Source organism: Hyphomonas sp. UBA3195, assembly GCF_002366485.1.
Classification (GTDB): Bacteria; Pseudomonadota; Alphaproteobacteria; order Caulobacterales; family Hyphomonadaceae; genus Hyphomonas.
In genome coordinates this window covers 15,560-65,814 of sequence record NZ_DEXB01000039.1, presented here as the reverse complement: position 1 = coordinate 65,814, position 50,255 = coordinate 15,560, and the positions used below count along the sequence as shown (strand labels likewise).

The window sequence follows — 50,255 nt, the reverse complement described above, 5'->3', positions numbered from 1 at the left end:
GCCGCCGCGCCAAGCCGCTGCGCATGGTCGGCTATGAGGAAGAGATGGGGTGAGTTGAGAGGTTGTTTCGCTTCTCCGGCGCATGCCGGAGTCTCGTCCGGCTGGCTCCGCGTCGTTTCTGCAAGAGACCCCGGCCTGCACCGGGGATGCGGTTTGTGGGATAGAGACCACTCCTCCCCCGATGACCCCTGCGTAGGCAGGGGTCCATCTCGGAACGCCTCCCCATGTGCATGAGGCAGCTTCAGGAGATGGATACCTGCCTTCGCAGGTATCTTCGGAGCTGGGGATTTGCGCTCTCAATCTGTCTGACAGCTTCTTCCCCCATACTAAGCATCTGCCCTCACAGGAGCCGGATCAGGTACCGTTCTGGTTGTGGGGAGCAGGGTCAGGAGGATGCGGGTCGGAGCGACGGTCTGATGCGCGCCTAGGCAGGTCAGGCCAGGGTGAGCTTGCGAAGGCAGGTCGGGCTGTCGAGGAACAGAAATCGTGCCAGTGGCACGATTTCCCGAGACAGGCCTCATCCGGAGCCCTGCGCTTGGGCCTGCTTCGGGCAATCGCAGTGCGATTGCTTTTCCTCCGCAGCCGGTAACGAAGCCCCGGGACCATGGGCCCCCATGAGGGTGCTCGCCGAAACTCCTGTCCGGCGCGGCGGGCGGTAACGCTCCATTCCGTAGCCATTCCAAATCATCAGGCGGAGCGCCACGGCGCCCGCTGCGCCGACGGCTCTGTGAGGGGCCGGCTACGAGATACCCGGATGGTTCGCGCCAGTCCGGCTTTGACTGCTGCCCCCGCCCCCATCATCCTTCGACTTCGCTCAGGATGAGTTGGCTTTGTGCGGAAATCCTGACGCGCTCATGCTGAGCGAAGTCGAAGCACAGGCGCGGGGCTCCGCGGTCTAACGGCAAGAACCCCCAGCCTCCACCGGAGCGGCGGACATGTCGGCCGTGGGTCCCTAGACCCCCACGTCCAGCATCGCCTTGTAGGCCGGGCGCGCCTGCACTTTTTCCAGCCAGGCCCTGGTCGCGGGCAAGGCCTCCAGCGCGCCCATGGCCGCAGCGGACTGGACCTGGAACGCCATCAGGCAATCGGCGGCGGTGAAGCTGTCGCCGGCGAAATAGGCATGTTTGGCCAGGTGCCCCTCGATCGTCTTCATCGCCTTGGCCTGTTCGGCCTCCATGGAGGCGGCCAGCGGCGTGTCCAGCAAGCCCGCATTCATCAGGTAGAAGCGGAACAGGCCCGGCAGGAAGATCGCGCCCTCGGCGGCATGGACCCATTCCAGGTAGCGCGGGAAATCGGCCGAATCCGCGCGCGGGTGTAGCGTGTGGTCCGGGTCGTGCTTCGCCAGCAAATATTCGGCAATCGCGCCGGTCTCTGCGATCACCGTGCCGCCATCTTCCAGCAGGGGCGACTTGCCCATCGGGTGAATGGCGAGCAGCGCCGCCGGGGCCAGCCGGGTTTCCGGGTCGCGGCTATGGTGGACAATCTCGTGCGGCACGCCGAGTTCGAGCAGCAGCCAGACAATGCGCTGCGAGCGCGAGGCGTTGAGGTGGTGCAGTTTCAGGCTCATGGAGGACTCCCCTAGATGGATTCTTGGCGCGGCGGCTCTATCTTAGGCGCATGCAGGCCTTCGCAGAGCTTCTTGACCGACTAGTCCTAACGCCTTCGCGTAACGGCAAGCTACGCCTGATCGTATCCTATTTTCGCAGCGCCCCAGACCCCGACCGGGGCTATGCCCTCGGCGCGCTGACCGGCGACCTCGACCTGAAGAGCATCAAGCCCGCCGCGATCCGCGAACTGGTCACCGACCGGATGGACCCCGAACTGTTCCGCCTGTCCTATGACTATGTCGGCGACATGGCCGAAACCGTCAGCCTCGTCTGGCCGGGCGAGCGGCGCGCGAACCGCCCGCCGCCGCTAGCCGAGATTGTCGAAGCGCTGGACGGCGTGACACGGCCCGAGGCGCAGAGACTGGTCGCCAACTGGCTCGACGGGCTGGACCCGACCGGCCGCTGGGCGCTGCTCAAACTGATCACGGGCGGCCTGCGCATCGGCGTCTCCGCGCGGCTTGCCAAACTGGCGCTCGCGGATTTCGGCAGCGTGGACGTGACCGAGATCGAGGAGATCTGGCACGGCCTCGCCCCGCCTTATGACAGCCTGTTCGCCTGGCTCGAAGGCAAGACCGGTCGCCCCGAGCCGGATATTCGCGCACCCTTCCGGCCGGTCATGCTGGCGCACCCGCTGGTGCCGAAAGCCGAGCGCGATAATCCCGATGCGGTGGACCCGGCCCTGATCACAGCCGACGCCTTTGCCGCCGAATGGAAATATGACGGCATCCGTGTGCAGGCCAGCAGCGAAGGCGGCGTGCGGCGGATCTATACCCGCACGGGAGACGACATCTCCCATACTTTTCCGGATGTGCTGGCCGCGATGAGTTTTGAAGGAACGCTTGATGGCGAATTGCTGGTGCGCGGGGAGGATGGGCATAGCGTCGCGCCGTTCAATGAGTTGCAGCAGCGCCTGAACCGCAAGACCGTCTCGAAAAAGCAGATGGACGCGCGCCCGGCCTTCATCCGCGCCTATGACCTGTTGCAGGCTGGAGACGAGGATATCCGCCCCCTGAGCTTTCGCGAACGCCGGGAACGCCTGGAAGATTTCATCGCGAAAACGGCCAGCCCACGCTTTGACCTGTCGCCGCTCGTGCCCGTTACCGACCTGACGGCGCTGGACGCGCACCGCATGGAGCCCCCTGCCCCGGAAATCGAGGGGCTGATGCTGAAACGCTGGGACAGCCCCTATGTGCCCGGCCGCGTCAAGGGGCATTGGTATAAATGGAAGCGAGACCCCTGGCTCGTCGATGCGGTCTTGCTGTATGCGCAACGCGGCCACGGCCGCCGCTCCAGTTTCTATTCCGATTTCACCTTCGCCGTCTGGCGCGATGAAGACGGCGAGGATCGGCTGACGCCCGTTGGCAAGGCCTATTTCGGTTTTACCGACGAGGAGCTGAAACAGCTCGACAAATTCGTCCGTGACAACACGGTCGAGCGTTTCGGACCTGTGCGCTCCGTGACGCCATCACTTGTTCTGGAAGTGGCCTTTGAAGGCCTGCAGCGCTCGGCCCGTCACAAATCCGGCATCGCCATGCGCTTTCCGCGTATCAACCGCATCCGCTGGGACAAGCCCGCAAACGAGGCGGACCGTTTGGAGACTCTAGAGGCAATGCTGCAAGAATAAAAAAGGCCGGATGACATGCACCCGGCCCTTTCGAAACATAGTGAAACCGAAAGTCCTTAAACGGACTCTTTCAGTTCCTTGGAGACGCGGAAAGCAACTTTCTTCGACGCCTTGATCTTGATGGATTCACCCGTTGCCGGGTTGCGGCCCATGCGTGCCGGGCGCTTGCGCACTTCCAGCGTGCCGAGACCGTTCAGACGGAAACGTTCGCCTTTCTTCAGGCGCTTGGTGATCCGATCAGCCAGGTCGGAGAAGATTTCTTCCGACTGCTTCTTGGTCAGACCATGAGCCTCAGCCATTTCTGCCGACAGCTGGCGCATCGTCACCGTGGTTGGCGTCTTTGCAGCCGTCGCCTTTGGGGCGGCTTTCGGCGCAGCTGCCTTGCGAGCAACTGGCTTCTTCGCAGCGGCCGTCTTGGCAGCAGGCTTCTTGGTGGCCGTCTTGGCCGTGGTGGTCGCCTTCTTGGCGGCCGGTTTTGCAGGGGCCTTCTTGGCCGCAGGTGTCCTTGCCATAAGCAAATTCCTCTTGTGAGTCTCCGCAGAGATCGGGGCGTATAACGTGAAAACGCCAGCCTGCATCCCACTTTTTTCACACGCCGCGGATTTGCCCCATTTGAAATTCAGCTCATATGGAAAACATGAAAACATTTTTGCCCCTGATCGTGATTCTTCTCGGCGTGCTTCAGCCCCTGTCCGGCGCGCTCGCGCCTGCACTGGGCATTGGCACACCGATTGGAAACGCCACTCGTGACATGACGCTTCCGGAACAGCCCTTGCCGGCGTTCTTTTCACTCTGGAGCGTGATTTTCCTCGCCTATTTGCTGTTCGGCATTTCCTACTGGCGTGCCCGCGAGCCCTGGATGGAGCGAATTGCGGTACCCCTTGCCTGGGCTGGTGCGTTCAACATCGTCTGGATGATCAGTGCGCAGCTGATCGCGTCTCAACCCCTGGATTTCCTGCTCCTTTTTCCAATCGCCATTGCCGTATGGACGGCAGCATTTCGCATGGACCGTTTGCGTGAAACTGGCTGGAGTCCCAAGAAAGCTCTCGCAGATCTTACCGCCGCCATGCTGTCTGGCTGGATTACCGTCGCCATCGCGATCTCTGTTCCCTTGACCCTGCGCAGCTTCTCGAGCCTCGGGGCGACTGATTTTCCGTGGCAAATGCTCTGGATCACGCTGGTGACCGCCAGCATTTCGGCGTGGATGTTCGCCCGCTATGTCAGCCGCAGTTGGTGGTACTTCATTGCCCTGGGCTGGGGCATGATCGGGATCGTCCTGAACAATTGGTATGTGACGGAGATGAACTGGCTCGCCATTATCAGCGCAGGGGTGCTTACTCTCATTCTCTGCTTGCGCCTCTTTCGGGGTGCCGACGGATCAGTCATACCCGCCTGAGCAAACTGGACAAGCGGCGCAAACTGACGCTCTTTTGCCCATAGAAACAACGAGCCCGGCCACTTTATGGATTTCACGACAATCGCCCTGCCCGATATCGACACCACTGACTGGCCTGTCTGGTTGGCAAGTTCTTGGCCATTCATGGAGAAGTGGGGCGCCGTTGTCCTGGCCTGTATCCTGATCTGGTTTCTTTCGGGCATGGTCAAACGCATCATTACCGCCTTTGGGAAGCGCGTGACCGCCAAGGACAAATCATTCGAGGGATCGAGTTGGGATATTGCCAGTTCAGTCTCTCGCGTTTTCGCTTTGATTTTCATGTCTCCCCTGCCCCTTGGGCTCGCGGGCTATGACTGGGAAGCGATCATAGACAAGCGCGGACCAGGCGCCTTCGCTGCGGTCGCAATCCTGATCATTGCGGTGACCTTCGCGAACTGGGTTGCCCGATCAATGCGGAAAATGGGCAATCAGGCTCATATGCGTCACGGGGCCGATGATACGCTGTTTGCCTTTTCCGCTTCGCTCCTGAAATATCTGATCTTCGCCGTTGCGATCGTATTGGCACTGACCCAACTCGGCTTCCCGACGGCATCGTTGGCGGCGCTGCTGGGCGGCGCAGCGTTGGCCATTGGCCTCGCGCTTCAGGACACGCTGAAGGCGGTTGCGGCCGGAGTCATGTTGGCCATTTTCAGGCCGTTCCGAATTGGTGATTTCGTCACCCTGGCAGGCATGGACGGCGAAATCACTGACATCACACCCTTCCGAACGACGTTCAAGCAAATCGACAACAAGATCGTCTCGGTCACCAATGACAAGGTCTGGGGCGATCCGCTGGTCAATCACACACGCCAGACACGTCGTCGCTTCGATCTCTACTTTGACATTTCCTATGACGACAATATGGATCATGCGCTCAAAACCCTGCTGGACACGACGAATGAGCATCCGCGTATTCTGGCCAAGGATGAAACCTGGGTCGGCGTGCATACGCTTGCTGATTGGAGCGTTCGGCTGCGCCTGCGCGCTTTTGTGGCGACGCCCGAATTCGTTCAGGTCCGCGCCGACATCACAAAGGCCGTCAAGGAAGCCTTTGATCGCGAAGGGATCACCATCCCCTTCCCGCATCAGGTCAACATGGCTTACCGGCCACCTGCTGAGTCGAGACCGGAACACGCGTCACAATCAGACATTACAGAGACTGAAGACTAGCCTGCCCTGACAGTAAAAAGGAGACCTCCATGCCTGAAGAGCTGACTGCAGCCGCGCTCTGGAGCGAATACAGCCCCTTCATCATTTCATTCGGCGTGAAAGTACTTGGCGCTTTGCTGGTCCTGATTATCGGTCTGCGCATCGCCGGCTGGTTGGCGGGCCTCGTTCGTAGCGCAGCGCTGAAGCGCGAAGGTATTGACGATACGCTCGGCAATTTCTTTGCCTCTCTTGTCCGGTGGGCCATCACGGCTGCTGTGCTGATTGCCGTGCTGCAGGTCTTCGGGGTTCAGGCCACCAGCTTCGTCGCCGTACTCGGCGCGCTGACCCTTGCCATTGGCCTGTCCATGCAGGGCGCCCTCGGCAATATCGCGTCAGGCGTCATGATCATGTTGTTTCGCCCCTACAAGCTCGGCGACTATATCGAGGCCGCTGGCGTTGCCGGCACCGTTAAAGACATCAATCTGTTCCAGACTGTCCTGGCCACAGTCGACAATGTGAAAGTCCTCGTGCCAAACAGTCAGGCCATTGATGGCGTCATCGAGAACTATTCCGGATACGATACCCGCCGCGCCGATGTGACCTTTGGCATCGACTATGATGACGACATGGACAAGGCCATCGCCGTCATCAAACAGGTGATTGAAGCAGATGACCGTATCTTCAGGGATCCGGAACCCTTCGTGAAGGTTGTTAATCTTGGAGACAGTTCGGTCGACATTGCCACACGCAGCTGGGTGAAAGCGGCCGATGTCTGGGACGTCAAATTCCACCTCATGAAGGCAGTCAAGGAAGCCTTTGACCGGGAAGGCATCTCGATACCCTATCCGCACCAGGTTGAAATCCAGAAGCAGGCGGCCAACGACTAACAGGCCCCACCATATACTATGTCGACAGATCCCAACTCAGAACTACCGGAAGTGACAGTTGAGCCGGTGCCGGAGCCTCTGCCGCCCCGCGCACCGGTCAAAGCGCCTCCACGCTCCTTGCTCGCGCGATTGTTCGGCATCTCGGTCTGGGGATCGCTGAAGCTGCTCGGCCTTTGCATTCTGGTCGGCTTCTTCGTGCTGGCGTCCCAGTTCAATCCGTCCAATCCGGACGTCGACATGGGCGCGGCCATCGCAAATGTTGCAAGCACGACCACGGCGGCGCTTGGCTGGGCAGTGCGCAATTTCTGGAAACCAGCCCTGGCGGGTGCGGCGGTGGTGATCCCTATATGGGTCCTGTGGCGACTCGTCAGTCTGCCATTCCGGAAGTAGATTCAACCGGCGCCCAATGCTGCGTCTGGCAGATCGGGCCGATGCAGCCCTTCACTTCCAGTACACCATCGGCCAGCAATTTGATCTTGGACCCGTAGGTCTTGCCTTCCTTCGGATTGTATATCGTGCCGCCTGTCCAGCCTTTGGCTTTTTGCTTGAACCCTTCAAGCATAGTCAGGCCAAGGATTTTTGCGCCCTTGGCATCGGTCGCCGTTTCGGGGGTCGCGTCGCCAGACACACTCGCCGGATCGATCCAGACGATGACGCCGCAAGGCGTTCCGTCCCCGCAATCGGAAATCCGGATGTGGGAATTTTCTTCCTGCGTCACAAAAGTGCCGAAAACGTCGAGCGGCCCCGCCCGGGCTGTACCCGCAGCAAATGCCGCGACGGCAACGATAGCCAATGCACGATTCATGGGTGCCTCCCCGCTCAACCGACTTATACTCCTATCAGAAAAACAAACCGGGAGGAATTCAATGGACATGACAAAACTAATGTTTCGCGACGGCCTGATGGCCGGGGAACGCATTCTGGTAACAGGCGGCGGCACGGGACTCGGCAAGGAAATGGCCGAAGGTTTCCTGAAGCTTGGCGCGGAAGTGCATATCTGCGGACGGCGTGGACAGGTCTGCGAAGACACCGCAGGTGAACTGATGGACAAGCATGGCGGCAAGGTCGTGCCACATGCCTGCGACATCCGCGTGGCGGAAGCCATCACCGACATGAATGATCATATCTGGGCCAAGCACGGCGCGCTGACCGGCCTCATCAACAATGCCGCTGGCAATTTCATCAGCCGGACCGAAGATCTCTCAATCCGGGGCTTCGATGCGATTTCCAATATCGTATTCCGCGGCACCTTCTACATGACCCACGACATCGGCAAACGCTGGATCAAGGAGGGTCAAAAGGGCAGCGTCTGTTCAATCCTGACGACTTGGGTCTGGAATGGTGGGCCATTCGTGGTGCCGTCGGCCATGTCAAAGGCAGCCGTCAACACGATGACGCAGAGCCTCGCCGTGGAATGGGGGCGCTACGGCCTCCGTTTCAACGCCATTGCGCCGGGCCCCTTCCCGACGGAAGGTATGTCGAAGCGGCTGGCTCCGGATGCCGAAGGCGCCAAGCGCATGGATTCCGGCGCCGCCAATCCGATGGGCCGCGTTGGCGAGATGCATGAACTGGTGAACTTGGCCGTGTTCCTGATGGCGTCTGGCGCGGAATATGTGAATGGACAAACCATCGCGATCGACGGAGCGATGTACAATGCATCCGGTGGAAACTTCGCTCAACTGACGGCGTGGGGCGACGCCGAATGGCAAGCCGCCCGAGACGCGATTGAAGCCACCAATGCACAAGACAAGGCCAAGCGCACCGTTTGACGCCTTTCAGGCTGGACAGTCGCGCACGCAACACTAGGCTTCGGGCACGCAATCGCCGCCCGGAGCCTCACGCCTCATGACGACCCGATCTAAAGAACATGCCCTCGGCATTACCGCATTGGGGGAACGCCTGTCCGGAGTTTCGGGTCGCCATGAGGGCGTCGTCATTGGCCTGACTGGCTCGGTTGCCTCGGGCAAGACGACTCTGGCCAACCAGGTTGCTGCAGTCCTGGCCGAGGCACATGCGGTGGAAACCGTGTCGACGGACGGGTTTCTCTATCCGAACACAATCCTGGAAGAACGCGGCCTGACACTCCGCAAGGGCTTTCCAGAAACTTACAATGCCGAGGCATTGGGTGACGCAATCGCCGCCCTCTCAACCGGCACAGCCGACTTTCCCGGCTATAGCCATGTCACCTACGACGTCGACCCGGGCATGACGCGAACCATTGCACAGCCCGATATACTGATCCTCGAAGGCCTTGGCTTCCAGCCATTGTCGCCGCCTCCGCGTCCTGCGCGGGAGCCGGACTATCTTGTGTATCTCGATGCATCAGAAGACGACTTGCTGACTTGGTATACGGAACGCTTCCATCGCCTCTGGCGCGCGGCAGAGACTGACCCGAGTTCTTTTTATGCAAACTTTCTTCACATGACGGAACCTGAACTTCTCGAGTTTGCAAAATCCGTCTGGGACCGCATCAATCTGCCCAATTTGCGCGACCATATCGCGCCGCTGAAGCAAACAGCCGACATTGTCGTCCTGAAAGATTCCGATCATGCCATACGCATCACGCATGACAGGATCGGCTAGTCTGCCCTGACTATAATCTCCAGGAACTCCAAAGTTTCCGGTGCTGTCCAAGCTTCGGTTGCTTTCGTATCTCCGCCCTGAAACATGGCGTAGGGAATTCCGCCCGGCGCGAACACAATATTTGTAGGCAAACTAAGCTTCGATTTCGATTGGCCGCTCGCAGCCAGAAGTGACTCCAGACCCTCACCCTCTGCAATCAGCGGCTCAAGATGATCGACATTGCGGTCACTAAAGAGGGCGCGGATAGAGTCCCTTGAATCTGTCTGAGTCGGGTCAGTATTCACAGCAATCAGCGTGACGCCCCTCTTAGCATATAAAGGCGCTGCCTCTCCCATTTCCGGTAACTCATGTACACAGGGCGCGCACCAACTCGCCCAATAGTTCAGGATGACCCACCCATTTTTGGCAGCGTCCAGTGCTGCGCCCACGTCTCCGCTGACGTCTTCCGGCCAATGAACCTCGTCGTCGGGCAGGTAGAGCTGCCCAAGTGGAACCGATGTCATCCCTTCTGGTAGAACAAGACTTTCCTGGCTCGACTGCTCAGCCTCCAGACGAGCCAAAGCTTCCTTCATGAGCTCGTAATTCTTGATCTCGGATAGCAAATAGTCTGGATCGCGATGCTTCTGCCGGAGTTCGTCAGGCAAGGAGGACAGATCGAATGAATTGCCGTCAGTCTCAGATGACGAGACAAAGTATGGCCCGGCATATAAACCCGTTCCAAATCCTACTGTCAGTGCGAACGCAACAGTTACCCAGACTCTTTGACCCATGCGACCCCCTTTGGTAATACTATTACAAACTACCAAAGGGGGATGAGTCATACAACCATTGGGATATTATCAGTTCGGCGTGATCAGGTATTTCTCGCCAGTCGCCTTGGCGTCATAGGCTTTCAGCGTTTCAAGGTTAAGCGCCTCAGCGAGCGAGATGCGCTTGGTGTAATGGCTGGCGAACGTGGTCGTCAGCTCATCCATCACACGCTTGTACATGCGGGCGCGGACTTCCTTGCCGGCCTTTTGCAGGAATGGCGTCAGCAGATATCCGCTAAGGTTCCACGCAAACCCTACGCCCGGAGGCACTTGGGTCGGTGACATGTCGAGCCGGCCATAGATAAAGACCTGCGTCTGCTGGCCGGAGCCATAACGCGAGTATTCCTTCATCTTGCGGCTGGCGGCCGCCTCCATCGCAATGAGCAATTGTCCGGCGAGCGGTCCGCCGCCAATCGCATCAAAGCCGAGCGTCGCACCGGTTTCCATCAGCGCCGCGATCAAGTCTTCCATAAAGGTTGGCGACGTAGAATTGACGATATGTTTGGCGCCGATATCACGCAGGATTTCGGCCTGCTCTTCCTTGCGGACGATGTTCACCAGCGGCACGCCATCCTTGATACAGATCTTATTCAGCATCTGGCCGAGATTGGATGCAGCGGCCGTATGCACGAGGGATTCATGACCCATTTCGCGCATGGTCTCGACGAAAGACAGTGCCGTAAGCGGATTCACATAGCAGGACGCGCCCTGCTCGGCCGTGGCACCTTCCGGCAATTCCATGACCTGACCGACATTCAGCATGCGGTATTCGGAATAGAATTCGCCGCCAAGTCCCGTAACGCGCTTGCCGAGCAAGGCTTGCGCCGCTTCGGACTCGCCTGCGGCGACAACCGTACCGGCACCTTCATTTCCGACACCCAGTGACTGACCGATCCGGGCCTGCATCGCACGCAAACCAGCTTCGGGTACTTTTGCCGTGATGACTGGGCGATCCGCCGTGCCACTCTGAACCGCCGTGCGAATATCTCCTGCACCAATCAACAGGCCGAGATCGGATGGATTGATCGGGGTTGCCTCGACCTTGATGATCACATCGCCGGGTCCGGGCGTTGGTAGGTCTACCTCAACCAGGGACAGTTCAAGTTCGCCTTCCGGCTTGATCAGCGAGCGTAGTTGCAGGCCTTTTTCAGGGAGTGTCGACATATCTTCGTTTCCTCTTTTATTTTCTATTCAGGGCTTGATGACCACTTTGCCCACAACCTCGCGATCAGTGAGCAAGCGGTAGGCTTCCCGCCAGTTTTCCAATGGAAGCTCGGCATGGATACGCGGCCGGGTCTTGCCCTCTGCTGCCCATTTCCAAATTGCTTCCATATTCTCCTTGCCGCGCTCCGGAAAGCGACGGCCATACTCCCCGGCCCGTACGCCGACCACGGAGAACCCCTTTATCAGGGGCATGTTCGCTTTGACTTCCGGGATGCGCCCGGACGTGAACCCGACCACGAGCAAACGTCCATCAAATGCGATACAGCGAACGCTCTCGTCAAACACATCGCCGCCAACCGGGTCGAAGATGACATCTGCTCCGCGCCCGCCTGTGAGCGTTTTCACCTTGTCGCGAAAGCCTTGCGCCGCGTTGATGGCATAGTCTGCTCCATGCGCGATGACCTTGTCCAATTTGGCGTCTGATGCAGACGTCGCAATCACGGTTGCGCCGAGCAGCTTTCCGACATCGACGGCCGCCATACCCACGCCGCCGCTTGCGCCGTGCACGAGCAATGTCTCACCGGGCTGCAAATTGGCCCGCCGCACGAGCGCGACATAGGCGGTCAGATAGGCTGCAGGATAGGCTGCCGCCTCCGCAAATCCCATATTGTCCGGCACAAGAGACAGGCTGGCGGCGGGCAGCAACGCAAATTCTGCGAAGGCTCCAGTCTTGTTGCCGCCGACCACCCGGTCACCCGGTGAAAACGCGGAGACGCCCTCTCCAACGGCTTCGACGATTCCGGCGCATTCCATGCCCTGGGTGAAGGGCAACTCCGGTTTCATCTGGTACCGGCCCTGACTCATCAGCAGGTCTGGGAAGTTCACGCTGGCTGCCTTTACGCGCACCAGCACTTCCCCTTCCCCGACCACGGGCACTGGAACATCCTGAACCGACAGTCCAGAAAAATCGTCCGTCACCGTATTACAGACGAGGGCCTTCATAATTTTGAGACGAGGTCTTTCACCATGTTGGCGATTTCCAGACATGCCTTGCGAGAGCCCGGCGAGAAACCGGAAAAGGCCGTGAAGGCATGAGGTAGCGTATCATAGCGCTTGTGAGTGACCTTCACGCCCGCACTTTTGAGGCGCTTGGCATAGTCATCGCCCTCATCGCACAATGGATCATGCCCCGCCGTAATGATGATCGCTGGGGGCAACCCTTCCAGCTCGGCGGTCTGCCCCGGCGACAGGAGCGGATCGGACATGTCGAAATCGTCCGGCAGGTATTGCTCCATGAACCAGTTCATCGTGTCTGTGCTGAGAGAGAAGGTTTCTCCGAACTCGGTGCGCGACGGGAATTCCTCGACCATGTCCACGGCCGGATAGATCAGCAATTGATAGACGGGCAGTGGCTTGTGTTCGCGTTGCATCTCCTGAGAGATGATGGCCGAGAAATTGCCACCCATACTGTCCCCGCCCACGGCCGCCATGCCTTCGGGCGCACCATACTTGCCAGCATTGCGCACGCCCCATTCATACGCGGCGATACAGTCATCGATACCAGCCGGAAACTTGTGCTGTGGGGCCAACCGATAGTCGACCGACAGGACCGGGCCTTTGGTGACGGAAGCAAGGATCGAGCACCATGCATTGCAGGTTTCAAGGTCGCCAACCACGCCGCCGCCCATATGATAATAGACCAGCAATGGCACAGAGGAATCCTGGCCGGATGGCTTGTAGAGGCGCACCGGAATTTCGTTACGGTCGGGCCCGGGAATGGTAAAATTCTCCGTCGTCACGCCAGGCTCCAGCGGAGCTTCCAACATGGCGAGCTGCTCTTTCACAGCCGCCTGCACGACTTCCGGTTCCAGGGTCGACATCGGCGGTGCGTTGCGGCCATTCCATGCAACCAGTTGCAATTGCGGCTCGAGGACGCGGCCCCGCACTTCGACCGGCTTACCGCCGGCCATGCGCACCAGCAGGCCGTCCGGCAGTTTGAAGATGAATTTGGTGATTATCTGCTGCAGGCTCATGGTCGCCTCCCGTCCTGTCTTGTTGACAAAAAGCTTAGCCTTGCAAGCGCGTCCGCGCCAAGAGGCGTTTCTCCTTACTTCGCGGCAATCTCTCGCACGCCCGCCAGCAGCAAGGCCGTCGCGAATTCCGTCGCACCGTCAACATCTACCGGGCGGCGCAGCAACATGTGCTCACCCATTTCACGGGCAATTCCGATGGCCGCCGCCGTCAGATAGGCTGTGTCGATCTTGGGGCCGCCCTCGCCGGACAGGACATGTTCCAGATCGGCGCGGATTTCTTCTGCCACGGCCAGCATTTCGGGCGTATCGACCCGCACCCCGATCAGGGCCAGATGCGGCGCGCCATTGCGGATCGGTTCTTCATTCTCGGTCGCGATGAAACCGAAATAGGCCCGATAGGCATCATGGACATAGGTTTCAAAGTCCGTGGCATAGGCGCGAACATCCTGCAGGCGTGAACGGAAGCGATGCGTGGAATCTTCGGCAATCGCTTCGAACACCTCTTCTTTCGACTTGAAGTAGTTGTAGAAGGTGCCGGCGGCGAGTTCGGTTTCCCGGATAATGTCGCGTACCGTCGTGGCCTCGAAGCCGATCCGCGCAAACACGCGGCGCCCCGCCTGCAGGATGGCCCGTCGGTTGGCAGCCTTGGATCTGGCCCGCTTTCCGGTTGAACCGGCCAGTGTCTTTACGATGGAGCTCATACACGCCTTTCCTGAGGGAAGCCCCACATCATGACCAAGGCGTCATCACCCGTCAACTTTTTACGCTGTTGACGGGAATTCTTTCATAAGCGCATGGCTAGCCCTGTCCAGTTTGCGTTGGCGCATGGCCGACACGATCACGCCGAACACGACGCGCAGGAAGATCAAGAAGACGACCCCCAGAAGCGGCTCGTTCGTCGCAATCGCGAATACGGCCCCAAGGATGATGGCCACGTGCAGGGTCACAATCCGACCATAGGGTGCGAACATTTCAACAATCGGCTGGGTTTCCCGGAACTCGCCTTTCATAAGAAAGTCTGTGAAGTAGATCACCAGATTGATCGCAATGATCGCAGCAACAAACCAGACCATCCCCTGCCCCGAACTCAACGCCCAATAGACCAATCCCGGCATACCGGAGCTGCCAGTGGTAGATCCGCTCGTCGCGAGTGCCTGGATGAAAACGCCGTGACCAAAACAGAACATGCCATAATGGAGTGTAAAGAATGGCACGATGAAGAGCACGGTAAACAGGTTCACGATGTTCCCGGCGAGCGTTGCAACCATGCGCAATACGGTAAACATGCCAATGACAAGGTTTTCCAGCCAGTAGAGCGCCACAAGCGGCGTTGCGCCCCAGCCGAAAACGAGCACCGCAAGGATCGGCAACAAGTCCACCAAGAGAACAGCCACCGCGATCGGATCGCGATAGGTTCGCGCAATCAGGTCAGGATCAAGGAAAGACTTCACTCGATCTCCAGATTGGGCACCAAATTCGGCATGGGGTCACTGGTTGGCTCGTAGCGAAAGGTGTGACCGGGTACCCAGCCATCACGAGTCTCGAATTCTGATTCCGACACCAGTGCGCCGTCTTCAGTCATGCGACCGGTCGAGCGCACGCCAATAATATCGCTCAGGCCGGTCACCTCTTCATACGCGGTCCAGCTGTTATCTTCATTGAGCGTGAAGCTGCCCGATGTCCGGAAGCCGGCACTGGTAATGTAGACATAGTCGAGCTTCTCCGACTTCTGGTTCTTCTGGACGTAAGTCAAACCGCCATAAGAGCCATCCGCCAGCACGTGTCGATTGACCAGAACCGAACCGCCCAGATCCCAGTTCCATTCGGAATAATCAGCCGGCTGGCCGCGCTCTGCGTCTGCCTGACTTGGTTCGCCGTACCAGCGCGTGCCCACCAAATCTGCCAGCATACCGAAATCCGCCGCGAAAGCGCTTTCCTCACTAATAGGTACGCTGGTCGAAACCGACTCTCCGTCTGGCATGGGCCCTGTCGTACATGCCCCGAGCATGAACGTCGACACGATGCCCGCGATCCAAAACCCCCTCATATCGTCCTCCCAGTCCCTAATAGGCCTGAGCATACTCATAAGGTGGAAATGAAAAAGGGTCACGCGGCATGAGGCCTTTGGAACCGCGCGGGTTCCTGTAGTCGCCTGTCAGGATTTCGAAGTGGATATGAATGGCGGTCGCATTGCCGCTGGCCCCCATGAAGCCAACGGGCTGACCGAAACCAATTGTTGCGCCCTTGGTAACGCCCGGCTGGATATAGGCGAGGTGAGCGTAACGCGTGTAAACGCCCTTGCCATGATCGATCAGCACCATGTTGCCATACCCTGTCGAGACACGGGACTCGATGATTTTGCCCGGTGCACTGGCGTAAATCGTCCCCGCCGGGCGAGACTGCAGGTCGATACCATCGTGTCGCCTGCCAAAGCGCTGGCCAAAGCCTGACGTGAGACAGACATCATTTGCCGGCGCGGCGGCAAGCGGTATGCCGTTCACCACCACGATCGGCTTGTAGTTCACGACCCAGCCATCCTTGTCCACGATCGGCGAATTGGAGACCCGGATCCCGTAACAAGCTCGCAAATAGGCGTTCGGAGCGAAGGGTCCCTGCTCTGCCACAGTGCCCACGGGCGCCGCACCGACAGACGCGTCAGGGGTTTCTGCCGGCGGATAGTGTATCTTCACCGGCGCTGGCGACGCACAAGCAGCCAGCAACAAGGCGGCAGACAGGAAAGGCAATCGGGTCATGGGCCCTCTTTATACCCCCCGACCGGTTAACATCAGGCAACCACGCGCGCGCGCTTCGCCCCCTGTTCAATCTCTTTCTTCAGGTCTTTGCAATAAAGATTGAAATCGACCTGCATCCGATGGCGCGGACTGTCATAGAAATGACCAAGATGCTGCTGTTCATCTTCTTTTGTAATCCGCTCCATCTCCTGGATTTCAGGAAACGCATATTCGCCATTCAGCGCTGCGCCGACCAGTTTGGATTGTTGCTCGGCGAAGTTCACGAGCGTGGGCAAAGGCTGCGCCAGGCCGAGGAAAAAGATGGTTTCACGTCCCGGTTTCACCATACGCTTGTAAAGCGGGAACACGTTTTCCTTTGGGGTCAGATCGTCCTGCTTCAGGAACGGGAACGTCACATTGTAGCCTGTCGCCCAGACAATCGCATCGATCTTCTCCCGTGTCCCATCTGTGAAGACCACACCGTCTCCATCAAGACGTTCGATACCCGGCTTGGGGCATATGTCCCCACATCCGACACGCGTCAGGAATTCACCGGATACGGAGGGATGCCCATCGAGCGGCTCATGGTCCGGCTTTGGTAGTCCATAATCCTCCATCATGCCGATAGTCTTCTTGATCTTCTTGCGCGCCAACGCACGCCCAATCCCCGATGGCAACCAGCCTGGCAACACGGCCTTGTCGGCCGGCTGTCCATCCATGTATTTCGGCAAGACCCAGACACCTCGACGCATGGATATAAACAGGCGCTCGGTCAGGGGACGCTGGGAAAGCTCCGACGAGATATCCATGGCCGAATTCCCGCCGCCAACAATCATGGCGCGCTTGCCCCGGAAGTCATATGGCTCGAACGGATCCGTATAATTGTGCGAATGTACCTGATAACCATCGAACGACCCCGGATATTCCGGCATGCGCGGATCCCAGTGATGTCCGTTCGCCACGATAACGGCGTCATATTCGCGGCTTTCACCGGTTGATAGCGTCACTTTCCATCGATTGCCGGGCAAGTCCGCGACATCGGTCACCGCCGTGTTGAACGTGATTGTTTCGCGCAACCCAAAATGATCGACATAGTCGTGGAAGTATTGAAGCAGTTGGGAATGGTGGGGGAAATCCGGCCAATCCTCAGGAACCGGATAATCCTCAAAGGCAAGGCGCCACTTCGACGTATCGATATGGAGAGACTGATAGCAAGACGAAGCGCCGTTCGGGTTTTTGTAATACCAATTGCCGCCGATATTGTCCGACATCTCGAAACAATCATACGGGATGTCATAATCCTTCAGACGCTTGGCCATCGTGAAGCCGGAGCACCCTGCCCCAATGATACAAACCTTGGGCTTCGTCGCGCCATCAAATGCCATCTCATCTTCCTCCACATGAGCTCTTTGTTTTGCTCTATCGCCAATGATGTTATCCGGGCAGAACGACTCGTCAAACGAATGAGGACCATTATGAGCGATGACGCCGCGTCATCTCCCGCGCCTTGGGAGGTCATGAACGAAAACATAGACATGATCAGTGGCGGTATCCCGTGGGGACGCCGCATGGCGTTCCGGTTTACCCGTATTGAGAAAGGTCATGTCTGGGGCCTGCAGCCCTGGAAAGAACGCCTGGTGGGTGATCCGGACACCGGCGTGATTCATGGCGGCGTCCTGACCGCATTTCTTGACAATTTGTGCGGTACGGCCGCCAGCTCTGCCCTGCCCAAACCGCGTTTCGTGGCGACACTGGACTTGCGTCTCGACTATATGCGCCCGGCTGACAAGGGACGCGACATTATTGGCGAAGCCGAATGCTATCACGTGACGCGGAACATCTGCTTCACCCGCGCTTGGGCCTATCATGAGAGCCGCGACAAGGTGATTGCCACCGCCGCAGGTGCATTCGCCATCAACAAACCGCGCTCGGTTGACAGCATGAGGACGATGTAGTGGCGAATGACATGGATACGACTGAACAGACGCGCGCCGATGAAGTCCGAGCCTTCATTGCTCGCACCCCCCTCGCTCAGGAAATGGGCTTGAGATGCGAAGTCATGGGCGACGAAATGACAATGATCATGCCGTATCAGGAAAAGCTGATTGGCAATTTCATGATCAAGGCCATTCACGGCGGTGCCATCGCCGCCTTTCTGGAACTGACATCGCAGGCACAAGTGTTTCTGGTTACCGAGCATCTTGAGCGTCCGCCGCGGCCTATCAATCTGACGATCGACTATCTCCGCCAGGGCCACGCCAAAGACCTCTACGCCCGCGCAGAAATCACCAAGATGGGGCGGCGCATGTGTTCGGTCCGCGCAGAGGCGTGGCAGGATGAACGCGCCAAGCCGGTTACGACTCTGATGGCGCATTTCATGGTATCAGGGGACTAGAGCCCCGACTGAATGCAGGTGATCACATGAAACGAAGCTTGCTTGGACTTCTTGCGCTGGCTGGCTGCACATCAACCGGTCCAGTCGAACCAGGTCCGTCCGCGCACCCTTTAGCGTGGATTACAGGCTGTTGGATCAGCGAAAGCGGAACATCAAAGGAAGTCTGGTCAATTCCGGAAGCGGGCTACGTTTTCGGCTATGCGGTGACATTGGGTGATGGCGGCGTGAGCTTTTTTGAGCAGATGCGCATCAAACCCGGCCCGCTATACATGCTCAATGTCTATCCGGCGGGCGTTGGCCCGTCGAAATTCGTGGAAAGCCTGCAGGGGGACCAGTCCGTTACCTTCATCAACAGCGCACACGACTATCCGCAGCTAATTCACTACCAACGCGAGGGCGACGCTCTGAAAGCGCATATTGCGCTGGAAGACGGGTCCAACCGGCGAGACTTTTCCTATCAGGCCTGCAACGACTGACACCGGCCCTCAGCGCCTGTTTGGGCTTTTCTTCATGTTTTCGGCCTAGTGTGCACCCCTGGACGACGGGGAGTCAGCACGCGGTGCAACCTGAAAATACATCGCTACGCTCTCGGCTTTCGTCACTGCTGCCGATAGGGACTTTTCTGCTCATTGCCATAGGTCTGCTGGCTGGCGACGCCGTTAATGGCAGCACGGTTCAGGATATTGACGACATCGCCCGGCGGCTGCAAATCGCCGACCTGCTGCGCGATGGTGAGTGGCATGATTTGACGTGGCCCTTTCTGGCCATGCCGGAGCCGTACGTCTCACCTTGGTCGCGTCTGGTTGATCTACCATATGTGCTGGTCACTTGGCTATTCCAGCCCGCTCTTGGACAGGATGCGGCGTTCGAGATAGCTCGTTTTGTCGTTCCACTGCTCTGGCTCATCGCATATGCGTGGCTGGCCGTGCGGCTGATCCGGGAGATCCTTGGGGAGCAGCCAAGCCTGCCGCAGATTGGCGCTGCGGCGGTCGCCTCCCTGTTTGCCGTAATCGAGTTCATGCCAAACCGGGTCGACCATCACAATGTCCAGATCTTCCTGCTGCTCGCGCTCTGCCTCGGGATCGTATCGAATCATCGGTTTGCCGGCATTCTCATCGGCGTCGCGAGCGTCCTCTCCATCGCTGTCGGCCTCGAGTGCGCACCCTACATTGCGCTCGCCCTTGCAGGAGTAGCTATCCACGCAGCCCTCGCGCCAAATTCGACCATGGTAGCGAGGTTGAGCCTCACTGGATGGTCATTGTCGGCATTCACCCTGCCCGCCGGGCTGCTCCTGACCGGCGGGACACTTTTCCAGACGCAGTGCGATGCCCTGTCAGCCCCTTGGGCCAGCGCCTTGATAGCGGCTGGAGTCGTAGCTGCGGGCGCGCCTGTCATCTGGAAACGTCTTGGCCTGCACAGCCCGACCGCGCGACTAGGAGTGCTCGTGGCAGGTGCGCTTGTTGTTCTGGGCGTTCTGTGGACGGCGTTTCCCGAATGCCATGCAGGCCCCTACACCATGATCAATGAGACTGCCCATACTTACTGGATCTCGAATGTCATCCAGGAAAAGGGACCTGCAGGTGCCTTCGCACGTGGCGAGAACCTACTCGTGCTCATCTTCATGGTTCTACTGGCGCTCACACTCGGCGCATGGATGAACCCCAAGACTTACCGGTCTCCCGTTCTGATCCTACTGCTGATAGCTACGCTGGGCACACTGCTCACAGCCTGGCAAATGCGAAACTTCAAATTTCCCGCCGCGCTCCTGCCCCTCTTCCTCCCCCTGTTCATCGAGAGGGTAAGGGAGGATGGGGGCGCACGAAGAGCCATCGCGGTCTTGTTGCCGCCCGCGCTCCTGCTGGCCAGCTTCGCCCTGCTCGTCAAACCAACAGGCCGGGCGCTCACCTTGATCGATTACATGGAGGGCGATGCATGCCGGGATGCCGATCTCTCCAGCCTGGAGACGTTACCGGCCTCTAGGATCATGGCACCGCTCGGCCTGTCTCTCACGCTGGCGGAATACATCTCCGACACAGGCTCCCCACACAAGATTGCCGCGATGCCGTTTCACAGAGCCTCCCCAGGCATCGAACGCGTCTTCCAGACCTTTGCGTTGACAAACCCGGAGCTGCGCAAGCAAGCGCTTGCACCTTATAGCTATGTAGCGATTTGCACCCTGCCTGAGACGAGCGCTGATCCGAGCGCGGCCCTTCTCTATGCGACCCTGAGTTCCAGCAAGGGCTGGCCGGGTCTTGTAGAAGTCTCACCAATAACCAGGTCACGTCTGAGACTTCTCGAGATTGATCACGATACGGTCGAATAATCTCGCGCTACTCGCCCAATCGTTCAACGGCGGCAGGTTCTCCATCGAACAAAGATACATATTGCTGCTTCACGGACTCACGGAACACTGATTGAGGAATTGTGACATGATAGGCTCCTTCCGCATATGAGCCGATGTCATAGGGGGCAAAGTGAACTGCATACCCGCCGAACCTGCCGGGCAGAGTCGATGGCACGAAGTTCACTTCCCCCGCGAGAACCATGTCAGCGCTAACCAGCTCCATCGCCTCACTCCTGAAGCGCTCAAGGTCTGATACATTTCCGCTCTTCTTGACTTTTTGCCGGGCTATTTCCGTCCATACTTCATTCATGTGCGTCTGAATGGCAGCCTGCGGTTCACGCAGAAAACTGCTGAGCCGCATCGGTTCGCCAGTCGCTCCGTTATAGAGCCGTCCAGCGGTGAAGTAATTTCCATGTGCGCCGCCAGTGAACGTATAATGGAAGCCTTCGAGGCTCACAACATTTCCACTCTCAGCTACGATATCCCAATTGATCCGTAGGCCATAGGCTCGGAAGTAATCCGGGTCTGCCGCTTTGTAGGCTTGGGCGTCTTCCGACATCGCCACGATCCGGATTTGTGCATTCTCTACCAGATCCATGCCAATGGCTGGCGCCTTGGAGAACACGGCCTCATCAATTGTGACCTCAGCCTTGAGAAACTCATCATCGACGATGATCTCGCGGGGAAGTTCGTCTACCGAAGCAATGGTCGCAACATCAATCGCGGTGTCTTCTTCACCTGCCTCGTCAACCTCACCTGACGTTTCACTCACGTCCGACAAGTCCCGAACCTGTTTCTGACACCCAGCCGCCAGCAAAAGCGCCCCCGTCAACGCAATCAAGGCAAGTCTCTTCATGCAAAACTCCGTTATAGGCTGAGCAACTCAGCGTCCCCGCCCTGTGCCGTAATGTTCACCGTCAGGGTGCGCTCAGTTGCGAAACGATGCAAGTAGTGCGGGCCACCGGCCTTCGGGCCGGTGCCAGACAAGCCATCTCCCCCAAAGGGCTGTACACCCACAACAGCCCCCGTCATTGACCGGTTCACGTACGTATTGCCAACAGGATAGGCGTCGCGCACCTCCTGCTGAAAGCTTTCGAGCCGCGAATGAACGCCCAGTGTCAGTCCGTATCCCTTGCCTCTCATCATTGCGCCAACTTCAGCAATGTCATCCGGATCGTACCGCAGTACATGAAGGATCGGGCCGAACTTCTCCTCAGTTATCTGGTCGATGGAACTCAGCTCAATCAGCGCGGGACCAAACCCATAGCCCGTTTCGCCGATCCGGCCGGGCGACAATTGGTGCAACACCGTAGCCTCGTCCTTCATCATCTGGACATAGGCCTGAAGGGAAGCGCGGGACTCTGCATCGATCACGGGACCCAAATCGGTGTTTGGCTGACCGGGGTCACCGATGTTGAGCTCGTCCATCGCACCGATCAAGCCTTCGATCAGATGGTCTGCAGTCTCGTTCGGCAGGAACACGATCCGAAGCGCGGAACAACGCTGGCCCGCTGACCCAAAGGCGGAGTCAATAACATCATCTATGACTTGCTCTCTCAGCGCCGTTGTATCGACGAACATGCTGTTCAAACCGCCTGTTTCGGCGATCAGCGGTGTAATCGGACCGTCGCGGTCCGCCAGTGTCTTGTTGATGATCCGGGCTGTCGTCGTCCCGCCGGTGAAGCATACGCCGGATACACGAAGGTCGCCGATCAGCTTGGCGCCAACCGATTCTCCCCCGCCCGGCAATAGATGCAAGGCGTCACCTGGCAACCCGACCTTCTGGAACAGTTTCACCGCCTCGAACGCAATCAGGGGCGTCTGTTCTGCCGGCTTTGCCACCACCGTGTTACCCGCAGCCAATGCCGCGGAAACTTGACCCGTGAAAATAGCCAGCGGGAAGTTCCATGGACTGATGCAACAAAATACACCGCGGCCGTGCAGGGAGATGTGATTGGTTTCGCCAGTCGGCCCGGGTAATTTCTGCAGTGTCGTGAATTCCGCTTCCGCCTGCATGGCGTAGTAGCGACAAAAATCGACTGCTTCCCGGACTTCCGCAATACCATCCGCCAACGTCTTGCCGGCTTCGCGAGCCATCAGCGCGATCAGCCGTTCGGCATTTTCCTCAAGCGCGTCGCCCATGGCACGCAGATGTTTCGCTCGCTCCGCGCCGCCGAGCTCATCCCAGCCGGGCTGAAACCGGGTCGCCGCCGTCAGTGCCCGGTCGATATCGTCATCCTGCGCTTCCCGGCAGCTGCCAAGAACGGTCTCGGTATCGAACGGCACGCGGATCATCTCTCCACCACCTGTGACCGCTTTGCCAGACACGATAGGTCCAGCCGCAATCGAAGGGCTGTCCCGGAAACTCTTGATCGCGGCGGCCATCTCATCGCGCACACTGCGCTGGCTGAGGTCGAGACCGGTGGAGTTGCGACGTTCAGCGCCATACAGCCGTGGCGGCGTCGGGATGCGCGGGTGACGTCGGGGACCGACCTCCACCTTGACGATGGGATCCGCCACAACCTGTTCAGGCGGCACGTCCGGATCAAGGAAGGAGTGTACAAAGCTTGTATTCGCGCCATTTTCCAGCAGGCGTCGCACCAGATATGGAAGCAAGTCTTTGTGCGCACCGACAGGTGCATAGACCCGTACGCGGCGGCCTAGACCGGCAGCCCCATAGAGCGCCTCTCCCATACCATGCAAGCGCTGGAACTCGAATGTCGAGTTCCCAATCTCATCAGCGAGCATCTCGATCGCGGCAACCGAGTGCGCATTGTGCGTGGCAAATTGCGGGTAGATGGCATCCTTGGCTTCCAGCATCTTGCGCGCGCAGGCCAGATAGTTGAAGTCGGTCCCGGCCTTTGTGGTGAAGACCGGGAAGTTCGGATAGCCCTCGACGTGGGCATGCTTGATTTCGCTGTCCCAGTATGCGCCCTTCACGAGCCGCACCATGAAACGATGGCCTGTCTGCTCGGCGAGATCTTTCAGCCGGTCGATCACATCACCTGCGCGCTTCTGGTAAGCCTGAACAGCCAGCCCCAGCCCGTTCCAGTTCCTCAGCGAAGGTTCCCGCGCGAGCCGATCAAGAATCTGCAAGCTGAGCACCAGCCGGTCAGCTTCCTCCGCATCAAGACAGAGGTTGATATTGGCTTTCGCTGCGCGTTCACATAGCTCCAGCACGGACGGATACATTTCATCCATGATCCGCGCTCGGTTTACCGCTTCGTAGCGCGGGTGAAGCGCGGACATCTTCACCGACACGCCATTACCTTGTTCCGGCGCGGTGGATTTATCCTTTTCGGCGGCAACGCCATCAATCGCGTGCTGGTAAGCTTTCAGGTAACGCGCGGCATCTTCGGCGGTGCGGGCCCCTTCCCCGAGCATGTCGAAGCTGAAATGCGCTGCATCCCCTGCCTTGACCATTCTGCGTCCGCGCTTCTGGGCATCCTTCACGGTCCGTCCGAGAACAAACTGTTCACCCATGATGCGCATGGCCTGCATCATGGCAGCGCGGATGACCGGTTCACCGCTTTCGCGGATCAGGCCCTGAATAAACTTCGCGGGTCCTTTCTTCAGGCTTGCAGGCACACCAATTACTTGCCCGGTCAGCATCAACCCCCAGGTGGAGGCATTTACCAGCCAGGATTCGGACTGTCCTTGGTGCGCGCTCCAGTCGCCGGAGCGGATTTTCTCTGCAATCAACTCATCGCGCGTTTCGGCGTCGGGCACCCTCAGCAGCGCCTCGGCCAGACACATCAAGGCCAGACCTTCTGCATTCGACAGACCAAACTCCTCAAGGAAGCTTTCCATCATGCCCTTATCACGGCCACGCGCACGGGCGGTCTCGACCAGTTCCAGCGCTCGACGCATGGTTGCCTGGCGTAAATCGTCGGACAGTGGTGTCTGTTTGAGCAGATCCTCCAGCAAGGCCTCCTCATCCGCAAACTTAATCTGGTCGAGTGCATGCCAGTCAATTTTTTCAAGCGCGAGCGTGTCAGCCATATGGGTACTGGTCCGGTAAGTGTGAGCCTGTAGGCGTAGGAGCAATTATCAGCCTGAATGTGGTGAAAACGGGTTAGTCCTGCCCCGATCTGCACCAATTCCGAATTATCTATATCTTTTCACATGACCCGATGCGAGAGAAGTTCAACGCATCCCGGCCTCTTTACGCAGTGCACCAACACGGCCACATTGGCGCGGGACTGGCTGAGGCTGTTGAAGGAGCGCTCATGCGCATCATGCTCGTTACGGACGCCTGGGATCCTCAGGTTAATGGCGTCGTGCGCACAATGAAGCGCGTGATCGAAGAAACCGAGGCTATGGGCCATGTCTGGGAGATTGTTCATCCCGGCCAGGGGTTTCGAACCATGCCACTGCCGACCTATCCGGAAATCAAGCTGGCCCTGTTCGCCCGGCGCAGGATTGAAGATCGGTTCCACGAATTCGAGCCTGACGCTATCCATATCGCTACCGAAGGCACCCTCGGCATGGCCGGGCGCGCCATGTGCCTCATGGTGAAACACCCCTTTTCGACCGCCTATCATACACGATTTCCGGAATATGTTTCAGCGCGACTACCGGTCCCCACCCGGGCTGGATACTCCTTTGTGCGCTGGTTCCACAAATATTCCGGCAAGGTCATGGTACCGACCCCCTCCATGGTGAAGGAGCTGGAGGCCCAGCGCTTCATCAATCTCGTCGCCTGGAGCCGGGGTGTGGACACCAACATGTTCACCCCGGAGCGCCGCATCGAGGAAGGTCAGCCGGGCGACCCGTTTGAGGGCCTGCCACGCCCGATTTTCCTGAATGTCGGCCGCGTCGCCGTGGAAAAAAACATCGAAGCCTTTGCCGAACTGGACTTGCCGGGCACGAAAGTGATCATTGGCGATGGCCCGCAGCGCGAGGAATTGCAGAAGCGCTATAAAGACGTCGTCTTCCTGGGCGCAAAGTTCAATGAAGAACTCGCGACCTGCTATGCTGGCGCAGATGTCTTTGTCTTCCCGAGCATGACGGACACATTCGGACTTGTTGTTCTGGAAGCCATGGCGTCCGGCACACCGGTTGCGGCTTATGATGCAACCGGTCCGCGCGATGTTATCCCGGGCTCCGATGCGGGGACGATTACACCTGCTGGCGGCAATCTTGCCGAAGGCGCTGTCGCCTGTCTCTCGCTCAGCCGCGCCACGTGCCGCGCCTATGCCGAGACCTATAGCTGGCGCGCCTGCGCCGAAGCCTTCATCGAGAATTTGCAGCCGCTGCCAGCCCCCGCCCGCAAGAGGTTCTGGCAAAAGATCAGGCTGCGCCGCCGGAAGAAGCCAACCTTGCCCAGCCTATAGCTATTCGCGGGCACCCCTTGTCTCGAGCTGTCGGGCCACCTCCTGCTCGGCAATGCGTAATTCATCCGGTAACGGGATCAGGCCCTTTTCGAGCAGATAGCCATCCGGCCCCATGGCGCGGTCTGATACAAATTCCTGAACGAATTCGGTCAGGCCCGGTACGAGCGGGATATTCTGGTTCTTCACATAGATGTACATGCTGCGCGACAAGCCATACTCGCCTGACGCGATGGCCTCGAAGGTCACCGGTACGCCATCCAGATGCGCCGCCTTCACGCGATCTCCATTCTGCTCGAGGAAAGAATAGCCTAGCACGCCCACAGCCGTTGGTGTCTTGATCAGCGACTGGATGATCGCCGTATCATTTTCACCAAGGTCGATCCACGCACCATCGGTACGAATCGTATGCGTGCGCAGCCGGAAGGCTGCCGGGTCAGCCTGCTTTAACGCCACCAATTCCGGCAAGGCAAGCGCGCCTTGCTCCATGCCGAGCTCGGTGAAGGCATCCCGCGTGCCAGATGTAGGCGGCGGTCCAAGCACCATGATTGGCTCGTCAGGCAAGTCCGGGCTGATCTCGGACCAGTTCTTGTAGGGATTGGGGCGGAAACCGCGCTGCCCATCTGGAATGTGAGCCGCAAGCGCGAGGAACACTTCCTCCTTCGTCAGGTCGAGAGTCGGAGCCTGGCGAGCATTGGCCAGCACAATCCCATCGAACCCGACCGACAAGGCCGTTATTTCGGTTATGCCATTTTCGGCGCACAGCGCCTGTTCGCTTTCAGTGATCATGCGTGAGGCGTCCGAGATCGACGGACGATCCGGTCCGATTTTCTGGCAGAATGTCTTGAACCCCCCGCCCGTCCCTGTGGTTTCCACTATGGGGGTCGGATAACGCGTGGTCGCCCCGAAACGCTCGGCAACGGTTGTTGCAAACGGCGCGACCGTGGAGGAACCGACTATGCGAATTTTGTGTGTGCCGTCTGCGCTGACAGGTGGCGGCGGGATGGTGTCCCCCGTGTCCAGATCAGACAGGTCAGTCCGGCCGCACGCAGCCGAGAACAAAAGAACGAGGGGGAAAAGAATACTGCCAATTCTGGCTGTCATGCGATCATGGCTCCGGCGAACGACATCTGGCTGAGGGGCGTTGGCACCCGGCCTGATGCCCATAAAGCAAGGTCCCTACCCGTTCAATGTGATGTGTGGGTGACAAAAATATCAGGTTGCCCGAAATTTTTGCTTGCATGCCCGAAAAGAGTCCCCTACATCGCCCCTCGAAATCGATGTGGCGGACATCTGGGCCAACCCTTAAACTGGGGGCCCCCTGTACTAACGCCCAAAGCTGGTTAAAAGCCCTTTGGAGGTTAGGTGTCATGCACTCCTATGCTACCCCCTATAATATTGTTGCCGATGCGCAGCCTGATCTGCCGGTATGGTGTTTCCGCCCTGAGCGGGTCACTGCAGCCGCAAAATGGTTCAAGGAAAAGTTCCCTGGCGAGCCATTCTATGCCGTGAAGGCGAACCCGGGCGAGCATGTGCTCGAAGCCCTCTGGGAAGCTGGCGTACGCAGTTTCGATACGGCATCGCTGCCAGAGATCGAACTGATCCATCGCAAATTCCCGGGCGCCCGCATGGCCTTCCTGCACCCTGTGAAGAACCGCCGCGCCATCCAGCGCGCTTATCACGAGTTTGGTGTACGAATTTTTGTCACCGACACGATGCAGGAACTGCACAAGATCCTCGAGGAAACCGGCTACGCCAAGGACCTTACGATCATTGTACGGATCGCTGTATCCTGTGACGGTGCTGCTCTGCCGCTGGCAGGTAAATTCGGTGCCAGCGCAGAAGACGCGACCGAGATCCTGCGTGAAGCCCGCCATTATGCGGACGAACTGGGCGTATCCTTCCATGTCGGCAGCCAGGCGATGAAGCCTACCGCCTGGTGGACGGCTATGGCCGATGTGTCCCGCATCATCATCGCGGCTTCGGTCACGGTTGATATCGTGGATGTCGGCGGTGGCTTCCCTTCGATCTATGCGGACAATCCTCCGCCATCTCTGGAAGACTATGCGGCGATGGTTGAGCAGGCCTTCGAGAACATGTTCGTTCTTGAAAACGCCGAGTTGTGGTGTGAGCCCGGCCGCGCGCTGGTTGCCGAGTCGGAAAGCCTGCTTGCCCGTATTGAGTTGGTGAAGGATGACGCAATCTACATCAATGACGGTTCTTATGGCGCCCTCTATGATGCAGTTCACGAGCGCTGGTCGTTCCCGATGCGGGCCCTGCCAAGCAATGGACGCACGCTTGGCCGACTTGTTGAGTACACTGTGTACGGCCCGACTTGCGATTCTACCGACAAGTTCCCTGCCAAAGTTTGGCTGCCTGCCGGCCTCGAAGAAGGTGACTATCTGGAATTCGGAAACCTGGGCGCCTACGGCCGGGCCATGTCCAGTCGCTTCAATGGCTTCGGGGAAACTCTGGTCGCCCGCGTTCACGATGCGCCTTGGCCGAGTCTCTACAATGCGGTCGGCGCAGAAGTGATCTCGATCGGCGCGTCCGGCACACGCTGAACGTTAGGAAACCCGTACCGCCTGAGGACAAGCGCCAGATCTGGCACGTCTTCAGGCAACGAGGTCAGCCACGCATGGCCCCCAATTCCCTGCGCTTCAGTCTCTGGCGGAAGCACACGGATGGTCTGGCGCGCGATCGCCGCTCCTGAGTCAATATAGCTGACAGGCCGCGGGGCACTGGCCACCAATTGCGCCCGCACGAGCGGGAAATGCGTGCACGCCAATACGACCGTATCGATCCGGTCCCCACCCGGAGCGTCGAACATAGGCTTCTGGGCTGCCTCGAAGGCATTGATCGGCAGATCCTCGCCGCGCGCATGCGCCTCTGCGAGTTTCACCAGTTCGATACTGCCATGCATCACAACGTCCACATCTCGCGCAAAATTGGAAATGAGTTCAGCCGTATAGGCGCGCCGCACCGTTCCGGGGGTTGCCAGCAAACCGATAGTGCCGGTCTGGGTCAATTGAGCCGCTGGCTTGATAGCCGGTACTGTTCCAACAACCGGAATATCCAGAGCAGCCCGCACGTCCTGCAGAGCCAGAGTCGACGCTGTGTTGCAGGCAATCACAAAGACATCCGGCTTGACTTTATCGCACAGCGCCTTGGCAACGGCCGGCAAACGCGCCTGCAAGGCTTCATCGGACTTCTCACCATAGGGGAAAAAGGCAGAGTCAGCAGAGTAATGGATACCTAGCGCCGGTCCCAAGGCGCGTATTTCTTCCACAACGGTCAGACCGCCCATGCCGGAATCGAATACCAACACCCTGCCCCGGGCGGGGGATGGCACGAAATTCGGCGGGAGCGTATCGGCAGGCATTGCAGGAATCCTAGTCGCATTCCGCTGTGGCGGAAACAGGGCATGAATTACGCAATGGCACGGGATTTGTTGTGCAGCGCAGCATTAAGCCCTATGTCTGTTGTAAGAATGTGAGGTAATGCAATGCTCGAACTCTGGCTAACTCCGTGGCGCGCGGGCTTGTCCATGACAGCTGCGACGCTCGAAACCCTGATTGCCACTCAGAAAAGCATGTCGGTCATGGCGCCCAAAGGCATGGCGACTCCGATGACCGAAGACAAATTGCGCGATGCGTTTCAGATTGCCGCTGACGTAAATTTGCGTCGCTGGGAAGACACTGCAGGTGCCCTGCAGAATCTGCCAAACTGGTTGCATGATCTGCACGCCTTGCCAGGCAATATGGTGACCGACTGGTTTGATGCAGCGCGCCGCGCACGCGACTAGTCGGACAAACCCTCCTCGCGGGCAGCAGGCAACCAGACTCCGAAAGCCGTCCCCTCGCCAATGCGCGTCTCTACCGAGAATCCGCCGCGATGATGGGCCATGATATGCTTCACAATGGCCAAGCCGAGTCCTGTGCCGGTGATCTTGCCCCCCCGGCTCTGATCGGCGCGGTAAAAGCGTTCGCCCAAACGCGGCAAGTGTTCACGCTCGATCCCCGGTCCCTGATCTTCTACGCGCATCCAGATGGCGCGCTCCTGCGTGCCTGGCCGGCTTGACGCGGGCAACAAGGTCATGCGCTCGCTGCTGGCCCAGGTCTGCCCCGCTTTCAAGCGTGCTTCGGCCATACCGGAGGCTATACCAAAGCTCAGGATTACCTGTCCGCCTTCCTTTGAATACTTCAGGGCGTTTGAAACGAGATTCTCCGCGACCTGAATCATCTCGTCGCGGTGGGCGATCACCGGCATGGGCCCATCATCCGACTGAACCACCAGCCGTACCCCCTTCTCCGCCGCGATGGCGCTGAAAGCATGTGTGGCATCGGAGACAATGTCCCGAAATTCCTCGCGTTCGCGCGGCGATACATGTTCAGAAGACTCGATCCGCGACAGGGACAGCAAATCCGCGATCAATCGCGACATGCGCTCAGTCTCACCGGCCATGATGGCCAGAAATCGGTCCCAGGAATCCTTGTCATCCTTGGCAGGGCCCCGCATCGTCTCGATAAAGCCCGACAGCGCAGTCAGCGGCGTGCGCAATTCATGGCTCGCATTAGCCAGAAAGTCTGATCGCGCCCGCGCGGCGCGGCGAACAGGGGTGAGGTCTTCCAGAACGACGAGCGTACGTCTTGCCCGGCCGGGTCGCGATACATGCGCCCGCCACGTCTCGTCCGGCCCGCTCTCGACCTCCACAGCCATCGGCTCGACCGTGCCAGTCTGGATCGCATTCTCGATTGCAGAAAGCAGCCCCGGCGACCGGATGACGGTACTGGCGCGGGGGTTTACACGCCCATCAAGCCGCAGAATGAACTCCGCCTCTTCGTTCATTGTGACAATGCGTTGCTCGTCATCAATCTCGAAAGCCGGCAGCGGCAATGCATCCAAAAGAATGGCAGATTCCTGAATATTCGGCTGAACGAGCGCTGGCTCAACCGAGAGCCGTGGACTGATGGGAAGGATCGTCGCGGTTCCCACGAAGATGGCTGTCGCGACGGACATGGCCACCAACAGGGCGGCAATCGCCTCAATCAGGCCAATTGCACCTGTAATCCACATCAAAAGAAGGATAAAACCGAAGCAGCACACAAGCGTTATGAAGTCTCTCGCGCGCCGCGAGAGGGCGCTACGAGCGGACTGTTTTGCGTCGGCTGACATGCCTTCGCTCATTCATGCTCCTGTTAACTAACTACTCAAAGACTTCAGGTCTCGAAGCCGCTAATACGCAACCAGACATCTGCCAAGCCCTTCACGACGTATCACAACCACAAGCGGCATTTGTGCAACTAAATGTAATTATTGAAAAACGATAATTTATCATTGACAGTCGACTAGAGCGGGCGTATCCGACGTCTGGAAAAAGGAGCGTTGCCGACGGCATGACACGATCAATTCTACTACTAGCCCCGGCAATTCTTGCGGCCTGCGCAACATCGCAGGCAAATTTGCCCGGCATTGACGGAAATCGCGAGGAGATTTTTGCCATCGCGCCTGACGCTCCAGTGGATTGGGCGGCATCAGGTGTTGCTGGTCAGGCGAATACCGGCGACTGGCTAAGCCAGTTCAGCGATCCGGTCATGGAAAGTCTGGTGCGCGAGGCTCTGGCCAATAGCCCTACGCTTGAATCACGCGCCGCACTTGTCCGGGCAGCTGCTGCGTCAATCCGCACGGCCCGTTCTCAGCGTTCCGTCAGTATTGACAGCTCCATCAGCGCTGGAGTCACATCCAATTCCTTCGAAGTTGGCGGTGATCTTGATCGAGCGACGGACGGAATTTATGGTCTGGGCATTGATGCGAGTTGGGAAGCCGATCTTTGGAACCGGCTCGGACGTGGTATTGCCGCCGCAGAAGCAGACCTTGCCGCAACCGAAGCCGACTTTGCCGCCGCCGAGTTGTCTGTTGCCGCTCAAACTGCCATTGCCTGGATCAATCTGAACGCTGCACTGGCGCAGGAGCGCGTGGCAGTACTGACTTATGAAGCACGCGACCGGGTTCGCATTCTGACCGAACGCCGATTCCAGCGCGGACTGGCCCAAGCATTGGATGTGCGCACCGCACGCAGCGCACTTGCTGGCGCAGAAGCCAGTATTGCTCAACGCCGTCAGCAATCAGGTGAGGCCGCACGTCGGCTGGAAATCCTGCTAGGCCGCTATCCGGCAACCGAAATCGAAGCCACGGCAGAATTGCCGGTGCTGGAAACGCTGGTCGTAGAAGGCAATCCAATGCTGTTGCTATCGCGTCGCCCGGATGTGGCGAGCGCCGAAGCGAGTATCATTGCTGCTGGCCTGCGCGCGGAACAAGCGCGCCTCGCCATGCTGCCCGCCCTGCGCTTGACCGGCTCTATTTCTACCAGCGAGTCCGAATTTGCAGACATGGTCGATCCAGAGCGGATTGCCGCCCGGCTCGTGGCAAGCCTGATCCAGCCACTGTTCACGGGCGGGCGCCTGGACGCCCAGCGTGATGCCGCTGTGGCGCAAGCAGAATCAGCGATTGCGAGCTATGCTGGCATTGCGCTGACGGCGTGGGGAGAAGTCGAGGACGCTATCGCAGCCGACACGTATCTCGCCCTGCAAGAGGATGCGCAATTGCGCGCCTTGGAAGAGGCCCGCCTTGCCGAAGAACTGGCCGAGCGCCAGTACACAAGTGGTACGATCACCGTGTTCAATCTGATCGATGCCCAGACCCGGCGTCTCACTTCTGAGAGCCAGTTGGTTTCCGCGCGCGCATCGCGTGCTTCGAACCGGATTTCCTACCATCTAGCCCTTGGGGGCGGCCTGCCCGTACAGACTGCCTCGACCACCGTTCAAGCCCCGCAAGAAAGCGCCGCAGAATAGCGGCAGGAGAATAAGTCATGGGACGCCTCATTTCAGTTTTGATTCCGATCGGGATCCTCGCCGTGGTTGGTATCGGCGGCGTGGCCGCTCTGTCAGCGATCAAACCCAAACCTGAAAAAGCCGAGGAAGCCCGCGCCGGCCTGAATGTATTTGCGGAGCCCGTTCGCCAGGGCGACCTGACGCTCGTCGTGGAGTCGCAAGGCGAGGTAAGACCGCGACGCGAGATCATCGTGGCCCCGCAAATTTCCGGCCGGATTTCCTACGTATCCCCTGACTTCATCGATGGCGGTTTCATCAACAAAGGTCAGCTGCTCGTCCGTGTTGAGGCGGCTGACTATGAACTGGCAGTTGTACGCGCCCAGTCTACCGTGGCCAGCGCCCAGCAGGCCCTTGCCCTCGAAGAGGCCGAAGCTGAACTGGCGCTACAGGACATCGAGGACCTCGGTATTTCCGACGCCTCTCCCCTCGCCCGCCGTGAACCTCAGCTGGCAGGCGCTCGCGCAGCGCTGGAATCTGCCAGAGCCCAATTGAAAGACGCCCAATTGGCGCTTGACCGAACGGCCGTCTACGCACCTTTTGCCGGCCGCGTGCGGGAACGCAATGTTGATATTGGTCAAGTCGTCTCTGTCGGCCAGTCACTTGGCCAGATCTTCGCCAATGATGTTGTTGAAGTCGCCCTGCCGCTCAAGGACGCCGAAATGGGGCGTCTGGGCCTGCCCCTTGCCTTCAGTTCCAGCAAGGCCCAGCCCGGTCCGGATGTGACCTTCCGCGCCACGGTTGGCGGCGTAGAGCGCGAGTGGCACGGACAGGTCGTCCGGACGGCAGCCGCTGTGAATTCGCAAACCCGCCAGATCAATGTCATAGCCGAACTTCAGGATCCGTATGGCGCTGGCGCCGATGGCGACGCACCCATGGCACCCGGCCTTTTCGTGACCGCCATCATTCAGGGGGAAACACTCGAAAACGTGCTGATTGCACCACGCGGCGCTCTACGCGGAGATGATCGCCTATTCGTCGGCTTGCCAGACGAAGGCAAGCTGGCGATCCGCCAGGTGAAGCTGATCTACTCCGATCCTGATGGAGCCTATCTTGCGTCAGGTGTCGAGCCCGGTGAACTGGCTATCACCAGCCCCATCCAGGCCCCGTTCGAAGGTATGAGCATCACCGTCATGCAACGTATGGAAGATGGTACAATCACGATTTACGAGCCCGAGCGGACCGAGGAATCCTCCAGCTCCGGCGAGCCAGCAGCAATTGCGTCAACCACAGGTGAAGGAGCAGCCCAATGAGGGGGATTGTCGCCTGGTTCGCCCGTAACGCCGTCGCCGCAAACCTTCTGATGATCGTCGCCTTCACGGGCGGAGTTTTCGGCTACACCAAGATGGAACAGGAAATGTTCCCCGTGGTGAACATCACGGGTGCCTCGGTATCGGTTACCTGGAATGGCGCTTCGCCACAGGATGTCGAAGACCAGATCGTTACACGTATTGAAGAGGCTGTCGCGGACATTGACGGCCTCGACCGGATCACCTCGATCGCGAATGAAGGCTTCGGTGTCGTCAACATCAAGGGGCGCGACGATATCGACATGGACAAGTTTCTGGATGACGTGAAAATTCGCGTCGATCAGATCAACAATATGCCCCAAGCGGCGTTCCAGCCGCAGGTGACACGTTGGGAACAGCGCAACAACTATATTGGCCTGTCCGTCCACGGCAATGTGGACGCACGCACGCTGCGACGCGTCGGCGACCGGGTTCGTGATGACATTGCCAACATTAACGGGGGTGAGCTGGCGCAGCTGGGCGGCGTTATCGACGAACAAGTCAACATCGAAGTATCGGAAGAACAATTGCGCCGATACGGGCTGAGCTTCAGTGATGTGGCCAGTGCTATTCGTCAATCCTCGCTGAACTCGTCAGGCGGCCGAATTGAATCTTCAACCGGCGACGTTGCCATCACGGCCCGGCAATTGGCCGACACAGCGGATCAATTTGGTAACATCATCATCCGCCAATCGACCGAACAGGGCACTATCCGCGTGGCCGACGTCGCCACGATCGATGACGGCTTCGCAACAGACAAGTTCAAGGCCACATACAATAACGAGCCAACCGTCTTCGTGCAGGTTCCCCAGCCGAACACGATGCACATTGTCGAATATACTGACGACATCAAGGCATATGTGGACCGCGCCAATGACCCTTCCAACGGCATCCTCCCGGAAGCCGTGAAGATCGACATCCTGTTTGACGATTCCGTGGCTTTCAATGCCCGTATGGATTTGATCCAGCAATCTGCATTGACCGGGGCCGTTCTCGTCATGCTGGTCCTGCTGCTGTTCCTGCGTCCAACTGTGGCCCTATGGGTCACGATCGGAATCATCACCGCTTTTGCGGGCGGGATTTTGCTCCTCCCCTATTTCGGGGTTTCCTGGAACATCCTTTCCACATTCGCTGTCTTGCTGGTGATCGGGGTGATCGTGGATGACGCCATCATAGTCGGCGAGAATATTCACCGCGAGATCGAAAGCGGACGGCGCGAAGGCCTGGACGCTGCCATTGTCGGCACGCAACTCGTGCTCAAACCGGTCGTGTTCGGCGTTCTGACCACGATCATCGCCTTCCTGCCGTGGGCATTCATTAGCGGCCCGACCCGGATGTTTACCCAGCAAATCACATTCGTCGTGGTCGCGGCCCTGATCTTCTCGATCATCGAGTGCATGCTGATCCTGCCGAGCCATCTGTCACATATGAAGCGCCAGTCCTTCGACGGCCCGTCTGGCAAATTGTTGAAGCTGCAGCACTCGATTGCAGACAGCCTGCTCTGGTTTGCCAACAACCTCTACAAACCCTTCCTCGAACTGGCGATCCGCTACCGCTATGCAACCGTCATGTTCTTCTTCTGCCTGTTTTTCCTGGCGACACGGATCACAGGTATGGGCATCGTACCCTTCAAATTCATGCCGGAAATCGAAGCAGACCTTGTTCGGGTCGAAATCGATATGCCAGACGGTACGCCATACACCCGCCTCGAACAGATCCGCGACCAGCTGCAAGCCGGTATCGACGTTACGATGGCGGAATCGATCAAACAATATCCGAACATAGAGGGTGGCCTGATCAAGGATGCCGCTGTCGTTGCGTCCGGGACGCGCGTCAATGCCTGGATTGGGGTCTTGCCACCCGAAGACCGGCCTGTCGGATTGCGGTCCAAGGATATAGCCGAACAATTACGCCTGAATGTCGGTGATATTCAGGATGCTGAAGAAATCAATTTCGATTTCACCTTCAATGATGAACAGAGCGGCGTGCGCTTTGCCCTCAACCATCAAGACCTAGACCGTCTGCGTGAAGCGGCTGCCGCAGTTAAAGAGCACCTGGCAACTTATGCCAACGCCTACGATATTGGAGACAACCTCTCCTCAGCCGCTGAAGAGATTCGTATCTCGCTGAAACCGGGCGCGGAAACGCTCGGCATCACGCTGGCCAGCGTCACCGACCAGGTCCGGCAGGCATATTATGGTGAAGAAGCCCAACGCCTGCCGAGAGATGGCGAGGATGTCCGCGTCATGGTCCGCTTGCCGGAATCGGCCCGGGAAAATCTGGACAGCCTGAATTCTCTTCGTGTTCGCACTTCCGATGGTCGCGAAATTCCGGTTACCCAGGTCGCAAACTTCGATTACGCACCAGGGATCAACCGCATCGTTCGTCGCAATCGCACCCGGTCAGTCTCAGTGTATTCTGAAGTGCTGGGCGACGGTGGGCGAAACCAGATCATGGCCTCAATGGACGAAAATTTCTGGCCAGACTTCGAGAAGACCTTCCCGGATGTCGAGCGCGGCGTGGCGGGCGGCATCGAAGAAGAACAGAAGTTCATGGAAGAAGTTGGTCGATTGATCCTGATTGCCATCGGCGCGATGTACATCTTGTTGGCAGTGGCTTTCCGGTCCTACGCTCAGCCACTGCTGCTGATGATGGCCCTGCCCTTTGCTTATTGCGGAGCAGTCTTCGGGCTCTGGATATTTGATACACCGATGGCCATGTTCTCGTTCTTCGGCATTGCTGCAGCCGCAGGGGTCGTGATCAACGACAATCTCGTCCTGATCGATTATGTGAATCGACGGCGGGATGAAGGCGCAGGTGCCGTTCAGGCGCTGGTCGATGGGGGCGTATCCCGCTTCCGGCCCATCCTGTTGACTTCCGTCACCACCTTTGTCGGCATCCTGCCACTGATTGCAGAAAAATCCGTTCAGGCACAATTCCTCAAACCGATGGTTGTGTCATTGGGCGCAGCTGTTGCATTCGCGCTTTTTGTCTCATTGTTGATGGTCCCTGCCCTTTACGCAGTCGGTGTCGAGATTGGCCGGATCTTCCGCTGGACCTGGGGCGGCAAGCCTTTCCGCCAGATCGGTGAGACCTATAGCGGAGAAGTGACCATCGACGAGGATGAATTGATTGGCACGAGCAAAGATGGCGGACTTGGTCCAATGGCTCCCGCCGAATAAAATGTACGCAACACGGTAAAGGCCCGCCCGGATCAGGCGTCGGGCCTTTATCCATATTACTGGAGAGACCTTAAATGAAACACCTCATGCTCGGGGCAGCGACCATTGCCCTCCTCACCGCCTGTTCGCCGGCATCCACGGAAGACACTGGTCAGTCAGCAGAGGCTGCGGCAGTAACATCAACATCCTCGAACACGCCGAACGAAGCAGGCAAATATGTCACCGCAGAAGGCCTGGAGCTGTCTGCTGCTGACTATTGGGGGGACTGGGGTGTTGACCTCACATTGCGCGATGACTCCATCGCACCCGGCGACAACTTCTACGCCTATGCCAATGGCAAATGGCTCGACAGTTTCGTTATCCCGAGTGATCGCACACGCTATGGCGCCTTCACTCTGCTGGCTGAAAAGTCAGAGCAGCGCGTACTCAATATCATTCAGGAGCTTGCCGAAGCCGAACCTGATCCAGCCACACTCGAAGGCAAGGTCGCCTCTGTCTACAACGCCTATATGGACACGAGCGGTATCGAAACCGCTGGCCTCGCGCCCGCCACGCCCTATCTCAGCAAGATCAAGAATATCGATAGCCGGGAAGACCTCGCCAAGCTGTTTGCGGCAACGGGCTACGCCTCCCCTATCGCGGGCTGGGTCGATGTCGATTCCAAGCAGACCGACCAGTACATCTTCTATGTGACCCAAGCCGGGCTCGGCATTGGCGACCGTGACTATTATCTCGACGATACAGAGAAAAACCTTGAAATCCGCGCGGCCTACAAAGCCATGCTGACCAGCCTGCTGACAGAAGCAGGCTACGAGGAGGCTGAGGCGGCGGCAGACCGCGTGATCGCGCTCGAGACCCGTATTGCTCGCGCCCATTGGGACCGCGCAACAGGCCGGAATCGCAACCTCACCTACAACAAGATGAGCCGCGCAGAGTTGGAACAGCTCGCCGGAGACTTCCCGGTGGCGACGATGCTCATGGACCTTGGCCTGAACAGCGAAGAATCCTTTGTCGTGCGCCAGGTCACTCCGACAGCCGAAGAGATCGCAGAAAACGGGCTCACCGCGGAACAGATCGAAAAAGTCTCGGGCGGCGGCATAGGCGGCCTGTTCGAGATCATGCAAACCGCCTCACTTGAGGACTGGAAGGCTTATCTAGCGGCCCACTTCCTGATCGATCACGCCGATGTCCTGCCCCGCCGCCTGGATGAGGCGACCTTCGAATTTTATGGCAAGAAACTGGGCGGTGCCGAAGAACAGCGCGAGCGCTGGAAGCGTGCAGTCTCAACCGTCGAAGGCTCCGTCGGAGAAGGTGTCGGCAAAGTCTATGCCGAGCGCTTCTTCCCGAGCGAGAACAAGGCAGCCATGGACGATCTGGTAGAGAATTTGCGAGCGGCCATGGCCAGCAATCTCGATGAGATCGACTGGATGGGCGACGACACGAAGACAGAAGCACATGACAAGCTCGCCAAATTCACCCCAAAAATTGGATATCCGGAGAACTTCGAGACCTATGCGGACCTGAATGTGGGCCCGGACGCCTTCGCCAACTCCATGGCGGTGAATGACTGGGCCTGGAAGGACATGATCTCCCAGCTCGGCCAGCCGATCGACAAGACCGAATGGTTCATGTTGCCCCAGACGGTGAACGCCTATTATTCGCCCAACCGGAACGAAATCGTGTTTCCCGCTGCCATCCTTCAGCCGCCTTTCTTCAATCTGACTGCAGACCCCGCCGTCAATTATGGTGCGATCGGCGGCGTCATTGGTCACGAAATGGGCCACGGCTTCGATGATCAGGGCGCCAAATCCGACGGAAATGGCACGCTCCGCAATTGGTGGACCGCTGAAGACGAATCCAATTTCAAGGCCAAGACCGGCGCGCTGGTAGAGCAATATAATGCTTTCTGTCCCCTGGACGATGGGGAAACCTGTGTGAATGGCGCGCTGACACTCGGCGAGAATATCGGCGATCTCGGCGGTCTTTCGATGGCATACAAGGCCTACAAGCTCAGCCTCGACACAGATGGCAACGGCACGATCAGCCCGGATGAGGAAGCGCCTGTGCTGGACGGACTGAGCGGTGATCAGCGCTTCTTCCTGGCCTGGGCCCAGGTCTGGCGGTCCAAGTACCGCGAAGAGGCAACCCGTCGCCAGCTGCTGACAGACCCACATTCCCCACCCGTTTACCGGGTAAACGGCGTCGTTCAGAACATGGCAGAATGGTACGAAGCCTTTGACGTGACGGAAGATGACGAGATGTACCTGCCGCCTGAGCAGCGCATCCGGATTTGGTAAACGGTTATAAACCGTAGCATACACTACAGAAGCAGCGCTTTAGAGTGCTGCTTCTTTACTTGTCTTGAAGAAGTTTGGGTATATTCTGACCGAGCAGCCTGATTTGGCATGGCGGTTGCAAGAAAATCTTCGGATAAGGATTCCGCCCAAAATGAAATTGCTAAACCGCCTGTTCAAGACATCAAGTTCCGATTCCGAGGCTCCCGCCTCTGCGCGCGTAGAACAGATGGTGACGCCCGTAAAAGAACGGCCACGTCCCGTCCGTGCATCGGTCTATCGGGAAGCAAATGTCGTTTACGAATCCGGCTACAAGCGTCGCGGTATCGTTCTGGACTATTCTGACACAGGCGTTCGCCTCCGGTTTCCGACCAATGAGGGCATGCCTGAATTCGTGACCCTTCATGCCAAGGGAGTGGGCCTGCAGGGCCCCGCACGCGTTGTCTGGCAAAAAGGTTCTGAAGCGGGTTTTCAACTCACGACCATCTAGGGTCGCACCCGTCCCTTCCCAATGTTCATTTGGCTTTTGGGCCTAAAAGGTCTTGAATGGCCCTTTCAACGCGAAAGGGACGCACCATGGCCATCATGAAATCAGAACAGATCATGTCGGAATCGACCAAATCCTTCGAGGATGCGATTCAGACAGCGGTCACACGCTTTGACGCCACCGTCAAAGGCCTCGCATCGGCTTACGTCAACGAAATGTACACCACAATCAAGAACGGCAAGATCGAAAAGTATCGCGTGAACCTCCAGATGACGTTCGAAGTAATGCCGCCCAAGGCCGACGACAAAGCCAAGCGCGCAAAGAAGAAGTAGGCCCCATTCGTGGCCAAGACGACGGAAACCTGGTTTTCGGAACTCGATCCGGCCCAATTCGAGATTGCGGAAAGCCTTCGAGCGAGCATCGAGCGGGCAGGCCCCGGCCTGACCTGCAAGCTCGCCTGGGGCTTTCCGTGTTGGAGTGGGACCGAGCGGATATTCTCGATTGCGGCATACAAGGACCGCTGCAATCTCCAGATCTTCTATGGTGCCGAACTTGCGCCGTCCTTTCCAGATCGGATCGAAGGCACCGGCAAGGCTCTGCGCCATGTAAAAGTCCATTCGGTCGATCAGATCGACGCCCAACTGGATCAAATCATCGAGGCGGCAATCCGGCTGGATGCAACCGATCCACGGCCTGTTCGATAGGAAGACGTGACAGCTGCGTGGTTTGCCCTATCATCTGACGTCAGATGCACAGGAACCTGCCCCCATGCGCCAATTCCTTGTCCCAGCCCTCGCCGTCGTTTGCCTTGTCCTGGCAGTCCCGACAGGAAGCCAGGCACAATCCCCTAGCAATTCGGAAACCCCTTCCATGACGGCAACGCAATTTACGAGCATTGATGGAAAGCCAGTCGACCTTGAAGCACTCGATGCAAAGGCGATCCTCGTCGTGAATACAGCCTCCAAATGCGGCTACACCAAACAGTATGAGGGCCTTCAGGCACTGTATGAAGCGAAGCGAGCGGAAGGGCTCGTCATTCTAGGCATCCCTTCAAATGATTTCGGCGGGCAGGAACCCGGCACTGAGGAAGAGGTCCAGACGTTCTGCCAGCTGAATTTCGGCGTGACATTCCCGCTGACAAAGAAATACGCTGTGACGGGCGCTGATGAGCACCCATTCTATTTGAATGCCGTGGACATGCTTGGCGAGGCCGCGCAGCCGAAATGGAATTTCCATAAAATTCTCGTCGATGGCGACGGCACACCGCTCAAGGCCTACCCCTCTGCCACTACCCCATCGGATCCGGAACTCGTGGCAGATATCGAGGCGGCCCTCGGCGGATGACGCCTATCAGGCGCGCCACTTCACGACCGGAGTGATCCTGCCGGTACGGCAAGTTCGGGAATGGATTGCAGAAAGGCCCGCGCCTGCTCACCGGCTGCAGCACACGCTGTTTCAAGCTGCCCTCTATCCAGGCGCACTGCGCGAATACGTGCCCACGGGTGTCGTTGGAGATAGTAGTCGAGATTGTTCAAAAGCTCGAATTCAACACGGTCTATCTGTTCGCTTTCGCTTGCTTCAAAGAAATACATTCGATTTTGGGCCGCGCTCCAGCCCCGCTCGAAATGCGCGTGATAATGGCCCTCATCCTCGCCGAAACAATCGAAGCGGAGGACTTCGTCTTCGTGGATGAAAAGCGAAAACGCGGGCCCGCGCCCAATGGGCAGGACTTTCCAGAAGACGTGCAACTCTGCGTCTGGCGATATCGAGAATATTTTCAGATCGCGTCGGCTCGGAAATTTCGCGGTATAACGTTCGTGGAGACGGAACTTGCGGAGGCGCCGGGACAATTGCCGACCAGCATAGAACATCCGAGATGGAAGCATTCTGCGCGCCAAGGCATAAGTCGAACTTGCCATTTAAGGTACCCATCCCCAGCGACATTTTCACCAGATTGCTCTCGTGGCTTTCATTCAAGCCGAAAATGCACTGGCATTACAATAGAACGGCGACAACTTCTCGATTGCGCGCCCCGTTCGATGAAGAAATCTCCGCCAATCGCGTTTCGTGAACTCTTGACGAGTTAGGCCCGGACGCGCTTTGTGTTCGCACCTGCAAAAAAAATCCATAGCGGAAGGAAACTCCATGTCTGAACAAGATCCCGTCGTCATCGTCGGTATGGGCCGCACGCCCATGGGTGGCCTGCTCGGCGACCTTGCCAGCCTGACTGCCAGCGAGCTGGGCGCCATTGCCATCGAGAAAGCTGTCAGCGAAGCAAAGCTGGCCCCCGGCGAGGCGAATGAAATCATCATGGGCAACTGCCTTCCCGCTGGACAGGGCCAAGCTCCTGCCCGTCAGGCAGGTTTCAAATCCGGTCAGGACAAGGGCCTTGAAGCCACAACGATCAACAAGATGTGCGGCTCCGGCATGCAAGCTGCCGTCATGGGCCGCAATGCCATTCTGGCGGGCGACGCAAACATCGTGATCGCTGGCGGCATGGAATCCATGACCAACGCACCGCACCTGCTGAACGTCCGCAAGGGCCATAAATACGGCACCATGAACGCTCAGGACCATATGGCGCTCGACGGCTTGTCCGACGCCTACAAAGGCGGCCCCATGGGCGAATTCGCCGACATGATCGCGGGTGAGTACCAGTTCACACGCGAGCAACAGGATGCCTACGCGCTGGAAACGCTGTCGCGCGCACAGAACGCAACGAAAGAAGGCAAGTTCAAGCGCGAGATTGCCCCGGTCACCATCAAGACCCGCAAGGGCGAAACGGTCGTCGACACTGATGAACTGCCTCGCACTGCGATGCCGGAAAAAATCCCGTCGCTGCGCCCGGCCTTCTCCAAGGACGGCACCGTTACCGCAGCCAATGCCTCAGCTATTTCAGATGGCGCAGCTGCGCTCGTCCTGATGCGCGAATCTGAAGCCAAGAAACGCGGTCTCAATCCGCTGGCCAAGATCGTGTCTTCGTCCAGCCACGCGCACGAGCCTGAATACTTCACGACCGCGCCAGTGCCTGCCATGAAGAAAGCCTTGGAAAAGGCTGGCTGGAGCGTCGACGATGTCGAGCTTTGGGAAGTCAACGAAGCCTTCGCGGTCGTTCCAATGATCGCCATGAAGGAAATGGGCATCTCGCACGACAAGCTGAACGTGAATGGCGGTGCCTGCGCCATGGGTCACCCGATCGGCGCTTCCGGCGCTCGTCTGATCGTCACACTGCTCGCGGCCATGGAAGACCGCGGCCTCAAGAAGGGCATGGCCAGTCTCTGTATTGGTGGCGGCGAAGGCATCGCCATGGCGCTGGAACGCTACTAGGGGTCCGGCATGCTGGATGAAACCCGGATCCTCGACCATTTCACCGAACAGGCGAGATGGTGCGAGGATCTGGGCTCTCCTTTCACTGCGGCCCTGCTCCGGAAATTTGCCGAAGATTTTGAGGCCAATGGCCCGGTCGCGGATATCTGCGCCGACTGGACCGGCAATCCCCGCAAGGATGCCCTTGGCCTCAGGCTGGCCGGTGCCCTTCACCATGCCGTGCTAACCAACGCAGCACCTGCTCTTGCCGCGACTTATCCCGGCCATCTGGCGGAGTGGAAGATGGAGGCTGTCTGGGCCGAGGCCCAGCCTTGGCTTGCGGCGCACATCCCCGACATCCGCACCTTCATCAACAGTCCCCCGCAGACCAATGAGACCCGCCGGTCGATAGCGCTCCTGCCCGGTTTTCTCGAACTTGCCGCAACCTACCGTATGCCCATGCACCTGCTTGAGCTCGGCGCGAGTGCGGGCCTCAACCAGAATTGGGATCGGTTCACCTATGATGGCGGAACCTGGCAACGACCGGGCGCGAGCGACGTCACGATATCCACGATCTGGAACGGACCCGAGCCCGCACATCTCGACGCCGCTCCAGTCATTGCTTCACGCGCCGCTTGCGACCTGAACCCGATTGACCTGACAAATGAGGCCGCCTTCCTGCGGCTCAAATCCTACACTTGGCCAGACCAGGCTGGACGACTGGCCCGTCTGGATGCGGCGGCAGAATTGGCCAGACATATGGGCGTTCGCGTGGAACAGGCGGATGCGGTTGACTGGCTCGCCCAGAAACTGACCAAACGCCCCTCAGAGGGCCTGACAGTCATTTATCACTCAGTCTTCCTTGTTTATCCGTCAAAAGAAGATGTTGCACGCATGAAGCGACTGATCGAAGAAGCGGGCGCAGCTGCCACCGAGACTGCCCCCCTCGCCTGGCTTTGCTTTGAACCGGAATCCCTGTTTGGAGGAGACCGCGCGTCTCCGCGCATGCAGACCCGACTGCAAGTCTGGCCGGGTGACGAACCCCGCATACTGAATGAGTCTGATGGACACGTCACATATGTGGACATGCCGTAAGACTATTCGGCAAATGCGTCTGCCAGTTCCCGAGCGAGCTTATTGACCGCCGCAACGCCCTCATCACTGAAACTGTTTGTGTTCACAATTACGACAAGACCTGCATCTGGCAGCAGGTAAACCGACGACAACCACATCGTATTCGACCCGTTATGGGCGAAGAGACGTCCATGCGGACCCGGCGCTGAGACGCCCCACCCCAACGCATAGTCGGATCCCGCGGTTGGATATGGCGTAAGCAGTTTCTGCTCGGTCTCATCTGCTTCCAGAAAGCCGCTGACAAAGCGCGCATGCGCTGCCAATGGCACATGTAACGTGCCAGCGGGTGCCAGCGCGGCCGGGTTATCCGCTCCGCTGCCGGTGCCCTGGCCTTTCAAACCTCCGAACAGGCCTTTTGCGTGGCCTTCAATCCCCGTCGGCGGCGGTCCGAACCCCCAACCTTCATTCTGGAGCACAAGCGTGGACAGGAACAATGTCTCGTAATTCTCGTGCCCCAGCCGCAAGGCTATCCGGTCCAGTGCTGCCCCCGCAATCATGTAACCAAGATTGGAATAGGTAAATGTTCCCGTTTCGCCGGCAGGCGGCTTTGTCAAAAAACCTCGCGCCAAAGCAGTGCGCTGAGTTTCGACAGGATCGTTGGAGCCGCGACTGGTCAGGAACCACATCATACCGGGATTGGCGGCAAGTCCGCTCCGGTGAGAAAGCAGATGCTCAATCGTCACATCGCCCCAGGCCGGATCCATCTCGTCGGCAAGGTCTGGCAACAACTCTGGCAGGGTCGCACCCCAACTCGCTTCACCCTGCTCTACGAGCCGACCGTAAAGCAGCGCGGTCAGCATCTTCGTGTTGGAGCCGATATGCCAGGCGTCACCCTGCTGGACAGCCCCCCGCTTGCCCTGCACGCGGGCTCCATCAACCGCGAGACCAAGAATGTCCCCATCGGCGTTGGCAATGACAGCCCCAAGAGCCACCAGCCCGGCATCTTCCCGAACCGTTTCGACCTTCTGTTGTAACTCCTCTGGCGATAGCGGTGCGGCCGATGATGGCAGCACCAGTACGGCAAGAACTGAGAGGGATATCGCGGCGCGGATCATGGCATCCATAGTCCAGGCGCTAGCGTCATCGGTCAAGCAGAGGCAGGCTTCTTGATATCTTCAACCAGATCAAGCGGCAGGGCAGTCGTACGCTTTGCGACCCGGATCACGATACGTGATTGCACATCCGACACGAGGGCTGAGCCTAGCAGATTGTCCCGCAGGAAATTGTCATAAGCGTGCATGTCGGTCGTGATGATGTGGATCATGTAGTCGACCGCACCTGTAACCGTCATGCATTCGATGACTTCCGGCCAAGCCTGAACCATCTGTTCGAAAGCATCGAGATTTTCCCGGCTCGGAAGCGCCAGTTTGACGCTCGCCATGACTTCGAAATTCAGCCCGAGTGAGTTATTGTCCAGCAGGGTCACCCGGCCTGTAATGAAGCCGGCCTCTTCCATGCGCTTGATACGTCGCCAACAAGGCGATGAGGACAAGCCGACCCGGTCGGCAATTTCGGCGACAGACAAGCCGGCATCATGCTGGATGATGTCCAGTATTCGCGCATCTACAGCATCTAATTCTTGGGCCAATTTTGCTCGCTCTCTTAGGTTATCCGGTAAATTTTACCCCGGAATAGCAAAATTTGCGCAAGATAGGCAAGCAATTTCACGCGGTTTGACCAATAATCTGCCTAAACCCATCAGATAGGCATGCTATGCAACACCGCGAAGTCACGCTGGACGACAAATACGAGCTTGTCGAGGGAAAAGCCTTCATGACAGGGATTCAGGCGCTTGTTCGCCTGCCACTTGATCGAAAACGCCTTGATCTGGGCATGGGCCTCAACACAGCCGGCTTCATCTCTGGATACCGCGGATCGCCGCTGGGCGGTTACGATCAACAGCTTCGCGCCGCTCAAAAATGGCTGGATTCCCATGACATCAAATTCTGGGAAGGTCTGAATGAAGACCTCGGTGCCACCGCTGTGTGGGGCAGCCAGCAGCTCGGCCTGTTCCCCGGCGCGAAATATGATGGCCTGTTCGGCGTGTGGTACGGCAAGGCCCCTGGCGTAGACCGGACGGGCGATGTGTTCAAACACGCCAACGCCGCTGGCGCCTCCGACCATGGCGGCGTACTCGCCATCATCGGCGACGACCATAATTGCAAGTCCTCCACCCTGCCCTCGCAATCAGAGTTCGCGATGGCCGATGCGGAGATCCCGGTACTGAACCCCGCCTCCATCCAGGACGTGCTGGACTACGGCATCCATGGCTGGGCCATGAGCCGCTTCTCCGGAGCATGGGCCGGACTGGTCGCTCTCGCAGACACAATGGATTCCGGCGCTGTGGTAAGCGTCGATCTTGACCGGTTCAGTTTTGTCTCTCCTGATTTCCAGCTGCCTGAAGACGGCGTTCATATGCGCCGTGGCGACAGCCCGCTCGATAAGGAGCGGCGCCTGCGTCAGGTGAAGCTGCCGGCTGCACAGGCCTATGTGCGCGCCAACAAGCTGGACAATGTCATCCTGCCTTCGCCGAAACCCCGTGTCGGTGTTGTCGTGACGGGCCAGGCTGCCCGCGACGTGTTCGAGGCGCTCGCGGCGCTCGGCCTGTCACCGCAGGATGCAGGACGCCTGGGTCTCTCCGTGTACAAAGTGGCCATGCCGTGGCCGCTTGAACCCGAAGGGATCCGGGCGTTCTGCAAAGGTCTGGAACGTGTGGTCGTGATCGAGCACAAACGCCCTCTGATCGAAGATCAGCTACGCTCGGTGCTCTACGATCTGCCGGATGGCCAACGTCCGACTGTAGAAGGCAAGCGCGATCGCGAGGGACGCCCCCTGCTCTCCGATATCGCCTCCATCTCCATCCCGGAAATGGCTGGCGCGCTGATGAAGATCCTTCCTGAAGGTTGGGATACCAGCCGCGCCAACGCCTATTTTGATCGGATTGGCCGGACTGGCGAAGCGGCGCGCATCAATGCCTCCGAAACCATTCGCACCCCGCATTATTGCTCCGGCTGCCCGCACAATTCCTCCACCGTTGTGCCGGAAGGCTCGCGCGCGCTGGCCGGGATCGGCTGTCACTATATGGCGAACTTCATGCCGGACCGCAAAACCGACATGACCAGCCAGATGGGCGGCGAAGGTATTGCCTGGGTTGGTCAGCACTGGGCGACTGAAGAAGGCCATGTCTTCGTCAATCTCGGCGACGGCACCTATTCCCATTCGGGCAGCCTCGCCATCCGCGCAGCGGTGACTTCCGACGCGAACATGACCTACAAGATTCTCTACAATGACGCTGTCGCCATGACCGGCGGCCAGACAGTCGAGTCTGGTCAGACCCCGGCCCAGATCGCGCAGCAGGTGGAAGCTGAAGGCGTGGAGACGATCGTGATCGTCACCGAAGACCCGACCCGCTATGCCAATGTGAAAGACCTGCCGCGCCGCGTGAAGATCTTTGATCGCGAAGAGCTGGACGAGGTTCAGGTGATGCTGCGCGCAACTCCGGGCGTCTCCGTCATGATCTACGATCAGATCTGCGCCACCGAAAAGCGCCGCCGGTCCAAGCGCGGCCTTCGTGCACCGGACCGTACGCGCGTCGTCATCAACACCGAAGTCTGCGAAGGCTGTGGCGACTGTTCGATCAAATCCAACTGCCTGTCAGTGGAGCCGGTCGAAACCGAACTCGGCCGCAAACGGCGCATCAACCAGTCGACCTGCAACACAGACCTCTCCTGTTTGCGCGGCTTCTGCCCGAGCTTCGTGACGATCCAGGATGGCGAACCTGCCTGGCAGGACCAGCCCCGTCCGGAATTTGACGATGCCGGCCTGCCAATGCCGGAAACCCCCAGCCTCTCTGAGCCGTGGAACGTGCTGTTCACCGGCGTCGGCGGCACAGGCGTCACCACGGTCGCCGCCGTACTGGCCATGGCCGCGCATGTGGACGGCCATGCGGCTTCCAGCCTCGACATGACCGGCCTTGCCCAGAAGGGTGGTCCGGTGCTTAGCCACATTCGCTTTGCGCGTGAGCCGGAGCTGATTTCGACCGGCAAGGTTCCGCCTGCCAGCGCCGACCTCATCATTGCTTGCGATCTCGTCGTGGCGGCGGGGGGCGACGCACTGAACCTGATGGATGTTGGCCGCACGGCGGCCTATGCAAACTCCGACGTAACGCCAACCAGTGAATTCATCCGGGACCGGTCAAAACGGTTTGAAAGCGATCTCCTCGCCGCGCGCGTGAAACGGCAGGCCCGCGACTTCGCTGCCTTCGATGCCGAGGCCCTTGCGGTCGGTTATCTGCATGATGCGATCTATACGAACATGATCATGGTCGGTTTCGCCTGGCAGAAGGGCCAGGTGCCGATCAGCCTGCGCGCGCTCTATCGCGCCATTCGCCTGAACGGCACCAAGGTGGAGGACAACATGTCCGCCTTCAATATCGGCCGGATCGCTGCGGCGAACCCGGAACGGCTCCTGCCCCAGCATGACCCACGCGGTCATATCGAAGAGAAAACGCTGGACGAGTTGATAGATGACCGGGCAGCGCGCCTCACCGCTTATCAGGATGCCGCCTATGCGGAGACCTATCGCAACATCGTCGCTCAGGTGCGCGCCGCAGAACATGGCGCTGGCCTCGGCGAGAAGCTGACCCGCGCAGCCGCCACCTATGCCTACAAGGTCATGGCCTACAAGGACGAGTATGAAGTGGCCCGTCTCTACACGGATGGGAAATTCGCTGAATACATTGCCAGCCAGTTCAAGGGCGGCAAACTCCGCCTGATGCTGGCCCCGCCCATTCTGTCAAAGACGGATGCAAACGGGCACGCCAAGAAGAAGCATTTTGGCCCGTGGATGTTCCAGGTCTTCAAGCTGATGGCGAAGTTCAAGGGCCTGCGCGGCACGAAGTTTGACCTGTTCGGCTACACGGCCGAGCGCCGGATGGAACGCCAGCTGCGTGACGATTATCTCGCTGGCCTTTCCCGCATCGCGCAGGAACTGACCGCGAAGAATCATGAACTCGCCGTGGCGCTCGCCGAAATCCCAGACGATATTCGCGGCTATGGCCATGTGAAGGAAGCTGCCGCCGAAGTCGCCAAGGCGAAAGAGGCAGACCTCTGGGCTGGCTGGCCGGATGGCACGCTGCCCAAGGCAAAGACCACGCTGATCGCGGCGGCGGAGTAGGCCCCTACTCTGCCGGCTCGACCTGCACGTCGATAATGGTGCCCTTCTTGCCGATTTTTTCGAGCGTCTTCTCGATATCGTCGGACTCGACGGTGCGCGTATAGGTCTTGGTGCCGCCGCCAAATTTCTTGACTTTCACCTTCAGCTTGACGTCCTCCTCTGGGCCGTCCAGCGCATCTCCGGTGACGTGCACGACCCCAGAGCCGACCGCATAGGCGCCCTTCGCGGTGCCCTCGACCACGTCGCCCGCCACGCTGACGGGCACGGTCACGATCTTGGTGGCAAGGCAGGCGGGCAGCGTGGCAAGCATGCCGGCGATCAGGATTAGGCGAATGGCAGGCATGGCAAAGGCTCCTCTGGCTCTGGCCAGACTAGAGCAGATGAATGTTTAAGCCATGTTACGAAA

General features: G+C 58.7%; 46 protein-coding genes and 1 pseudogene. 25 read left to right on the top strand and 22 right to left on the bottom strand.

Annotated features, from left to right (window positions below; all coding sequences use genetic code 11):
- Positions 1 to 952 precede the first annotated feature (952 nt).
- Positions 953 to 1,567 carry a glutathione S-transferase family protein gene (locus tag B2344_RS12080; RefSeq protein WP_290485298.1) on the bottom strand — a complete coding sequence of 205 codons (615 nt, stop codon included), beginning with the start codon at positions 1,565 to 1,567 and terminating at the stop codon, positions 953 to 955.
- 50 nt (positions 1,568 to 1,617) lie between these two features.
- On the opposite strand from B2344_RS12080, the gene B2344_RS12075 reads away from it, so the two are divergent.
- On the top strand, positions 1,618 to 3,231 hold the full coding sequence (locus tag B2344_RS12075; protein ID WP_290485297.1) for a cisplatin damage response ATP-dependent DNA ligase: 1,614 nt from the start codon (positions 1,618 to 1,620) through the stop codon (positions 3,229 to 3,231).
- A 56-nt stretch (positions 3,232 to 3,287) separates the two neighbouring features.
- Here B2344_RS12075 and B2344_RS12070 read toward each other — a convergent pair.
- Positions 3,288 to 3,593 (bottom strand): annotated as a pseudogene (locus tag B2344_RS12070) (HU family DNA-binding protein); the annotation flags it as partial.
- Between the two features lie 275 nt (positions 3,594 to 3,868).
- On the opposite strand from B2344_RS12070, the gene B2344_RS12065 reads away from it, so the two are divergent.
- From B2344_RS12065 to B2344_RS12050, 4 genes are all read left to right on the top strand, one after another.
- Complete coding sequence (locus B2344_RS12065) at positions 3,869 to 4,627, top strand: hypothetical protein (RefSeq protein WP_290485296.1); 759 nt, start codon at positions 3,869 to 3,871, stop codon at positions 4,625 to 4,627.
- 66 nt (positions 4,628 to 4,693) lie between these two features.
- The gene (locus B2344_RS12060) at positions 4,694 to 5,836 is read left to right on the top strand and encodes a mechanosensitive ion channel family protein (protein ID WP_206992217.1); all 1,143 of its coding nucleotides are present in this window, start codon (positions 4,694 to 4,696) and stop codon (positions 5,834 to 5,836) included.
- A gap of 29 nt (positions 5,837 to 5,865) precedes the next feature.
- Positions 5,866 to 6,702: a mechanosensitive ion channel family protein gene (locus B2344_RS12055; protein ID WP_206992216.1), complete on the top strand. Its 837-nt coding sequence runs from the start codon at positions 5,866 to 5,868 to the stop codon at positions 6,700 to 6,702.
- A gap of 18 nt (positions 6,703 to 6,720) precedes the next feature.
- Positions 6,721 to 7,092, top strand: coding sequence for a DUF6460 domain-containing protein (locus tag B2344_RS12050; protein WP_290485295.1), 372 nt, complete (start codon positions 6,721 to 6,723; stop codon positions 7,090 to 7,092).
- On the opposite strand, the gene B2344_RS12045 is transcribed toward B2344_RS12050, so the two are convergent.
- Positions 7,070 to 7,507 (bottom strand): DUF2147 domain-containing protein, encoded by a 438-nt coding sequence (locus tag B2344_RS12045; protein ID WP_206992214.1) that lies wholly within the window; start codon positions 7,505 to 7,507, stop codon positions 7,070 to 7,072. The genes B2344_RS12050 and B2344_RS12045 overlap by 23 nt on opposite strands.
- Before the next feature lie 61 nt (positions 7,508 to 7,568).
- Here B2344_RS12045 and B2344_RS12040 point away from each other — a divergent pair, with 61 nt between their 5' ends.
- Positions 7,569 to 8,471, top strand: a complete 903-nt coding sequence (locus tag B2344_RS12040; protein WP_206992213.1) for an SDR family oxidoreductase — start codon at positions 7,569 to 7,571, stop codon at positions 8,469 to 8,471.
- A 76-nt stretch (positions 8,472 to 8,547) separates the two neighbouring features.
- Positions 8,548 to 9,285 (top strand): hypothetical protein, encoded by a 738-nt coding sequence (locus B2344_RS12035; RefSeq protein WP_290480437.1) that lies wholly within the window; start codon positions 8,548 to 8,550, stop codon positions 9,283 to 9,285.
- On the opposite strand, the gene B2344_RS12030 is transcribed toward B2344_RS12035, so the two are convergent.
- The 9 genes from B2344_RS12030 to B2344_RS11990 form a co-directional block, all read right to left on the bottom strand.
- Positions 9,282 to 9,929, bottom strand: a complete 648-nt coding sequence (locus B2344_RS12030; RefSeq protein WP_290480438.1) for a TlpA disulfide reductase family protein — start codon at positions 9,927 to 9,929, stop codon at positions 9,282 to 9,284. The two genes, B2344_RS12035 and B2344_RS12030, sit on opposite strands and share 4 nt — an antisense overlap.
- A 195-nt stretch (positions 9,930 to 10,124) precedes the next feature.
- Positions 10,125 to 11,258: a zinc-binding dehydrogenase gene (locus tag B2344_RS12025; protein ID WP_290482844.1), complete on the bottom strand. Its 1,134-nt coding sequence runs from the start codon at positions 11,256 to 11,258 to the stop codon at positions 10,125 to 10,127.
- Positions 11,259 to 11,285: 27 nt separating this feature from the next.
- The gene (locus B2344_RS12020) at positions 11,286 to 12,260 is read right to left on the bottom strand and encodes an NADPH:quinone oxidoreductase family protein (protein WP_290482845.1); all 975 of its coding nucleotides are present in this window, start codon (positions 12,258 to 12,260) and stop codon (positions 11,286 to 11,288) included.
- Positions 12,257 to 13,291, bottom strand: a complete 1,035-nt coding sequence (locus B2344_RS12015; RefSeq protein WP_206992209.1) for an alpha/beta hydrolase — start codon at positions 13,289 to 13,291, stop codon at positions 12,257 to 12,259. Before B2344_RS12015 ends, B2344_RS12020 begins: the two co-directional genes overlap by 4 nt.
- A 74-nt stretch (positions 13,292 to 13,365) precedes the next feature.
- Entirely contained in the window at positions 13,366 to 13,992 is a 627-nt protein-coding gene (locus tag B2344_RS12010; RefSeq protein ID WP_206992208.1) for a TetR/AcrR family transcriptional regulator, read from the bottom strand.
- 60 nt (positions 13,993 to 14,052) lie between these two features.
- A complete protein-coding gene (locus tag B2344_RS12005) occupies positions 14,053 to 14,742 on the bottom strand; it encodes a DUF6498-containing protein (protein WP_290485294.1) in 690 nt (229 codons plus the stop codon).
- Positions 14,739 to 15,338, bottom strand: a complete 600-nt coding sequence (locus B2344_RS12000) for a hypothetical protein (RefSeq protein ID WP_290482848.1) — start codon at positions 15,336 to 15,338, stop codon at positions 14,739 to 14,741. The genes B2344_RS12005 and B2344_RS12000 overlap by 4 nt, the downstream gene beginning before the upstream one ends.
- A gap of 16 nt (positions 15,339 to 15,354) precedes the next feature.
- Positions 15,355 to 16,044: a M23 family metallopeptidase gene (locus B2344_RS11995; RefSeq protein WP_206992205.1), complete on the bottom strand. Its 690-nt coding sequence runs from the start codon at positions 16,042 to 16,044 to the stop codon at positions 15,355 to 15,357.
- Positions 16,045 to 16,076: 32 nt separating this feature from the next.
- Positions 16,077 to 17,408, bottom strand: a complete 1,332-nt coding sequence (locus B2344_RS11990) for a flavin-containing monooxygenase (protein ID WP_206992204.1) — start codon at positions 17,406 to 17,408, stop codon at positions 16,077 to 16,079.
- 90 nt (positions 17,409 to 17,498) lie between these two features.
- On the opposite strand from B2344_RS11990, the gene B2344_RS11985 reads away from it, so the two are divergent.
- Genes B2344_RS11985 through B2344_RS11975 form a run of 3 tightly spaced genes read left to right on the top strand, consistent with a single transcriptional unit; the run spans position 17,499 to position 18,894 of the window.
- On the top strand, positions 17,499 to 17,978 hold the full coding sequence (locus B2344_RS11985) for a PaaI family thioesterase (protein WP_051607972.1): 480 nt from the start codon (positions 17,499 to 17,501) through the stop codon (positions 17,976 to 17,978).
- An 11-nt stretch (positions 17,979 to 17,989) separates the two neighbouring features.
- Entirely contained in the window at positions 17,990 to 18,418 is a 429-nt protein-coding gene (locus B2344_RS11980) for a PaaI family thioesterase (RefSeq protein ID WP_206992203.1), read from the top strand.
- Between the two features lie 26 nt (positions 18,419 to 18,444).
- Positions 18,445 to 18,894, top strand: a complete 450-nt coding sequence (locus tag B2344_RS11975; protein WP_290485293.1) for a DUF6265 family protein — start codon at positions 18,445 to 18,447, stop codon at positions 18,892 to 18,894.
- Between the two features lie 122 nt (positions 18,895 to 19,016).
- Here B2344_RS11975 and B2344_RS11970 read toward each other — a convergent pair whose 3' ends face one another.
- A complete protein-coding gene (locus B2344_RS11970; RefSeq protein WP_290480449.1) occupies positions 19,017 to 19,160 on the bottom strand; it encodes a hypothetical protein in 144 nt (47 codons plus the stop codon).
- 3 nt (positions 19,161 to 19,163) lie between these two features.
- On the opposite strand from B2344_RS11970, the gene B2344_RS11965 reads away from it, so the two are divergent.
- Positions 19,164 to 20,741 (top strand): hypothetical protein, encoded by a 1,578-nt coding sequence (locus B2344_RS11965; protein WP_290485292.1) that lies wholly within the window; start codon positions 19,164 to 19,166, stop codon positions 20,739 to 20,741.
- A gap of 7 nt (positions 20,742 to 20,748) precedes the next feature.
- Here the strand turns inward: B2344_RS11965 and B2344_RS11960 are convergent, their stop codons facing one another.
- Both B2344_RS11960 and putA read right to left on the bottom strand, forming a co-directional pair.
- Positions 20,749 to 21,618: a DUF3298 and DUF4163 domain-containing protein gene (locus B2344_RS11960; RefSeq protein WP_290485291.1), complete on the bottom strand. Its 870-nt coding sequence runs from the start codon at positions 21,616 to 21,618 to the stop codon at positions 20,749 to 20,751.
- 11 nt (positions 21,619 to 21,629) lie between these two features.
- The gene (gene putA, locus B2344_RS11955; RefSeq protein ID WP_206992199.1) at positions 21,630 to 24,764 is read right to left on the bottom strand and encodes a bifunctional proline dehydrogenase/L-glutamate gamma-semialdehyde dehydrogenase PutA; all 3,135 of its coding nucleotides are present in this window, start codon (positions 24,762 to 24,764) and stop codon (positions 21,630 to 21,632) included.
- A gap of 227 nt (positions 24,765 to 24,991) precedes the next feature.
- On the opposite strand from putA, the gene B2344_RS11950 reads away from it, so the two are divergent.
- The gene (locus tag B2344_RS11950) at positions 24,992 to 26,098 is read left to right on the top strand and encodes a glycosyltransferase family 1 protein (RefSeq protein ID WP_339637046.1); all 1,107 of its coding nucleotides are present in this window, start codon (positions 24,992 to 24,994) and stop codon (positions 26,096 to 26,098) included.
- On the opposite strand, the gene B2344_RS11945 is transcribed toward B2344_RS11950, so the two are convergent.
- Positions 26,099 to 27,199: a substrate-binding domain-containing protein gene (locus B2344_RS11945; protein WP_290485290.1), complete on the bottom strand. Its 1,101-nt coding sequence runs from the start codon at positions 27,197 to 27,199 to the stop codon at positions 26,099 to 26,101.
- A 266-nt stretch (positions 27,200 to 27,465) separates the two neighbouring features.
- Between B2344_RS11945 and B2344_RS11940 the strand changes: the two genes are divergently transcribed.
- The gene (locus B2344_RS11940) at positions 27,466 to 28,659 is read left to right on the top strand and encodes a type III PLP-dependent enzyme (RefSeq protein ID WP_206992196.1); all 1,194 of its coding nucleotides are present in this window, start codon (positions 27,466 to 27,468) and stop codon (positions 28,657 to 28,659) included.
- Here the strand turns inward: B2344_RS11940 and murI are convergent.
- The gene (gene murI / locus B2344_RS11935) at positions 28,605 to 29,477 is read right to left on the bottom strand and encodes a glutamate racemase (RefSeq protein ID WP_206992195.1); all 873 of its coding nucleotides are present in this window, start codon (positions 29,475 to 29,477) and stop codon (positions 28,605 to 28,607) included. The genes B2344_RS11940 and murI overlap by 55 nt on opposite strands.
- Before the next feature lie 123 nt (positions 29,478 to 29,600).
- Between murI and B2344_RS11930 the strand changes: the two genes are divergently transcribed.
- Positions 29,601 to 29,900, top strand: a complete 300-nt coding sequence (locus tag B2344_RS11930) for a hypothetical protein (RefSeq protein ID WP_034816515.1) — start codon at positions 29,601 to 29,603, stop codon at positions 29,898 to 29,900.
- Here B2344_RS11930 and B2344_RS11925 read toward each other — a convergent pair.
- Positions 29,897 to 31,282, bottom strand: coding sequence for a sensor histidine kinase (locus tag B2344_RS11925; RefSeq protein WP_206992194.1), 1,386 nt, complete (start codon positions 31,280 to 31,282; stop codon positions 29,897 to 29,899). The two genes, B2344_RS11930 and B2344_RS11925, sit on opposite strands and share 4 nt — an antisense overlap.
- A 209-nt stretch (positions 31,283 to 31,491) precedes the next feature.
- On the opposite strand from B2344_RS11925, the gene B2344_RS11920 reads away from it, so the two are divergent.
- The 8 genes from B2344_RS11920 (at position 31,492) to B2344_RS11885 (ending at position 41,578) form a co-directional block, all read left to right on the top strand.
- Positions 31,492 to 32,946: an efflux transporter outer membrane subunit gene (locus B2344_RS11920; RefSeq protein WP_290485289.1), complete on the top strand. Its 1,455-nt coding sequence runs from the start codon at positions 31,492 to 31,494 to the stop codon at positions 32,944 to 32,946.
- A 17-nt stretch (positions 32,947 to 32,963) separates the two neighbouring features.
- Positions 32,964 to 34,235, top strand: a complete 1,272-nt coding sequence (locus tag B2344_RS11915; protein WP_206992192.1) for an efflux RND transporter periplasmic adaptor subunit — start codon at positions 32,964 to 32,966, stop codon at positions 34,233 to 34,235.
- Positions 34,232 to 37,453, top strand: coding sequence for an efflux RND transporter permease subunit (locus tag B2344_RS11910; protein ID WP_206992191.1), 3,222 nt, complete (start codon positions 34,232 to 34,234; stop codon positions 37,451 to 37,453). Before B2344_RS11915 ends, B2344_RS11910 begins: the two co-directional genes overlap by 4 nt.
- Before the next feature lie 74 nt (positions 37,454 to 37,527).
- Entirely contained in the window at positions 37,528 to 39,750 is a 2,223-nt protein-coding gene (locus B2344_RS11905) for a M13 family metallopeptidase (RefSeq protein ID WP_290482608.1), read from the top strand.
- Between the two features lie 151 nt (positions 39,751 to 39,901).
- On the top strand, positions 39,902 to 40,237 hold the full coding sequence (locus tag B2344_RS11900) for a PilZ domain-containing protein (protein WP_034816508.1): 336 nt from the start codon (positions 39,902 to 39,904) through the stop codon (positions 40,235 to 40,237).
- A gap of 86 nt (positions 40,238 to 40,323) precedes the next feature.
- Positions 40,324 to 40,566 carry a dodecin family protein gene (locus tag B2344_RS11895; RefSeq protein WP_206992189.1) on the top strand — a complete coding sequence of 81 codons (243 nt, stop codon included), beginning with the start codon at positions 40,324 to 40,326 and terminating at the stop codon, positions 40,564 to 40,566.
- 9 nt (positions 40,567 to 40,575) lie between these two features.
- Positions 40,576 to 40,938 carry a DUF1801 domain-containing protein gene (locus tag B2344_RS11890; RefSeq protein ID WP_290480458.1) on the top strand — a complete coding sequence of 121 codons (363 nt, stop codon included), beginning with the start codon at positions 40,576 to 40,578 and terminating at the stop codon, positions 40,936 to 40,938.
- Positions 40,939 to 41,104: 166 nt separating this feature from the next.
- Positions 41,105 to 41,578 carry a glutathione peroxidase gene (locus tag B2344_RS11885; protein WP_233347836.1) on the top strand — a complete coding sequence of 158 codons (474 nt, stop codon included), beginning with the start codon at positions 41,105 to 41,107 and terminating at the stop codon, positions 41,576 to 41,578.
- Positions 41,579 to 41,598: 20 nt separating this feature from the next.
- On the opposite strand, the gene B2344_RS11880 is transcribed toward B2344_RS11885, so the two are convergent.
- Positions 41,599 to 42,153 (bottom strand): hypothetical protein, encoded by a 555-nt coding sequence (locus B2344_RS11880; RefSeq protein WP_290485288.1) that lies wholly within the window; start codon positions 42,151 to 42,153, stop codon positions 41,599 to 41,601.
- Positions 42,154 to 42,379: 226 nt separating this feature from the next.
- Here B2344_RS11880 and B2344_RS11875 point away from each other — a divergent pair, with 226 nt between their 5' ends.
- Both B2344_RS11875 and B2344_RS11870 read left to right on the top strand, forming a co-directional pair.
- On the top strand, positions 42,380 to 43,561 hold the full coding sequence (locus tag B2344_RS11875; protein WP_034816497.1) for a thiolase family protein: 1,182 nt from the start codon (positions 42,380 to 42,382) through the stop codon (positions 43,559 to 43,561).
- 9 nt (positions 43,562 to 43,570) lie between these two features.
- A complete protein-coding gene (locus B2344_RS11870; protein ID WP_290485287.1) occupies positions 43,571 to 44,635 on the top strand; it encodes a DUF2332 domain-containing protein in 1,065 nt (354 codons plus the stop codon).
- A gap of 2 nt (positions 44,636 to 44,637) precedes the next feature.
- Here B2344_RS11870 and B2344_RS11865 read toward each other — a convergent pair whose 3' ends face one another.
- Positions 44,638 to 45,765 (bottom strand): serine hydrolase domain-containing protein, encoded by a 1,128-nt coding sequence (locus tag B2344_RS11865; protein WP_290485286.1) that lies wholly within the window; start codon positions 45,763 to 45,765, stop codon positions 44,638 to 44,640.
- Entirely contained in the window at positions 45,762 to 46,262 is a 501-nt protein-coding gene (locus B2344_RS11860) for an Lrp/AsnC family transcriptional regulator (RefSeq protein WP_034816488.1), read from the bottom strand. Before B2344_RS11860 ends, B2344_RS11865 begins: the two co-directional genes overlap by 4 nt.
- Positions 46,263 to 46,387: 125 nt before the next feature.
- Here B2344_RS11860 and B2344_RS11855 point away from each other — a divergent pair, with 125 nt between their 5' ends.
- Positions 46,388 to 49,849, top strand: a complete 3,462-nt coding sequence (locus B2344_RS11855; protein ID WP_290482605.1) for an indolepyruvate ferredoxin oxidoreductase family protein — start codon at positions 46,388 to 46,390, stop codon at positions 49,847 to 49,849.
- A 4-nt stretch (positions 49,850 to 49,853) separates the two neighbouring features.
- On the opposite strand, the gene B2344_RS11850 is transcribed toward B2344_RS11855, so the two are convergent.
- Positions 49,854 to 50,192, bottom strand: coding sequence for a hypothetical protein (locus B2344_RS11850; RefSeq protein ID WP_206992182.1), 339 nt, complete (start codon positions 50,190 to 50,192; stop codon positions 49,854 to 49,856).
- Between the last annotated feature and the right edge of the window lie 63 nt (positions 50,193 to 50,255).

Excerpts from the sequence above, each read along its gene's own strand:
- B2344_RS11905 (WP_290482608.1), top strand. The coding sequence starts at position 37,528 with ATGAAACACCTCATGCTCGGGGCAGCGACCATTGCCCTCCTCACCGCC.
- B2344_RS11950 (WP_339637046.1), top strand. The coding sequence starts at position 24,992 with ATGCGCATCATGCTCGTTACGGACGCCTGGGATCCTCAGGTTAATGGC.
- B2344_RS12020 (WP_290482845.1), bottom strand. The coding sequence starts at position 12,260 with ATGAAGGCCCTCGTCTGTAATACGGTGACGGACGATTTTTCTGGACTG.
- B2344_RS11915 (WP_206992192.1), top strand. The coding sequence starts at position 32,964 with ATGGGACGCCTCATTTCAGTTTTGATTCCGATCGGGATCCTCGCCGTG.
- B2344_RS11970 (WP_290480449.1), bottom strand. The coding sequence starts at position 19,160 with ATGCCACTCACCATCGCGCAGCAGGTCGGCGATTTGCAGCCGCCGGGC.
- B2344_RS11995 (WP_206992205.1), bottom strand. The coding sequence starts at position 16,044 with ATGACCCGATTGCCTTTCCTGTCTGCCGCCTTGTTGCTGGCTGCTTGT.
- murI (WP_206992195.1), bottom strand. The coding sequence starts at position 29,477 with ATGCCTGCCGATACGCTCCCGCCGAATTTCGTGCCATCCCCCGCCCGG.
- B2344_RS11895 (WP_206992189.1), top strand. The coding sequence starts at position 40,324 with ATGGCCATCATGAAATCAGAACAGATCATGTCGGAATCGACCAAATCC.
- B2344_RS12000 (WP_290482848.1), bottom strand. The coding sequence starts at position 15,338 with ATGAGGGGGTTTTGGATCGCGGGCATCGTGTCGACGTTCATGCTCGGG.
- B2344_RS11960 (WP_290485291.1), bottom strand. The coding sequence starts at position 21,618 with ATGAAGAGACTTGCCTTGATTGCGTTGACGGGGGCGCTTTTGCTGGCG.
- B2344_RS11940 (WP_206992196.1), top strand. The coding sequence starts at position 27,466 with ATGCACTCCTATGCTACCCCCTATAATATTGTTGCCGATGCGCAGCCT.
- B2344_RS12050 (WP_290485295.1), top strand. The coding sequence starts at position 6,721 with ATGTCGACAGATCCCAACTCAGAACTACCGGAAGTGACAGTTGAGCCG.
- putA (WP_206992199.1), bottom strand. The coding sequence starts at position 24,764 with ATGGCTGACACGCTCGCGCTTGAAAAAATTGACTGGCATGCACTCGAC.
- B2344_RS12055 (WP_206992216.1), top strand. The coding sequence starts at position 5,866 with ATGCCTGAAGAGCTGACTGCAGCCGCGCTCTGGAGCGAATACAGCCCC.
- B2344_RS12060 (WP_206992217.1), top strand. The coding sequence starts at position 4,694 with ATGGATTTCACGACAATCGCCCTGCCCGATATCGACACCACTGACTGG.
- B2344_RS12080 (WP_290485298.1), bottom strand. The coding sequence starts at position 1,567 with ATGAGCCTGAAACTGCACCACCTCAACGCCTCGCGCTCGCAGCGCATT.
- B2344_RS12010 (WP_206992208.1), bottom strand. The coding sequence starts at position 13,992 with ATGAGCTCCATCGTAAAGACACTGGCCGGTTCAACCGGAAAGCGGGCC.
- B2344_RS11880 (WP_290485288.1), bottom strand. The coding sequence starts at position 42,153 with ATGGCAAGTTCGACTTATGCCTTGGCGCGCAGAATGCTTCCATCTCGG.
- B2344_RS12035 (WP_290480437.1), top strand. The coding sequence starts at position 8,548 with ATGACGACCCGATCTAAAGAACATGCCCTCGGCATTACCGCATTGGGG.
- B2344_RS11900 (WP_034816508.1), top strand. The coding sequence starts at position 39,902 with ATGAAATTGCTAAACCGCCTGTTCAAGACATCAAGTTCCGATTCCGAG.
- B2344_RS12045 (WP_206992214.1), bottom strand. The coding sequence starts at position 7,507 with ATGAATCGTGCATTGGCTATCGTTGCCGTCGCGGCATTTGCTGCGGGT.
- B2344_RS11875 (WP_034816497.1), top strand. The coding sequence starts at position 42,380 with ATGTCTGAACAAGATCCCGTCGTCATCGTCGGTATGGGCCGCACGCCC.
- B2344_RS11945 (WP_290485290.1), bottom strand. The coding sequence starts at position 27,199 with ATGACAGCCAGAATTGGCAGTATTCTTTTCCCCCTCGTTCTTTTGTTC.
- B2344_RS11990 (WP_206992204.1), bottom strand. The coding sequence starts at position 17,408 with ATGGCATTTGATGGCGCGACGAAGCCCAAGGTTTGTATCATTGGGGCA.
- B2344_RS12040 (WP_206992213.1), top strand. The coding sequence starts at position 7,569 with ATGGACATGACAAAACTAATGTTTCGCGACGGCCTGATGGCCGGGGAA.
- B2344_RS11855 (WP_290482605.1), top strand. The coding sequence starts at position 46,388 with ATGCAACACCGCGAAGTCACGCTGGACGACAAATACGAGCTTGTCGAG.
- B2344_RS11910 (WP_206992191.1), top strand. The coding sequence starts at position 34,232 with ATGAGGGGGATTGTCGCCTGGTTCGCCCGTAACGCCGTCGCCGCAAAC.
- B2344_RS11885 (WP_233347836.1), top strand. The coding sequence starts at position 41,105 with ATGACGGCAACGCAATTTACGAGCATTGATGGAAAGCCAGTCGACCTT.
- B2344_RS11925 (WP_206992194.1), bottom strand. The coding sequence starts at position 31,282 with ATGAGCGAAGGCATGTCAGCCGACGCAAAACAGTCCGCTCGTAGCGCC.
- B2344_RS11920 (WP_290485289.1), top strand. The coding sequence starts at position 31,492 with ATGACACGATCAATTCTACTACTAGCCCCGGCAATTCTTGCGGCCTGC.
- B2344_RS11985 (WP_051607972.1), top strand. The coding sequence starts at position 17,499 with ATGAGCGATGACGCCGCGTCATCTCCCGCGCCTTGGGAGGTCATGAAC.
- B2344_RS12075 (WP_290485297.1), top strand. The coding sequence starts at position 1,618 with ATGCAGGCCTTCGCAGAGCTTCTTGACCGACTAGTCCTAACGCCTTCG.
- B2344_RS12015 (WP_206992209.1), bottom strand. The coding sequence starts at position 13,291 with ATGAGCCTGCAGCAGATAATCACCAAATTCATCTTCAAACTGCCGGAC.
- B2344_RS11980 (WP_206992203.1), top strand. The coding sequence starts at position 17,990 with ATGGATACGACTGAACAGACGCGCGCCGATGAAGTCCGAGCCTTCATT.
- B2344_RS12025 (WP_290482844.1), bottom strand. The coding sequence starts at position 11,258 with ATGTCGACACTCCCTGAAAAAGGCCTGCAACTACGCTCGCTGATCAAG.
- B2344_RS11850 (WP_206992182.1), bottom strand. The coding sequence starts at position 50,192 with ATGCCTGCCATTCGCCTAATCCTGATCGCCGGCATGCTTGCCACGCTG.
- B2344_RS11870 (WP_290485287.1), top strand. The coding sequence starts at position 43,571 with ATGCTGGATGAAACCCGGATCCTCGACCATTTCACCGAACAGGCGAGA.
- B2344_RS12065 (WP_290485296.1), top strand. The coding sequence starts at position 3,869 with ATGAAAACATTTTTGCCCCTGATCGTGATTCTTCTCGGCGTGCTTCAG.
- B2344_RS11975 (WP_290485293.1), top strand. The coding sequence starts at position 18,445 with ATGAAACGAAGCTTGCTTGGACTTCTTGCGCTGGCTGGCTGCACATCA.
- B2344_RS11930 (WP_034816515.1), top strand. The coding sequence starts at position 29,601 with ATGCTCGAACTCTGGCTAACTCCGTGGCGCGCGGGCTTGTCCATGACA.